At 41.9% G+C, this 57,671-nt stretch carries 54 protein-coding genes (2 of these 54 running past the window's edge); 26 read left to right on the forward strand and 28 right to left on the reverse strand.

Going from position 1 to position 57,671, the window contains the following annotated elements; all coding sequences use genetic code 11:
* Positions 1–277 carry the 5' end (the start) of a DUF4922 domain-containing protein gene (locus tag NVS78_RS05430; protein ID WP_286358246.1) on the reverse strand. It extends 701 nt beyond the left edge of the window, so 277 of the gene's 978 nt are visible here — the first part of the coding sequence; its start codon is at positions 275–277; its stop codon lies beyond the left edge, outside the window.
* On the reverse strand, positions 270–1,700 hold the full coding sequence (locus tag NVS78_RS05435; RefSeq protein ID WP_286358247.1) for a glycosyltransferase family 2 protein: 1,431 nt from the start codon (positions 1,698–1,700) through the stop codon (positions 270–272). Before NVS78_RS05435 ends, NVS78_RS05430 begins: the two co-directional genes overlap by 8 nt.
* 159 nt (positions 1,701–1,859) lie before the next feature.
* Here NVS78_RS05435 and NVS78_RS05440 point away from each other — a divergent pair, with 159 nt between their 5' ends.
* The 3 genes from NVS78_RS05440 to NVS78_RS05450 all read left to right on the forward strand — a co-directional run bounded on the left by NVS78_RS05440 (position 1,860) and on the right by NVS78_RS05450 (position 6,545).
* Positions 1,860–4,115 (forward strand): PAS domain-containing sensor histidine kinase, encoded by a 2,256-nt coding sequence (locus tag NVS78_RS05440; protein WP_286358248.1) that lies wholly within the window; start codon positions 1,860–1,862, stop codon positions 4,113–4,115.
* Between the two features lie 329 nt (positions 4,116–4,444).
* Positions 4,445–5,983 carry a hypothetical protein gene (locus tag NVS78_RS05445; RefSeq protein WP_286358249.1) on the forward strand — a complete coding sequence of 513 codons (1,539 nt, stop codon included), beginning with the start codon at positions 4,445–4,447 and terminating at the stop codon, positions 5,981–5,983.
* 10 nt (positions 5,984–5,993) lie between these two features.
* The gene (locus tag NVS78_RS05450) at positions 5,994–6,545 is read left to right on the forward strand and encodes a hypothetical protein (protein ID WP_286358250.1); all 552 of its coding nucleotides are present in this window, start codon (positions 5,994–5,996) and stop codon (positions 6,543–6,545) included.
* Positions 6,546–6,847: 302 nt separating this feature from the next.
* On the opposite strand, the gene NVS78_RS05455 is transcribed toward NVS78_RS05450, so the two are convergent.
* The 3 genes from NVS78_RS05455 to cls form a co-directional block, all read right to left on the reverse strand.
* Positions 6,848–8,125 (reverse strand): M64 family metallopeptidase, encoded by a 1,278-nt coding sequence (locus NVS78_RS05455; protein WP_286358251.1) that lies wholly within the window; start codon positions 8,123–8,125, stop codon positions 6,848–6,850.
* 18 nt (positions 8,126–8,143) lie between these two features.
* Positions 8,144–10,591 (reverse strand): bifunctional UDP-N-acetylmuramoyl-tripeptide:D-alanyl-D-alanine ligase/alanine racemase, encoded by a 2,448-nt coding sequence (locus NVS78_RS05460; RefSeq protein ID WP_286358252.1) that lies wholly within the window; start codon positions 10,589–10,591, stop codon positions 8,144–8,146.
* A gap of 104 nt (positions 10,592–10,695) precedes the next feature.
* Positions 10,696–12,150 (reverse strand): cardiolipin synthase, encoded by a 1,455-nt coding sequence (gene cls, locus NVS78_RS05465; RefSeq protein WP_286358253.1) that lies wholly within the window; start codon positions 12,148–12,150, stop codon positions 10,696–10,698.
* A 109-nt stretch (positions 12,151–12,259) separates the two neighbouring features.
* On the opposite strand from cls, the gene prmC reads away from it, so the two are divergent.
* Both prmC and NVS78_RS05475 read left to right on the forward strand, forming a co-directional pair.
* Positions 12,260–13,111, forward strand: coding sequence for a peptide chain release factor N(5)-glutamine methyltransferase (gene prmC / locus NVS78_RS05470; protein WP_286358254.1), 852 nt, complete (start codon positions 12,260–12,262; stop codon positions 13,109–13,111).
* 42 nt (positions 13,112–13,153) lie between these two features.
* Entirely contained in the window at positions 13,154–13,603 is a 450-nt protein-coding gene (locus NVS78_RS05475; RefSeq protein ID WP_286358255.1) for a regulatory protein RecX, read from the forward strand.
* Between the two features lie 244 nt (positions 13,604–13,847).
* On the opposite strand, the gene NVS78_RS05480 is transcribed toward NVS78_RS05475, so the two are convergent.
* Together NVS78_RS05480 and NVS78_RS05485 are read right to left on the reverse strand one after the other, a co-directional pair.
* Positions 13,848–14,567: a Crp/Fnr family transcriptional regulator gene (locus NVS78_RS05480; protein WP_059026407.1), complete on the reverse strand. Its 720-nt coding sequence runs from the start codon at positions 14,565–14,567 to the stop codon at positions 13,848–13,850.
* Positions 14,568–14,583: 16 nt separating this feature from the next.
* A complete protein-coding gene (locus tag NVS78_RS05485; RefSeq protein WP_286358256.1) occupies positions 14,584–16,167 on the reverse strand; it encodes an NAD+ synthase in 1,584 nt (527 codons plus the stop codon).
* A gap of 205 nt (positions 16,168–16,372) precedes the next feature.
* Here NVS78_RS05485 and NVS78_RS05490 point away from each other — a divergent pair, with 205 nt between their 5' ends.
* On the forward strand, positions 16,373–16,915 hold the full coding sequence (locus tag NVS78_RS05490; RefSeq protein WP_353620717.1) for a 5-formyltetrahydrofolate cyclo-ligase: 543 nt from the start codon (positions 16,373–16,375) through the stop codon (positions 16,913–16,915).
* Between the two features lie 44 nt (positions 16,916–16,959).
* Here NVS78_RS05490 and fdxA read toward each other — a convergent pair whose 3' ends face one another.
* Positions 16,960–17,130 (reverse strand): 4Fe-4S ferredoxin, encoded by a 171-nt coding sequence (fdxA, locus tag NVS78_RS05495; RefSeq protein ID WP_071595998.1) that lies wholly within the window; start codon positions 17,128–17,130, stop codon positions 16,960–16,962.
* A gap of 501 nt (positions 17,131–17,631) precedes the next feature.
* Between fdxA and NVS78_RS05500 the strand changes: the two genes are divergently transcribed.
* The 10 genes from NVS78_RS05500 (at position 17,632) to NVS78_RS05545 (ending at position 25,211) form a co-directional block, all read left to right on the forward strand.
* Positions 17,632–18,204 carry a 50S ribosomal protein L25/general stress protein Ctc gene (locus tag NVS78_RS05500; RefSeq protein ID WP_041504249.1) on the forward strand — a complete coding sequence of 191 codons (573 nt, stop codon included), beginning with the start codon at positions 17,632–17,634 and terminating at the stop codon, positions 18,202–18,204.
* Positions 18,205–18,220: 16 nt separating this feature from the next.
* Entirely contained in the window at positions 18,221–18,790 is a 570-nt protein-coding gene (gene pth / locus NVS78_RS05505; protein ID WP_286358257.1) for an aminoacyl-tRNA hydrolase, read from the forward strand.
* A gap of 255 nt (positions 18,791–19,045) precedes the next feature.
* A complete protein-coding gene (locus NVS78_RS05510) occupies positions 19,046–19,423 on the forward strand; it encodes an RNA-binding S4 domain-containing protein (RefSeq protein ID WP_286358258.1) in 378 nt (125 codons plus the stop codon).
* A gap of 10 nt (positions 19,424–19,433) precedes the next feature.
* A complete protein-coding gene (locus NVS78_RS05515; protein ID WP_286358259.1) occupies positions 19,434–19,973 on the forward strand; it encodes a DUF4924 family protein in 540 nt (179 codons plus the stop codon).
* A gap of 118 nt (positions 19,974–20,091) precedes the next feature.
* A complete protein-coding gene (locus tag NVS78_RS05520; RefSeq protein ID WP_286358260.1) occupies positions 20,092–21,132 on the forward strand; it encodes a DUF4097 family beta strand repeat-containing protein in 1,041 nt (346 codons plus the stop codon).
* A complete protein-coding gene (locus NVS78_RS05525; RefSeq protein WP_434802120.1) occupies positions 21,132–22,385 on the forward strand; it encodes a M16 family metallopeptidase in 1,254 nt (417 codons plus the stop codon). The genes NVS78_RS05520 and NVS78_RS05525 overlap by 1 nt, the downstream gene beginning before the upstream one ends.
* Position 22,386: 1 nt before the next feature.
* A complete protein-coding gene (locus tag NVS78_RS05530; protein WP_286358261.1) occupies positions 22,387–23,028 on the forward strand; it encodes an O-methyltransferase in 642 nt (213 codons plus the stop codon).
* 58 nt (positions 23,029–23,086) lie between these two features.
* A complete protein-coding gene (locus NVS78_RS05535; protein ID WP_286358262.1) occupies positions 23,087–23,881 on the forward strand; it encodes a thymidylate synthase in 795 nt (264 codons plus the stop codon).
* A gap of 90 nt (positions 23,882–23,971) precedes the next feature.
* The gene (locus NVS78_RS05540) at positions 23,972–24,463 is read left to right on the forward strand and encodes a dihydrofolate reductase (protein ID WP_286358263.1); all 492 of its coding nucleotides are present in this window, start codon (positions 23,972–23,974) and stop codon (positions 24,461–24,463) included.
* Position 24,464: 1 nt separating this feature from the next.
* A complete protein-coding gene (locus NVS78_RS05545) occupies positions 24,465–25,211 on the forward strand; it encodes a hypothetical protein (protein ID WP_286358264.1) in 747 nt (248 codons plus the stop codon).
* Position 25,212: 1 nt separating this feature from the next.
* Here NVS78_RS05545 and NVS78_RS05550 read toward each other — a convergent pair whose 3' ends face one another.
* The 3 genes from NVS78_RS05550 to NVS78_RS05560 are packed head-to-tail and all read right to left on the reverse strand — an operon-like array spanning position 25,213 to position 28,068.
* Complete coding sequence (locus NVS78_RS05550; protein WP_286358265.1) at positions 25,213–26,265, reverse strand: CDP-glycerol glycerophosphotransferase family protein; 1,053 nt, start codon at positions 26,263–26,265, stop codon at positions 25,213–25,215.
* Positions 26,265–26,999, reverse strand: a complete 735-nt coding sequence (locus NVS78_RS05555) for a phosphocholine cytidylyltransferase family protein (RefSeq protein WP_286358266.1) — start codon at positions 26,997–26,999, stop codon at positions 26,265–26,267. The genes NVS78_RS05550 and NVS78_RS05555 overlap by 1 nt, the downstream gene beginning before the upstream one ends.
* Positions 27,000–27,009: 10 nt before the next feature.
* On the reverse strand, positions 27,010–28,068 hold the full coding sequence (locus NVS78_RS05560) for a pyridoxal phosphate-dependent aminotransferase (RefSeq protein WP_286358267.1): 1,059 nt from the start codon (positions 28,066–28,068) through the stop codon (positions 27,010–27,012).
* Positions 28,069–28,328: 260 nt separating this feature from the next.
* Between NVS78_RS05560 and NVS78_RS05565 the strand changes: the two genes are divergently transcribed.
* Together NVS78_RS05565 and NVS78_RS05570 are read left to right on the forward strand one after the other, a co-directional pair.
* Positions 28,329–28,946, forward strand: a complete 618-nt coding sequence (locus NVS78_RS05565) for a DUF4254 domain-containing protein (protein WP_286358268.1) — start codon at positions 28,329–28,331, stop codon at positions 28,944–28,946.
* Positions 28,939–29,997, forward strand: a complete 1,059-nt coding sequence (locus tag NVS78_RS05570; protein ID WP_286358269.1) for a glycosyltransferase family 9 protein — start codon at positions 28,939–28,941, stop codon at positions 29,995–29,997. The genes NVS78_RS05565 and NVS78_RS05570 overlap by 8 nt, the downstream gene beginning before the upstream one ends.
* On the opposite strand, the gene NVS78_RS05575 is transcribed toward NVS78_RS05570, so the two are convergent.
* The 12 genes from NVS78_RS05575 to NVS78_RS05630 all read right to left on the reverse strand — a co-directional run bounded on the left by NVS78_RS05575 (position 29,990) and on the right by NVS78_RS05630 (position 40,972).
* Entirely contained in the window at positions 29,990–31,411 is a 1,422-nt protein-coding gene (locus NVS78_RS05575) for a capsule assembly Wzi family protein (protein WP_286358270.1), read from the reverse strand. The two genes, NVS78_RS05570 and NVS78_RS05575, sit on opposite strands and share 8 nt — an antisense overlap.
* Positions 31,412–31,452: 41 nt before the next feature.
* Entirely contained in the window at positions 31,453–32,181 is a 729-nt protein-coding gene (gene ispD / locus NVS78_RS05580; RefSeq protein ID WP_286358271.1) for a 2-C-methyl-D-erythritol 4-phosphate cytidylyltransferase, read from the reverse strand.
* 15 nt (positions 32,182–32,196) lie between these two features.
* On the reverse strand, positions 32,197–34,305 hold the full coding sequence (locus NVS78_RS05585) for a GH92 family glycosyl hydrolase (protein ID WP_286358272.1): 2,109 nt from the start codon (positions 34,303–34,305) through the stop codon (positions 32,197–32,199).
* 27 nt (positions 34,306–34,332) lie between these two features.
* Entirely contained in the window at positions 34,333–35,283 is a 951-nt protein-coding gene (locus NVS78_RS05590) for an ROK family protein (protein ID WP_286358273.1), read from the reverse strand.
* Between the two features lie 267 nt (positions 35,284–35,550).
* Positions 35,551–36,258, reverse strand: coding sequence for a tRNA1(Val) (adenine(37)-N6)-methyltransferase (locus NVS78_RS05595; RefSeq protein ID WP_286358274.1), 708 nt, complete (start codon positions 36,256–36,258; stop codon positions 35,551–35,553).
* Between the two features lie 81 nt (positions 36,259–36,339).
* Positions 36,340–36,747: a DUF5606 family protein gene (locus tag NVS78_RS05600; protein ID WP_286358275.1), complete on the reverse strand. Its 408-nt coding sequence runs from the start codon at positions 36,745–36,747 to the stop codon at positions 36,340–36,342.
* Positions 36,748–36,878: 131 nt separating this feature from the next.
* Complete coding sequence (locus NVS78_RS05605; protein ID WP_286358276.1) at positions 36,879–37,601, reverse strand: TerB family tellurite resistance protein; 723 nt, start codon at positions 37,599–37,601, stop codon at positions 36,879–36,881.
* Between the two features lie 101 nt (positions 37,602–37,702).
* On the reverse strand, positions 37,703–38,284 hold the full coding sequence (coaE, locus tag NVS78_RS05610; RefSeq protein ID WP_286358277.1) for a dephospho-CoA kinase: 582 nt from the start codon (positions 38,282–38,284) through the stop codon (positions 37,703–37,705).
* A complete protein-coding gene (locus NVS78_RS05615) occupies positions 38,284–39,294 on the reverse strand; it encodes a CdaR family protein (protein ID WP_286358278.1) in 1,011 nt (336 codons plus the stop codon). Before NVS78_RS05615 ends, coaE begins: the two co-directional genes overlap by 1 nt.
* Positions 39,295–39,376: 82 nt before the next feature.
* On the reverse strand, positions 39,377–39,694 hold the full coding sequence (gene yajC / locus NVS78_RS05620) for a preprotein translocase subunit YajC (protein WP_200889860.1): 318 nt from the start codon (positions 39,692–39,694) through the stop codon (positions 39,377–39,379).
* Positions 39,695–39,710: 16 nt separating this feature from the next.
* Positions 39,711–40,166: a DUF1573 domain-containing protein gene (locus NVS78_RS05625; protein WP_286358279.1), complete on the reverse strand. Its 456-nt coding sequence runs from the start codon at positions 40,164–40,166 to the stop codon at positions 39,711–39,713.
* Positions 40,167–40,201: 35 nt separating this feature from the next.
* A complete protein-coding gene (locus NVS78_RS05630; protein WP_286358280.1) occupies positions 40,202–40,972 on the reverse strand; it encodes an AMP nucleosidase in 771 nt (256 codons plus the stop codon).
* Between the two features lie 87 nt (positions 40,973–41,059).
* Between NVS78_RS05630 and NVS78_RS05635 the strand changes: the two genes are divergently transcribed.
* From NVS78_RS05635 to meaB, 4 genes are all read left to right on the forward strand, one after another.
* Positions 41,060–42,274, forward strand: a complete 1,215-nt coding sequence (locus tag NVS78_RS05635; protein WP_286358281.1) for an S-adenosylmethionine:tRNA ribosyltransferase-isomerase — start codon at positions 41,060–41,062, stop codon at positions 42,272–42,274.
* A 29-nt stretch (positions 42,275–42,303) separates the two neighbouring features.
* A complete protein-coding gene (locus NVS78_RS05640; RefSeq protein WP_286358282.1) occupies positions 42,304–42,747 on the forward strand; it encodes a type I restriction enzyme HsdR N-terminal domain-containing protein in 444 nt (147 codons plus the stop codon).
* 126 nt (positions 42,748–42,873) lie between these two features.
* Positions 42,874–44,379: a glutamine synthetase family protein gene (locus NVS78_RS05645; protein ID WP_286358283.1), complete on the forward strand. Its 1,506-nt coding sequence runs from the start codon at positions 42,874–42,876 to the stop codon at positions 44,377–44,379.
* Positions 44,380–44,533: 154 nt separating this feature from the next.
* The gene (gene meaB / locus NVS78_RS05650; protein ID WP_286358284.1) at positions 44,534–45,640 is read left to right on the forward strand and encodes a methylmalonyl Co-A mutase-associated GTPase MeaB; all 1,107 of its coding nucleotides are present in this window, start codon (positions 44,534–44,536) and stop codon (positions 45,638–45,640) included.
* Positions 45,641–45,848: 208 nt separating this feature from the next.
* On the opposite strand, the gene ppdK is transcribed toward meaB, so the two are convergent.
* The 5 genes from ppdK to NVS78_RS05675 all read right to left on the reverse strand — a co-directional run bounded on the left by ppdK (position 45,849) and on the right by NVS78_RS05675 (position 54,030).
* Positions 45,849–48,581, reverse strand: coding sequence for a pyruvate, phosphate dikinase (gene ppdK / locus NVS78_RS05655; protein ID WP_059026395.1), 2,733 nt, complete (start codon positions 48,579–48,581; stop codon positions 45,849–45,851).
* 383 nt (positions 48,582–48,964) lie between these two features.
* Positions 48,965–52,294: a golvesin C-terminal-like domain-containing protein gene (locus NVS78_RS05660; RefSeq protein WP_286358285.1), complete on the reverse strand. Its 3,330-nt coding sequence runs from the start codon at positions 52,292–52,294 to the stop codon at positions 48,965–48,967.
* Positions 52,295–52,815: 521 nt separating this feature from the next.
* Positions 52,816–53,280 carry a hypothetical protein gene (locus tag NVS78_RS05665; RefSeq protein WP_286358286.1) on the reverse strand — a complete coding sequence of 155 codons (465 nt, stop codon included), beginning with the start codon at positions 53,278–53,280 and terminating at the stop codon, positions 52,816–52,818.
* A gap of 36 nt (positions 53,281–53,316) precedes the next feature.
* Positions 53,317–53,793 carry a hypothetical protein gene (locus NVS78_RS05670; protein WP_286358287.1) on the reverse strand — a complete coding sequence of 159 codons (477 nt, stop codon included), beginning with the start codon at positions 53,791–53,793 and terminating at the stop codon, positions 53,317–53,319.
* 36 nt (positions 53,794–53,829) lie between these two features.
* Positions 53,830–54,030, reverse strand: coding sequence for a hypothetical protein (locus NVS78_RS05675; protein ID WP_286358288.1), 201 nt, complete (start codon positions 54,028–54,030; stop codon positions 53,830–53,832).
* A 308-nt stretch (positions 54,031–54,338) separates the two neighbouring features.
* Here NVS78_RS05675 and mnmL point away from each other — a divergent pair, with 308 nt between their 5' ends.
* From mnmL to ffh, 4 genes are all read left to right on the forward strand, one after another.
* Entirely contained in the window at positions 54,339–55,292 is a 954-nt protein-coding gene (gene mnmL / locus NVS78_RS05680) for a tRNA modification radical SAM protein MnmL/YtqA (protein WP_286358289.1), read from the forward strand.
* A 113-nt stretch (positions 55,293–55,405) separates the two neighbouring features.
* Positions 55,406–55,897, forward strand: coding sequence for a prolyl-tRNA synthetase associated domain-containing protein (locus NVS78_RS05685; protein WP_286358290.1), 492 nt, complete (start codon positions 55,406–55,408; stop codon positions 55,895–55,897).
* 260 nt (positions 55,898–56,157) lie between these two features.
* Complete coding sequence (locus tag NVS78_RS05690) at positions 56,158–56,817, forward strand: aspartate kinase (RefSeq protein WP_286358291.1); 660 nt, start codon at positions 56,158–56,160, stop codon at positions 56,815–56,817.
* Positions 56,818–57,021: 204 nt separating this feature from the next.
* Positions 57,022–57,671, forward strand: partial view of a signal recognition particle protein gene (ffh, locus tag NVS78_RS05695; RefSeq protein ID WP_286358292.1) — the 5' end (the start) only. 676 nt of this gene lie beyond the right edge of the window; the window shows 650 of its 1,326 coding nt (coding positions 1–650); the start codon lies at positions 57,022–57,024; its stop codon lies off the right edge, out of view.

Below are 57,671 nucleotides of genomic sequence, written 5' to 3' on the forward strand. Positions count from 1 at the left end.
AGGGGTTGATCCGTATGTCGAAATTTTCGTTGTAGCTCACGCTGTCCTGTGGGGCAGGCAGATGTTCTTTGCACAAAAAGCAAGGTCTGGATTGAAGCGATTGTCTATCGATACGTGCTGTTGCCGACACGATCCGGTCGGGATTGCATTGTATTTTTATTGAAAAGTCGTCAAACTCTATCGTGCGGTAAAGTACTTCGTTCAACCGATTGTAATTGTTATTTGCCATTTCCCAGTGGGAGAGCTGGTGCTTAAAAAAAAATTCCAAGTCAATCATTTTCCTTTCTTTTTAGATTATGTCTGATTCGACCCCATAACTCGATGGTTCTGATTTTGTCTTTGTAGGTATTGTGCTCGTTTACCTTCGTTATCGTTAAATCTGCGTCCGAATTGCCTTCCCAACGGCGGCATAGGTATACAGGAGTATATATTCGTCCGATGCGGTACAGCCGGCAAATAGCAAGGGCTACGGCGTAGTCTTCGCCATAGCTGACATTCGGAATCTTTATTTTTCTTAAAATAGGCGTATAGAAAGCTCTCGGCGCACCCAATCCATTTATTCTTAATGCATTGTTGTGTCCGTTCTCCATGCTCCACTCTTTGTGGTCGATTATTCCGGGCGGAATCTCCTGCAAGTTAAAATCGACCATCCGATAGCTTCCCACGAGCATGGCACATTGCTGCTTATAAAAAGTATCGATCAGGAGTTGCAGGACCTGATCGTCTATGTATAGATCGTCGCTGTCCAGTTGAACGGTAAATTTCCCGCAACAGTTTTGCATGATGGCGTGAGTCCAGCATCCGCCTATTCCTGTTTGTGGTTGATCGGGAATCAAATGAACGATTCGTTTGTCTTCCCGGGATAGATTGCGGATGATTTCTGTCGTTGAATCGGTAGAATGGTTATCAATGACGATTACATTGAAATCGAATGTCGTTTTTTGATTTAGGGCGGAACGAATAGCGTCCGCTATTGTTTTTTCCCTGTTTCGGACAGGAATGATAACGGATGCTTCGGTCGTGAATTTTTGTTCATTCAAATCGACAGCCTCGAATTCGGGAGGTAACCAGGCATTTATCGCTTTTAGATGTGTCGTACAAGCCTGTTCCATTTCGATTTGAACTTCCCGGTTTTGGGGATTCACGTAATCGAATTGTTTTTCTCCGGATAGCCTGAGATCTTCTTCCGTATCCGTGTATAAAAATTCAGGAATCCTGAAAATCATTCCCTCCCGCGATAGACGTAGCCGTAAATCATATAGGGCTGCGTACCGGTACGTTGTGCGAATCTTTTCGACCGCTTGCTTGAATTTCACGGTGTTAAATAAGATTAACGAACCGAAATCAAAATCGTTCCGTAGACTGCCGATTTGGTACTCTATGGTAGGATGAGGTAAAGATACTCCTTTTTTCAGAGAATAATGATCAGAATAGACCATTGTCGCTCCTGTCGTTTCCGCTACTTGTACCATACGTTCCAAGGCATAAGGCGCAAGCTTTATAGGGGCGTTCTTGAGATAGAACAGGCAAAAAGGAGTCCTTATTCGTTTAGCCAATTCCTTGAGGGTATTCGTTTGATAAATAGGTTCCCGTAATGGAATTATATTTTCAGTTTCTAATTGGGGCTGAAATTCTAATTTGTTTTGTAAGAATATATTATCACTCTTATCTACCAGAAAGCAAGTAAGTATGCGATTCATGAAAAAATGATTTTAGATGTTGCTCAAAGATATATTCTTTTTAGCATGAATTTGTTTCTTTTTATTAGTTTTTCTCCGGAATTATTTATCTTTGCTGGAATGTTATCACTATTCGGCATGTGGCGATTAATAGGATTGAGGTTAAAAATTTTGCTAATAATGGGGTTATCTGTCTTGCCCATGATGGTTATGGGCGAGAAGGATTCTTCTCACCCGATATTGATTATCAGTTCCTACAATCCGGAGACTCAGCAAACCTCGAATAATATTTCCGAATTTTTGGATGAATACACGACTAAAGGCGGAAAGTCCCAGGTGAGCATAGAAAATATGAACTGTAAAAGTTTTTCGGAAGTACTTGCCTGGAAGTCGCGCATGAAAGAGATTCTTTTGAAATATACGGGAATAAACCGTCCCTCTTTGATTGTGATTTTAGGACAGGAGGCTTGGTCCTCTTATCTCTCTTTAGATAGCGAGCTTACAAAAGATATCCCATTGGTTTGTGGTATGGTCAGCCGGAATGCTATTTTCTTGCCGGATTCCAATGTCGTCGATTTAAGTACGTGGAAACCGGAGAGTATAGACGTGCTTGAAGATGTAGACACAAGTGTACAAATGAGCGGTTTTGTATACGATTATGATGTTGTCGGGAATATCAAGTTAATACGGGATTTTTTTCCGGAGACGAAACATATCGCTTTTATTTCGGATAATAGTTACGGGGGAGTTTCCTTGCAGGCATACGTGAGGGAGGAAATGCAAAAGTTTCCCGATTTGGATCTGATTTTATTGGATGGTCGGGAGAATACGGTTTATCTCATGAATGAGAAGATTGAGAATTTGCCTGAAAATACGGTTATTCTTTTGGGAACGTGGCGTGTGGACATGAATGACGGCTATTTTATGAGGAATGCAACCTATTCCATGATGATGGCTAATCCCAAGGTTCCGGCTTTTTCCGTTACTTCTATCGCTATTGGTCACTGGGCTGTGGGGGGGTGCGTGCCTGAATACCGGACGGTCGGAAAAGATTTGGCTCAACAAGCTTTGGCGTGGGAAAGTCAAAAACAGGATACGACACTGAAGATGCAATTTATCCCGAATCAGTATGTTTTTGATTACAGAAAATTGCAGGAATATGATTTTTTGAACAAACCTCAGGTTGACCATGCTCGATTATTTAATAAGAAAATATCTTTTTTTGAAGAATACAGGTATCAGATAGTCGGCTTCGCTGTTACCTTCATTATTTTATTGCTTGGTTTTTTAATTTCTCTCTATTTTTATATTCGGACCAAACGATTGAAGGATGCGTTAGAGGATGCCCAGAAGGACAATACCCTTATATTGAATAATGTCAACGCGGGAATTAAGTTTATCAATCCTGATTTTACAGTGAAATGGCACAACGGAGTCGATTTTGAGACTCCGGAGTGTAATATTCAGTCTTCCACGGGAAAAGTCTGTTACGAAGTATTGAGAGGGTTGGATGAGCCTTGTACTTATTGTCCGGTTGTGACCGCTATGAAGGAGAGAAGGGCTACCGAGGTGATTGCCAAATATCCCTCCAATACGTATGTTTATATGTATGCTAATCCGGTTTTTGATGCGGAACAAGATTTGTTAGGCGTGGTTGTCCGACTCGAAGACGTGACCAAACAAAAACAGGTGGAGATGGAGTTGCGTTTGGCCAAGGAAAAAGCCGAAGAATCGGATCGCTTGAAATCGGCCTTCTTGGCCAATATGAGTCATGAGATCCGTACCCCGTTAAACGCTATTGTCGGTTTCTCCGAAGTATTGACGGCTGACGAATACGATGCGGAAGTCCGTAAAGAGTATGTTTCTATTATACAAAAGAATTCGGATTTGTTGTTGCGCCTGATCAATGATATTTTGGATATTTCCCGTTTGGAGACAGGACGATTGAAATTCAGTTACGAGTATTGTGAGGTGGTCGGTTTGTGTCGTAGTGTAATGGCGACTACGGGGCATGCGAAGCCTCCTCGAGTGGAGTATGTCTTTAAATCTCCCGTGGAGAGTTTCGAGTTGATGACGGATGTCCAGCGTTTGCAACAAATATTGATCAATCTCATGTCGAATGCCAATAAGTTTACCAAAGAGGGGAGCATTACGTTGGAAATCAGAATCGAGGAGGCGGAAGGCAGAATTTATTTTTCCGTATCGGATACGGGATGCGGAATTCCGGAGGATAAACAAAAGAAGGTGTTCGAACGTTTCGAGAAACTGAATGAATATGCTCAAGGAACAGGTTTGGGATTGGCTATATCCAAGATAACGATTACTATGATGGGAGGAGATATCTGGGTGGATAAAGATTACAGGGAGGGAGCCCGTTTCGTATTCTGGCATCCGTTAAACGTTCAACCTACGAATGAAGGCGAACAAATGAAATGATGCCGAGATTAAAAGATTAAGTGATTTCGGATTTTAAATTTAAAGACGGCAAGATCAGAATTGAATCAAGTTAATTTACAATATACAATCTAAAATTTACCATTAGGACTGATTTCGTAATCGGGGCATTCAGTAGTTTAGAAATGCTACGGAGGTTACAAAAATAAATTAATCCTGTCATTTTATCGTTTATCGTGTTTCTATTCATGTGGGAAAGATATTTTTTCTCTCGATAATACTATGTTGGAATATGTATTGATTATATAGTATATTTTTGAATTGGTTTATTATATTTACATGTAATATAAATATAATAAAACCGATATCAAATGAAAAAAGTATTTTTTGTGTTTTCGATTTCACTTATTCTGCTATTGGTAATGAATTCGTGCTATCGAGCGGAAAGTTCTTTAGAGACCGACAACCTTAATGAAAAGAAAGACAGTAATGTTCAATATTTGGAAGACTTCTTTGCAATAGAACAAGATACTTATAAAGCATTGATTAAAGATCCACTCTTCGAAGAGTTATGCCAGAAGTATGAACATGTTAGAAGTGAATTGTCTCGAAATACGACTAATGATATTAGTAAAAAAATATTGCATTTAAACGACATTTTTCCTGACATTGATTCTTTAGTCAACAAGTATGAATGTTATAACCTGTTTAGTTATATCTTATTTCATACGAGTAATACTCCTCAAGCAAAAATTTCTCATGATTGGGGAGCATGTTATTATAATATGGATATTTATGGATCATGGGTTTGCGATACGCGTCAAATGTGGAGAGATGCCTGGTATATTTGTTCGGAGAACGAGTGTGCTGCAAATCAATATTTGGACTCCAGATTAGACCTGAGAGAATATCGAGAGGCATTAAGTTACTACTTAAGTCATGCTAATCCTCGATTTAATTATGCCCGTATTTATTGTCTTTTTAAAGGCGAAACTACTTTTGCGGGAGACTATTCCTATGCTATAGATGCAGATCTGAGGATTGTTGTAAGTGACATACGATCGTTAGGATATGGAGGTAATATTTGTCAGTGCATAGGAGAATTGAAAGAATCGTTTATTGACTTTTATTGTTCTCGCGCGTGGACCAAATGTACAACCGATTACCTTGTTCCCCCGACGTATAATGTAGAAACTGCCGGAGGTATAAGTAATGCTCCTAAGATAGATGTTGAGAATTTAAAGGACAACGATTATATTGATTGTATTTACGCGAAAGTCAATAGCAAGAGTCTGGTATTCAAAAGACTTGTCGAGGACTTTATGAAAGAAAATTCAATAGCCCATTTGAAATGGGAGTTGGCTGATCTTTCACAAAATGTAAACGGTGAATTGATTTCTAAAATGAACAATTATTGGTTTACGATTCAACTTAACGAGTCGAACCTGATGTACAAGCCTCCTTTAATAGTTGCGAAGACGATCATCCACGAGGCCATTCATGCTAAAATATATGCTCAATTGTTAACGTTGAGATCTCACCATCCAAGCACTTTGGTAGATAATGATTTTCAAACCTTGAGCGAAGCTCTGGATGACCAAAGTTTTCCGACCTTGTTTTACTTTTATAAAAAATATTGCTATAATGCACCGGCTCATCACCAATACATGTCGGAATATTATGTTTATATCATTGCCCGGGCCTTACAAGAAATAGAACCCGGTACGGAAATTTTTACCTGTATTGCCATTGCTTGGGAAGGATTAAAATACGTCGACGAATTAAAAGACAACAAATGGATCCGGGTAGAGTCCGAAGGGTGGAAAAAAAATTCGCAAGGACAAAGAGACTCCCTTAATACGTTATACCTGAATTATCTGAGAAACACGGAAATAATATGTACTCCATAATGCGATTTATATGAAAAGGTTTGTGTTTATTATTATCATACTTTCTATTTTCACGGGAGTAAATGCCCAGACTGTAAAACGAGGATACGATCAAGGGTGGAAGATCGAGTTAAGTAAAGAGGTTCGAGAATCAGGAGATCCTTTTTATCAACGCGGAGATACCTTGTACCTGTTGTTTGATTCAACCGATACCTTGCAATTCAGGTATAAAACGGACGTACACTGGTTTTTACGTTCTTTGACAGAGGAGGAGAAAAAAGGTTTGAATAGTGGTGAAAATACGATTCTTTTAGTGGTCAGAACACGCTTCTCTTCCAGAAATAAAAAAAGAATAACCCTGTCTTCTCGAGATCTTCAAGGGAAGATACTCACGTCCCGACGAGAGTTGATGGATTTTTATGAACGAGAATTCCCGCGCTGTCTTGCCAGATATCGGAAAACACAAAAAAGTCGGTATCTTATTGCTCCCGGTGCCTGGAACTTACGTATTTACTTCAGACAAGTATACATGATCATTCCTTTGGAGAAGGATAAGTATCTGATGTATGAAGTTTCCTCGTGATGTAATGGTATTAGGAGATGAATTATGAATATGTATAAATGAATGCGTTAATATGTTTCGTAATTGAATAATTAAAAGATTTACGGTTTCGGATTTCAGACTGATGGTTTAAGACGGCAAGATCAGAATTGAATCAAATTAATTTGCAATCTAAAATTTACCATTAGGACTGATTTTGCAATCGGGTAAGTTTTTGATTTCGAGTTAAGGAATAGCGGTTGAGGGATTAGGGGGGAAGGGTTGGGTACGGAATGAGAATATATAAAAAACCCGAACTTGCAAGTTCGGGTTTTTTGAATGGGTTATTCGGAATAAAATCGTATTTGTTGTTGGATGGCTCTTGTACATGCAGGACAGAAAGCTTCTCTCTTGAGAGAGTTCATCAGGCAATCGGGCCAAGGTCTGTAAACACCTTTGGAAACGTAGCCGCCTCCCTCGTAGACCCCTAATTTAGTCGGATTTTCAGGGTCGACAGGCGTGGGGATAGGGGTATCTTTATCCATTAAGTTTTTCCATTTTTTTCCGAAATCGGTCAGCGTCGTCAAATTCGGTTCCCAAGGTTCTATTTTGGGAGGATAAAGATCGTTGTATTCGGCACCGCCCACGTATTCGTCTCCTAATCCGGCAAAAAGATGCCCGAATTCGTGTACGTATACTTTGGCCGAGTGTAAATTACCGGATATGCTTACACCGTAATGATTGTAGATGGCTCCTCCTCCGTATTTTTGCGTGTTCACGATGATGTAAATGTAGTCGTACGGAACGTTTGCGGCTAAATCTTTTACACTTTTAAAATCGTAGGTCATGATATAACGTTCCGAATCGAAGGTGTAGAAAGAGGAGTTCAGGATCGTATTTTTCCATATGTACTCACCCGGAATATCAACTCCGGATTCCTTCGAGGGAGCCAGAACGGCGCGTACGTTGAATTTATTTTTATTCTCTTTGTAAGGCGAAAAGCTGAAAAGTCCTTCTACGAATTGATGACAATCGGCTTTGAATTGCTCCATTTCGTCTGCCGAATAACCTTCCGGGAGCAAAACGATATCCACCCGTTTGGCAGGGTTACCCGTGTACATTACGTCATAAGCGGGGTATTCCAAGCGACGGTCTTTGCTAATGAAATAACTGTTCACGTCTACCGTGTATTCGAATTTCTTCACGAAAACGCCTTTTTTATTCCGGGCTGTAATCTCTATACGTACATTCTCTTTCGGAAAGGGCATGGTTACGGCCTCCGGGCAACTACGGCGAGTTGTCAGGGCTTCGTCTGTCATTCTCCATTCTCCGAAAAGACTGCAATACCCCCTGGAGTAGATTAATTTATTGGTTTTAAGGTCATAGACGTTCAGGTAATAATTACCGTATAGGGTAGTATCGATTAAATTGGTTTTGGAACCGCCCCAATAGGGCTCTTCCCGTAATCCCTCGAAGAAGATTTCATCCTGTTTGTTGTCTCCGCAATGGGAGTAATCCAGCCGGAGTGTTTTGTTATAGAAATAGGTGTCGAATTGTGCAAAACTATTTCCTGCCGAAAACAGGAGGATAGATAGAAATAATAGTCGCATTCTTTTTTTCATAAATTAAAAATTATTGTTTTACTCTTTGTAATATACTCGTTTCACCCGAGAAGATACTCCAGTCAGAATCTCGTACGGTATGGTGCCGAGTTTATCGGCTATTTCCGTTACGGGAATATGTTTCCCGAATATTTCCACTTCCTCGCCCACGAGGGCATCCGTATCGGTAACATCTATCATGCATGTATCCATACAGATATTTCCGATGATCGGAGCTTTTTTCCCTTTCACGTATACTTCACCGACCCGGTTGCTCAGATGACGATTCAATCCGTCTGCATATCCCACGGGGATAACGGCAATTCGCGAAGAACGGTCGGTATAACTTTTACGTCCGTAGCCGATCGATTGACCCGCTGGAACTTCCCGAATGGAAGAGATATGCGTTTTAAATGTACTGACAGGCCTGAGGAGGGCATGATCGGAGCTGATGCCGTGTAAACCTATTCCCAATCTGACCATGTCGAAATGATATTGCGGGAAACGCTCGATGCCGGCAGAGTTTAAAATATGTCGCCAGATTTTATAATTGAAACGCCTCTGGATTGTGGTTGTCATATTTTCGAAGAGATGAATTTGGTTTAAGGTAAATTCATCGTGTATACTTTCGTCGCTTCCGGCTAAATGGGAGAATAGAGAACGGATATATACGGTCCGGGGACGGTTGAAAAAACGGAGTAATTCCGGTAGATCTTTTTCGTCAAATCCGGAACGGTTCATTCCCGTGTTGAGTTTTACGTGTACCGGAAAATGTTTTATTCCGTGTTTACCGAGGGCTTTTTCAAAATCTTCCAAAATATCGAGAGCGTAAATCTCCGGTTCTAATCCGAACGTGATCATATTGTCGAATGCTTCCCGTTCCGGGTTCATTACGGCAATAGGGAGAGTGATACCTGCGGCTCGTAATTCTATTCCTTCATCCGCGAAAGCTACCATAAGGTAATCTACCCGGTGATATTGAAGGAGTGACGCGATCTCTTTGGACCCGCTGCCGTATGAGAACGCTTTTACCATAACCGCTAATTTGGCAGACGCGAGAGAGCGGAAATAGTTCAGGTTATGGACCATCGCATCCAGGTCGACTTCCAGGATGGTGCCGTGCGACTGTTTTTGCAGGAAACCGGCAATGAATTCGAATTGAAAGCGCCGGGCTCCTTTGATCAATATGACTTGATTTTTAAAATTGTTCCGATTCTCCTGCTTTAAGAACTGCTCGGTATTTTCATAAAATCGGGAGTTGGCAACGGTAAAGTAGTGCTGATACTCTCTTAATTCCTTCCCGATGCCGATGAAGCAGGCTATTTTTGCTTGCTGTAACAGCATGGCAATACTCTTGTACAGCGTCTGTTTGTCTTCGCTTATATCCATAAAGTCGGATAGGATGACCACCCTCTCTTTGTGGGGATCCTGTATGGATAGACTATTCAGGGCCAATTGAAAGGAGGCAGGATCGGAATTGTAGTAATCGTTGATCAGGATGCAGTTGTTGATACCCTCTTTTATTTCCATACGCATGGCTATAGAGGAGAGATTTTTTACGAGCCGGGTGATGGAGCTTGGTTGTATGCCTTTGAGTAATAGTATACAAACGGCATTCATCGTATTTTCGAAAGAAGCGGCGTCCGGAAACGGTATCGTGAGTGAGAACGAGATGTCTCCGTGTGTGATTTTTACTTGGCGACTATGTTCGTCGATATCCAATGTTTCGGTTTTTACGATTGCCTCCGGGCTCTCTCCCCAAAGAAAGAGCCGTACTCGATCCGGGAGTTGTTTTTTTATGAATTTCAATACTTCTCCGGCTTGCCCGATGAGAGTTTTGCAGGAGGTAAATAACTTGGCTTTTTCGGTTAGCTTTTCCTCTGTCGAGGTGAAATTTTCATCATGGGCCTCCCCGATATGAGTGAATATGCCGATATCCGGGCGGATCATCTGTTCCAAGCGTTGCATCTCTCCTTTTTGAGAAATTCCTGCTTCGATAACAGCGATCTCGGTCTCCTCTTCTATACCTAACAAAGAGAGCGGTACGCCCACCTGTGAATTATAGCTTCGAGGGCTGCGATAAACCCGGTAGTTTTCCATTAAAAGTTGAGAAAGCCATTCTTTTACAATGGTTTTACCATTACTACCCGTAATTCCGATTATTTCGGCTTTCGATTGTTGACGATAGTAGGCGGCTAATTGTTGCAGTGCGGATAACACATGGTTTACCCGTATAAAATTGGCTTCGGTCAATCGGTCGAATTCGGACCTGTATTCATGGATGACGAAAGCCCGTACCCCGTTTTCGTACAAAGGAAGAATATAATCATGTGCATCGTGATTTTGTCCTTTTAGAGCGAAAAAAAGGGTTCGGTCGGCATAAATGACAGAACGACTGTCAATACCGTATTCACTTATTTTTACGGGACATCCCTTTTTCAGGTCTCCGCGGATGACATGGGCGATTTCTTCGATTGAGTACATCATACGGCCATAATTAATATCTTTGATTCGCAAAAGTATAAATTAATCGGATATCTTTCCGTCGGGAACGTTATAAATAATTATATGCCGTTATCCTTTTCCGTTTGTCACAGGAGGGGGGCAAACAGACGGGCAAGAGACTCTTTTATCTTGTCTTTCTTGGGTCTGAATTTCCATTGTTGTATGCTGATCTCGCCGCTACCTTTCAAGTCGTTCATAAAATCCGTAGCCAACTTGCGGCTAACGTTCCGGTCGTAGATAATCATGTTCAATTCGAAATTCTGTTCAAAGCTGCGAATATCCATGTTGGCGGTTCCTACACTCGAAACGAGTCCGTCTACGATAATTAATTTGCTGTGATTGAATCCTTTGCGATACCTGAATACCCGTACGCCTGCCTCTAATAACTCTTCGACGTAGGAGCGAGTACACCAATAGGTAAGCAGGGAGTCTGATTTATAAGGAATCATGATACGTACGTCCACGCCGCTCATCGCTGCTGTTTTTAATGAATTGATGGTCGTTTCTCCCGGCATGAAGTAAGGCGTAGAGATAAACACGTATTTCTTCGCCATATTTATCAACGTGAAATAGGCTTGTTGAATAGACGTCCAGTCACTATCGGGACCGGAGGAGACCGCTTGCATGATGACACTTCCTTCTGTTCCTTTGTTCGGAAGATAGGCCTCTTTATTGAGTAAAAGTTCTTGCCGGACAAAATACCAGTCAATAAGAAATACGACCTGGAGTGAAGTCACCGCTTCACCTCGGACCTTCAGGTGCGTGTCGCGCCATATTCCGATGCCGGGCAGACCGTGTAAATACCGGTCGGCAAAATTCAGCCCTCCTAAAAAGCCGACCTCCCCGTCCACGACAACAATCTTTCTATGGTTTCGATAGTTTACCTTATTCGTAAACAGGGGAAACCTTACGGGGAGGAAAGGGTAGATCTGAATGCCGGCGGCCTGCATTTCACGGATGTAACTTTTAGGCAGTTTCCAGGAACCGACGTCGTCGTATATGACTCTCACTTCCACTCCTTCCGTCGCTTTTTTGATCAAAACGTTTTTTAGCCGTTCGCCTAATTCCCCTTTTTCAATGATATAGTACTCCAAATGGATGTATTTTTTGGCTTTGGAAATAGCCAAGAAGATGGCTTTAAAGGTTTCTTCCCCGTTATTTAATATATCTACCGTATTATTGCGAGAAAGCAGGGCCTTACTATTGTTCAGCAATAGTGTCATGAGTCGTTGTACGGTTTCCATGTCTTCCCTTTTCAACAGTTCGGTCTTTTTTATACGTTGTTTTTGATCTTCACTCATGTATTGGAGCCACTTGAAGTCTCCCAACCCTTTCATGGAGAACATTTTAATCCTACGGTAATTCATACCGAAATAGATGTAGAACAGCAGTCCGATACCCGGAATCAGACTGAGGACGAGCATCCATGCCAAAGTCCTGACGGGACTCCTGTTTTCCATGATGATGGTATACATTACGCCAATAACGGTAATGACATATAAAGTAATGATAATATAAAATATGATCGTCGTCCACGCCATGCTGCTACTCCTTGCCTTTTCAATTTTGTTGTTTCATGAATCTTTTTCTCTTTCTGTATATTTTCTGATTTTCAAATTTTCTCCCGTTCAATTTTGTTATCTTTGTCTTATGAATACAATCTTCGATTTACAACAGTACGCAATGCAAGTATTAAAGGATACTTACGACGAACGGGAAATCCGTTCTCTTTGTTCTCTTATTTTTCAATATACTTTGCATTATACAAATATAGAAATCCATCTGAAAAAACACGAACAATTGGATAAAAGCTTTATCAATAAATTTTTACAAATACTGGAAGAGCTGAAAACGGACCGACCGATTCAATATATTTTGGGTGAAACAGAGTTTATGGGGTTGTGTTTTAAATTAAATGAAAATACGTTAATTCCTCGTCCTGAAACAGAGGAAGTGGTTATGCGGGTGGTCAATTCCGGAATTTGTATGCCTATCCGGCTTTTGGATATCGGGACGGGAAGCGGGTGCATTGCGATCGCTTTGGCGAAGCAGATGGAGGGGTTGGAAGCGGAAGGTGTCGATATCTCTATGGAGGCTGTCCGGCAGGCAAAAGAGAATGCTCGGATAAACGGGGTAACAGTGGATTTTTATGTACGGGATATATTGCGTTGGAGAGAAGAGAAATGGCCTGTTTATGATGTGATCGTGAGCAATCCCCCCTATGTCCGCTTTTCGGAACGGCAATTTATGCATAATCGCGTATTGAATTATGAGCCGGAACAGGCTCTTTTTGTATCGGATGAAGATCCCTTGGTATTTTACCGTACGATTGCCGATTTTGCTATGTCTCATTTGAGATCGGGAGGGTCTCTCTTTTTCGAGATAAATGAAGCATTGGGAAATGAGATGATAAATTTATTGTCGGGAATGGCATACGAGGAGATAAAGATAGAACAGGATATACACGGTAAAGATAGAATCCTTTGGGCTAAAAAAAGGTAACTTAAATTCAGAAAATGACAGAATCGGTTTATATTGAGGACGATGGATGTGAAAAAGGCTTTGCATATAATTGCGGCTCAATGCAGCAAGAAAGAGTATTGTAGTTTCGATGTTATCGTGAAATTGCAACGTTGGGAATTGACGGGAACGGATATCGCGGAAGTTATGGCTTTTTTGGTGAAAAATCATTTTGTAGATGACGAACGTTATGCCCGGGCTTACGCGATGGATAAATTTCGGTTTAACCGTTGGGGAAAACAGAAGATAGAACGGATGCTTCGGCAAAAGCAGATAGCGGAACATATCGTTGCCGGGGCTTTGAAGGTTTTACCCGAAGAGGCTTATGATGAAGTGTGTATCTCTTTGCTGAAACAAAAGGCCCGAAGCTTGAAAGAAGACGATCCCTGCAAACGTAAAGCCAAGCTTTTCCGTTATGCCCTCGGTCGAGGGTTCTGTTACGAAGTCGTGTCCCGTTGTATCAAGCAGCTTTGATTTAAATTTTATTTCATATTTTCCCGGCCGGGAAAACACAGGGATGGAAATCTTTGGGAGTATACGATTGTCCCGTCGGGGAGAGTCGTGCGTTGGATGACCGGATGAAAATGATAATCCGAGTACGTGGGGTGAGTCTATTGCGGCTGATGCCGTAAAAATGAGTGAGGGTAGAATAGACGATCTGCCTGTTGAAAGAGTGATTTCAACTTATGTACATCGGTTTAATTCAGGGGGAAAATACTCATCCTAAATTACTGACTTTTTCCAAGGCTTCCATATCGGTGATCTTAATTTGTTTGCCGTTCAGCTCCACGATTCCTTCCGAGGCAAAATTCGATAACGTGCGAATAGCGTTGGAAGTGGTCATGTTGGAGAGGTTGGCGATATCTTCCCGGGAAAGGCAAACTTTTAACGTTTGACAGTCATCCTCGCATCCGTAAGTCTCTTTCAATACCAGTAGGGATTCGGCCAATCGCCCCCGGATATGTTTTTGCGTCAGGGTAACGGTCCGGCGGTTGGAAAAACCGAGATCGGTAGCTAAAGCGCGGATGACGTTCATGGCTACATCAGAGTTACTTCGGACGATGCCGAAAATCAATTCGGTTTTCATGATACACACGATGGAATCTTCTATGGCCTCGGCGGAGGCTATATGGTTTTCTTCGGCAAAAAAGGCGCGGTAGCCGATGAAACCGACGGGCTTGGCCATACGTACGATCTGATCCCTCCCCGAAACACCTTTTTTGATGATTTTGGCTTTTCCGGTGATCAAACAAATCAGACCGAAAGGTTTATTACCTTCCTCGTATATCAGATCTCCTTTTTTATAACTTTTGCAGATACTGGTTTGCCGGATAATGCTCTTGCTGCTTTCATCCAAATCGGCAAAGAGAGAATTGGGGCTATCGATACAAATATTACAATATTTCTCGTGTAATTCCTTGTCTTTAATTGTTCTCATAAGTTTGGTCGGTTATTTACGATAGTTTGGCTGTGAGAGGCATACGGCGTCCGTTTCCGAAAGCTTTTTTACTGACTTTTAAAATGGGAGGACATTGTGCCCTTTTGTAATCGTTCCGGTTTACCATCATGATTGTTTTTTCTACGATCTCCGGGGCAAATCCTTGAGCAATGATCTCCTGTTCGGACAGGTTCTCTTCTATGTATAACTTTAATACGGCATCCAATACGGGATAGTCGGGGAGAGAATCCTGATCTTTTTGCCCGGGGCGGAGTTCTGCCGAAGGCGGTTTTAATAGGGTGTTTTCCGGAATAATTTCCCGTTCCCGATTGATGAACCGGGCTAATTGGAATACTTCCGTCTTGTATACGTCTCCCAGCACGGATAAAGATCCGCATAAATCTCCGTATAGTGTTCCGTAGCCTACTGCCGCTTCGCTTTTGTTGGATGTGTTCAATAAGATGTTCCCGAATTTATTCGACATGGCCATGACCAGGGAGCCTCTGACACGTGCCTGAAGGTTTTCTTCCGCCACGTTGAAGGGTAAATCCCGGAACACGGGCTTTAAAGTGTTTAAAAAGGAGTCGTATATCTCTTTTATGGGTAAAGTCTCGTGAGGTATATGCAAATTTTTCGCCAAGTCAATGGCGTCTTTCACGGAATGATCCGTGGAGTAGTGGGAAGGCATTAATATTCCCCTTACATTTTCACTCCCGATAGCTTCTGCGGCCAAGGCGGCAACGACAGCGGAATCGATACCGCCGGAGAGACCTAAGATGGCTTTGGTGAAATTATTCTTTTTGAAATAATCTTTTATTCCTAAGATTAAAGCATCGTGTATCAATTGTATTTTTTCCGGTAATTTCTCTTGGAGAGGCTTACTCTTGGCCAGTTGAAAAGTATCGATCAGCAGAAAATCCTCTTCGAAAGCGTTTAATCGGTGTGTTAGGACGCCCTGTGCGTTAAATACCAACGTATTGCCGTCAAAGATAAGGGAAGTGTTCGCGCCGACGTGGTTTAAAGAGATGACAGGGGCCTTTTGTTTTTTGGCCATGGAGGCAAATACCTCTTTCCGGTAGGCGCAACTTTCGGTCGTGAAAGGTGTCGCACCGACGTGGATGATGAGCGAGTCCGTCATTTGGATACTTTCTGTCTCGTATTCGTCAAAAATAACCCGGATATTCTGATCTTTATAACGGATGGTTGTGTTTTCTTCCCCCGCGATGAAATAGCGACTCTCGTCGAATACGTCGTAATCGCTAAGGATGGTTTTGTTGGCCCCTCCCCGAACTTCCTTATTGTACATGAAAAAGATAGCGTTGTACAGAATACCGTCTTCTATATCGAGGTTGGGGCACCCTACTAAAGCGGCTATGGAATCGCAGGTCTCGGCAATTTTCTCGATACTGATCCGGCAAGCGTTTACAAAATACTCTTTTTCGAACAGATCCTGAGGATAAGCCCCGCATACGGCGTGTTCCGGGAATACAACAAGATCTGCTTTCATCGACTTCGCTTTTTTGATAGCCTTTATTATAAGCTCCTGATTTTTCTGTATATCACCGATGTGGTAATCGATCTGGGGTATTGCTATTTTCATAATTCCTGCATGGCGCTGCCGGGCAGCACGACCTGTTTTAAGTTTATAAAATCAATCTTTTCCGTTATGAGGATTAAGATTTTTAGCTATCTCTTATTATACCTGTCACAGGTAATTTTTTTTGTTTATAACAGATGAATTTTGTTTTCCTGAGGCAAATTTACGAATTTTGGGCTGAAATAACGATAGAAATTTATATAAGTTTATGATGATAGAAAAAAAAGAGATCCGAAAACGGATCAAAGAGATAAAGAGTCGTTACGCGTTGGATGAGAAGAAGAAGATGTCCCGTTCTATTTGGGAACAGTTGGAGAAAGACCCTTCATTTGGACGAGCCGAGGTCGTCTTGTTGTATTGGTCTATGGATGATGAGGTATATACGCACGATTTTATTTGTAAATGGGCGGATAAGAAGGTTGTTTTGTTGCCTTGCGTGAAGGGGGATATTTTGGAATTGCGAATGTTTAAAGGGGTGGATTCTCTTGCTCCCGGGGAAAGTTTCGGAATATTGGAGCCACAAGGTGAGTTATATACGGATTACTCTTCCATCGATCTGATCGTTGTGCCCGGGGTGGCCTTTGATGCACAAGGGAATCGGTTGGGCCGCGGCCGCGGATACTACGATCGAATACTGAAGGAGACACGGGTAGCTAAAAAAATAGGGGTATGCTTCAATTTCCAATTTCTGAGGCGTGTTCCGGTAGATGAATTGGATGTGAGAATGGATAAAGTAATCCATGAGACATAAAAAAACCGTCCTTAAAGACGGTTTTTGAATCTTTTTTATGATGATTAAGCTTCTTTCGGAGCTCCAACAGGGCATACTCCTGCACATGCTCCACAAGAGATACACTCGTCAGCATTGATTTGATAGTGATCATCACCCATAGAGATTGCTCCAACAGGGCACTCTGATTCACATGCTCCACAAGAAATACAATCATCAGATATTACGTAAGCCATTTCTATAAATTTTTTTGTTAATAATGCCGCAAAATTAGAATCTATAATTGAAACAAAAAATTTTTTGCTTATAAAAAGACCGAAATCATTGAATTTAGATTTGTTCTATTCTTTATTTTGGGGTTTTTGCAAAGATTCTACATTCACATGATCTCGGATAGATGAAGTCGTAATGAATTTATAACGTGATGATTAGAAGTATAAATATAAACAGGATTCGGCTATTCGGCTCTTTCGGGAAATTCTTTCGCCTGATGATGGCGGAAACACACTCGATACGATAAAATGCGCTTTGAGCGAGATCAGACAATCCGAGTTATGATTATGCATTATATATTTTCGGTATAAGGGAAAAAGGATTTGTATTTTGTCATTATTTCTTTAACTTTGCGGCAAAATTTTGAGAACGGGGGTTTATAAAATCGTGCAATGGGAATACGGATATGGTCTATAACCCCGGGGCTTTAATTCGCATTTGAGTAGCACATATGAATAAAGATTATGCAAGTATTTGAATTAAAAGGAGACGTAAGAAGTGATTTAGGGAAAAAGGCGACAAAAGCTTTGAGAGCCGAAGAAAAAGTTCCATGTGTACTTTACGGTGGGGAGGCTAACGTACATTTTGCCGTTGCGGAACGTGATTTAAGAAAGTTATTGTATACTCCTAACGTATACCTTGTAAAATTGACGCTTGATGGAAAGTCTTACGATGCAGTAATGAGAGAGATTCAATTCCATCCTGTAACCGATCGGGTATTGCATATTGACTTCTATCAAACGGCTGATGATAAACCGGTAGTAATTGAAGTTCCGGTGAGAACGGAAGGTTTTGCCGAGGGTGTGCAGGCCGGAGGTAAATTGGTTTTGGTAAGTCGTAAGTTGAAAGTAAAATCTCTTCCGAAAGATATGCCTGACGAGCTCGTTTTGAATGTAGAGAAGTTGGGTGTAGGTAAATCCATTAAAGTGAAGGATTTGGATTTTCCGCATATTGAAATCGTGAATGCGAAGAGCGTGGTTGTCGCTCAGGTTAAATTAACAAGAGCCGCAAGAGCCGCACAATCTGAAGCTAAATAAGTTGTAAGAAGACAAGATGAAATATCTTATCGTGGGATTGGGAAACATAGGTCCCGAGTACCAGAATACACGACATAATATAGGATTTAAAGTATTGGACGCTTTTGCTAAGGCGTCCAATGCTGTTTTTGAAGATAAGCGTTACGGGGCCGTAGCCACGGTAAAGGTAAAGGGGAGAACTTTGATTTTACTGAAGCCGAATACTTATATGAACCTGAGTGGAAAAGCCGTGGCTTATTGGTTGCAGAAAGAGAGAATCGAATTGTCGGATGTGCTCGTTATCGTGGATGATCTGGCTTTGCCCTTTGGTACGATTCGATTGAGGGGGCAGGGAAGCGATGGAGGTCATAACGGTTTAAAAAGTATTAACGAATTATTGGGTACGCAGGCGTATGCCCGTTTGCGCTTCGGAATAGGTAACGATTTTGCTCGCGGAGGGCAAATTGATTACGTGTTAGGGCATTGGACCCCCGAGCAGGAAGAGAAGATGCCCCGGATGCTGGAACATTGCGAGGAGATCATTAAAAATTTCATTTTCGTGGGGCTTGGGAAAACGATGAGTCAGTTTAATAATTGTAAATTCTGAAATCGGGTGATTAAAGGATTCTAAGATTGAGAGATTGGAGGATTATGTGATTAGGAGATTTAGGGATTAGGGGGATATAATGATTGAGAGATTACGTGATTACATGATTAGAAAAATTGACGATTGTAGGATTAAAATTGAATCACGAAATCACAGAATTCTTCTGATTTGCAATGAACGATTCTGTGATTGGAGAGAGTCACGATTTCCGATTTTAGAGAGTTCGAGCAGAGTTTGGATCAAAAGTTATCGGGTATGGACGAGAAGGTAAGGATAGATAAATGGCTTTGGGCCGTACGAATTTTTAAAACTCGTTCGCAGGCAGCCGAGGCATGTGGAAAGGGACATGTTTCAATCGGGGAGGTGCACGTGAAGGCTTCTCGGGAAGTGAAGGTCGGAGAGGTCGTGAGAGTAAGAATTCCTCCGATAGAGAGGGAGTATGTCGTTAAACAGGTTACGGATAAACGTATGTCTGCCCAATTGGCTGTCGGTTTTGTAGAAGAGATTACGCCTCAGGAGAGGTTGGATATATTGGAAGGGACACATATGATGTTTGAGCATCGGGATCGGGGTACGGGACGTCCGACCAAACGGGACCGGCGTTTAATAGATAAATTGAAAGGTGACGTTTAAAATTTGATTTATGTTGATTGCACGCGAAAAGAGAAAAAGTAACATAGCGGAGTATATCCTTTACATGTGGCAGCTGGAGGATATGTTGAGGGCATTGCATTTGGATATGACTTTGGTGGATCAACATATCGTTAGTGGTTTTCAAGTAGATGAATCGACTCGTAAAGAGATGTTGGACTGGTATGATAATTTGGTCGAGATGATGAAGAAGGAAGAGGTGACCCGGGAAGGGCATTTGCAAGTCATTAAAAATATGGTAAGTGAGTTGACAGAGATGCATTATCATCTTTTACATCAAACTCATGATGTCCGTTACCGGCATATTTTTATGGCAGCAGCAAATAATTTATTGGATTATCGCCGTAAATCCGATTTATCCGAGGAGGTTTCCGACGTGGAATTGGCTCTGCATGCTCTTTATGGAAATTTGCTGCTTAAATTGCAAAAGAAAGAGATCCACGCTCAAACGACGGCGGCGATGGAGTCTTTCAGTCGTATGCTGGCCTATTTGTCTGCCGCATATAAATGTTTGGAAGAAGAGAGCGAGTGAGAATGACAGATAATTAAATAATATTTCTAACTTTGAAATCGGGCAGATCCGTCAGTCGGCAGAGTATGGATGGTGGGAAGACGGAGAATAAAGGTTTATCAATTCTAAATTATTTGTTATGAAAAAAGCGGTGTTTATAGCTATTCTGATCTTTGTAGGCATAACGTGTTGGGCGGAGAATCGTTCCAAAACATTTAAAAAGAACTTTCCTGCCTCAGCCGTGAAAGAATTGAGAGTATGGAATCGTTTCGGGAACATCGATGTTCGTCAGGAAGGTGACGAATTCGAGATCGAAGCCGTTATTGCAATGGAAGGGAAGTCGGGGGCAAAGTTAGATGAATTATTGAAATATATATACATACAGGTGCAGGAAGAGGGGGAAGTTTTGGATGTTAAGACCGTTTTTGGAAAAGATATGAGTATGTTACAAAGGATATCGTCGGTAATTGTAAATGTGGATTACCACCTTAAGGTGCCGGTAGGGAAGAATGTTAAATTAGAGGTGGAAGATGGTAATATCCTTTTGGGAGATTTTGCCGGAAATTTAAGCGTAGGAAGTGTTTCTGGAAATTTTAAGGCTCATTCTGTAAAGGAGGGGACTTTTATGGTTAATTTCTCTAAAGGAGATTTCGAAGTTGAGGAGTTGACGCGGCTGAAAGGAGAGTTCAAATCAGCTAAGGTAAAAATCGGAGGGGGAAAAGATGTAAAATTAAATTGTACTTCGACGGCATTGCAACTGATGGAAGCCGATCGTTTGAACTTGAAAACCTCGGGAGGGACCTGCTTTTTGGGAATGATCGATTGTTTAACGGCAGAATCTTTTTACACCAAATACGAGGTTCAAGATATCGGAGATTCTTTGCAGATGAAAACCCGATGGGGGGAAGTTAATATTCGGAATATTCATTTCTCTTTTGCCGCCGTAGAGATCAAAAGTTATTCGACGAAGTTGGGGTTGACGTTTGGTGAAGGTGCAGCTTATGATTTAAGTTTGAAATATAATCGGGGAGTAAAAGTTGATTTACCCAAATCCTTTCAATTGAAAACACAACCTATGACCGAAAAAAATATGATTTGGAGAAAAGGAGCGGTCGGGGATAAAAAATACGATAGTAAGGTGGTTCTGGAGTTGTCGGGAGGAAATCTATTTATACAGTAATGAGGATTCGTGTGCAGGCAAATGAAGGAGTGAAGATGTATCAGACACATATTTTTGAGAATGGATTGAGGCTTATTCATTATGAAATTCCGAATAAAGCGGCTTATTGCGGGTTGATCATAAATGCCGGAAGTCGTGACGAGCGAGAAGAGGAGTTGGGAGTAGCTCATTTTATAGAACATGTTATTTTTAAAGGAACGGAAAAGCGGAAGGCTTATCATATTTTGAGTCGTTTAGAGGATGTAGGCGGTGAATTGAATGCTTATACCACGAAAGAGGACACCTGTATTTATGCCACTTTTATGCCGAAAGATTACGAGCGGACGTTGGAATTGTTTGCGGATATTGTTTTCCATTCCGTGTTTCCTGAAAAGGAGCTTGAGAAGGAGAAAGATGTCGTGTTGGATGAAATTAATTCCTATAAGGATAGTCCCGGGGAGTTGATTTTTGATGATTTCGAGGAATTGATCTATAAAGGGTATCCTATCGGTAGAAATATTTTGGGTGATGAGGCTGCCGTGCTGCGTATTGATCGGAAAATGATCCTTGATTTCGTGAAGCGAAATTACAATCCCGAGCGGATGGTTATTACTTCTGTGGGAGATATGCCGTTCGAAAAGATCGTTCGTTTGGTTGAAAAATATTTTGCCGTTTACCCGAGAGGATCGGAGATTTTAAGACGGACTAAACCGGAGATCTATTTGCCCCGTTTCGTGAAAGAAGACAGGGATACTTATCAGAGTCATTGTATTATCGGAAATGTTGCCTATGACCAAACACAGGAAAAACGGGTGGTTTTATCGTTGCTTGTTAATCTTTTGGGTGGACCTGGAATGAACTCCCGATTGAACCTGAACATCAGGGAGCGTTATGGTTTGGCTTATAATATAGAAGCTTCCTATACTCCCTATTCGGATACAGGGGCTTGTATGGTTTATTTCGGTTGTGATAAAGAGAATGCAGCCTGGTGTTTGGATTTATGCCGGAAGGAGATGCGCTTGCTCTATGAAGAGAAGTTAGGTCCTGTACAGTTGAAGAGGGCCAAGGCTCAGATGATAGGGCAGATTACCATCTCCTCGGAGAACTATGAAAACCTGATGCTTTCTATCGGAAAAAGTTTTTTAATATACGATAGAGTGGATAGTCTGGAAGATGTTTATGCCCAGATAGAGAGTATTACGCCGGAAATGTTGATGGAAGTGGCGCAAGAGATTTTTGATTTGGAAAAACAGTCTATTTTGTTATATAAATGATATGTTGGAAATGAATGCGGAATTGGAACAGTACATTTTGTCCCATAGCGAACCGGAGGATCCTTTGCTATCGGAGTTGACTCGTTCAACCTTTCTGCATGTACTGCGTCCCAGAATGCTGTCCGGAAATCTGCAAGGACAATTTTTAAAGATGATTTGCCGAATGACTGGAGCCCGGAGGATATTGGAGATAGGAACGTATACCGGGTATTCGGCGATCGCTATGGCTTCGGGTTTATCGGAAGGGGGGTGTTTGCATACCATTGATATCAACGATGAGTTGGAGGATTTTACCAGAGAATACATAGAAAAAAGCGGTCTGTCTCGTCGGATTGTTTTTCACGTGGGGGATGCTCGGAAGGTAATTCCAACGATAGACGAAGTTTTTGACTTGGTATTTATCGATGCTGATAAGCGGGAATATTCCGATTACTATCGTTTGGTATTTGATCGGGTACGTCCCGGAGGAGTCATTATTGCCGATGATGTGTTGTGGAACGGGAAAGTTTTGGAACCTGTAGGAAATCCTGATGCCCAAACGAAAGGAATATTGGATTTTAATGCTCTCGTGCAGTCGGATGTGCGTGTAGAGAATATTTTACTGCCCATTCGTCACGGACTGATGTTGATCCGGAAAAAATAAATATCTTTGTTCTGAAAACCGATAAGATGGTAAGCTTATTCTCAAATGTTCATGGAATATGAAACAATATTTAGAATTATTAGATAGGATATTACAAGAAGGGGTTGAGAAAACGGACCGTACCGGTACGGGAACGATTAGCGTTTTCGGCCATCAGATGCGTTTTGACCTGTCAGCCGGTTTCCCGTTGCTGACCACTAAAAAATTACATTTAAAATCCATCATATATGAATTATTATGGTTTCTTCGAGGCGATACGAATGTGAAATATTTGCAGGAACATGGCGTACGGATATGGAATGAGTGGGCGGATGAGAACGGGGACTTGGGACATATATACGGTTATCAATGGCGTTCTTGGCCTCGCCCTGACGGAACTCATCTGGATCAGATTTCACAAGTAGTAGAAGATATAAAACATACTCCAGACTCTCGTCGGTTAATCGTGAGTGCGTGGAATTCCGGGGATATTGAGAACATGGCGTTGGCTCCTTGCCATGCCCTTTTTCAGTTTTACGTGGCCAATGGAAAATTATCCTGTCAACTGTATCAGCGGAGTGCCGATTCTTTTTTGGGTGTTCCTTTTAATATCGCGTCTTATGCTCTTTTGACCATGATGATGGCTCAGGTGTGCGATTTACAACCGGGAGAATTTGTACACACTTTGGGAGATGCCCATATCTATTTGAATCATATCGATCAGGTGAAATTGCAGTTGTCCAGGGAACCGAGGAACTTGCCTGAGATGGTAATTAACCCTGCCATAAAATCCTTATTTGATTTCCGGTATGAGGATTTTGAGCTGCGGAATTATAACCCGCATTCGCATATAAAAGGAGAAATCGCAGTCTGATGAATTTTAAATCGTAGATTTTAAACTGTAAATTATAGAAATGGATTTAATTTATAATTTTCAATCTGCATCGTTAATCTACAATTAATTATGGTTTTGTCAATAATAGTAGCAGCAGCAGAAAATAGTGTTATCGGTAGGGATAACGGGTTAATATGGCATTTGTCGGGAGATCTGAAGCATTTCAAGGCAATCACCACGGGACATACGGTAGTGATGGGAAGAAAGACATTTCAATCTATGGGACGGGCTTTGCCTAACCGGAGGAATATCGTTATTTCCCGTAATCCGTCATTTGTTGCGAAAGGATGTGAATTGGTCGATTCCATTGAAAAAGCATTAGAGTTGGCAAAGGATGAGGAGGAAGTTTTTATTATTGGTGGCGGTACGATATACCGGGAGTTATGGGATCAGGCTGATCGTCTCTATCTGACGATCGTTCATACGGTGTGCGATGGGGATACGAAGATCCCTTCCGTGGACCTTGGGTGTTGGGAAAAAGAAGATCAGGAAGATTTTCCGGCAGATGAAAAGAATGAGTTTGCCTATTCGTTTATCAATTATCGAAGAAAGAAAAAGTAGAATGATTTATCGGATTAACCCCAAGTATAAAGAGTTTGAGTCGTTTATCTTAGCTATTCCCCAACGTTTCGAACGAGAAGGTGAAGTGTTGGAGGCGGATCGGAATGTGATAAAAGTGTTGGAGATCAACGGCCTCCGGTTAAATGTCAAATCTTATAAGAAGCCGAATTGGGTGAATCGCTTTGCTTATGCTTATATTCGGAAAAGTAAGGCCGAACGCTCTTTCATTTATGCCAATAAATTGGTAGAGAAGGGGATTGGAACACCGGATCCTGTTGCCTATATTCTCTATAAAAACGCCTGGGGGGTTACTCGCAGTTATTATATCTCTTTACAAGTGGATTTTGATTATGAATTCAGGGATTTGAAGAAAAAACATCCGGTCGATATGGAACGGATATTAAGGGAGTTTACCCGGTTTACCTATAGGCTTCATCAAAATTCGATCTATTTTTTGGATCATTCGCCCGGTAATACATTGATAAAGAGAAAAGGAGATGCTTATTGTTTTTATCTGATCGATTTGAACCGGATGCAATTTAAATCGATTTCTCCTTTGGTCGGATTAAGAAATTTTTACCGTTTGAATGCAGACGATGAAATGATTGGTATTATGGCTGATGAGTATGCGCGACTAACGGGAGGGAATAGTAGGGAGATGTCCGTTTTGTTGAAAAAGTGGACTCATGAACATGATGCCAACGTATTGAAACGCAAACAAAAAAAAATAGCCCGACGTAGACGGTAGCTTACTTTCTCCGTATTTTTCCAAATTTTTTTATACTCGTGTATTTACGCCATAGGTTAAGTTTCCGGTGTGAGGGAACACCGTGTCGTGCAATATAATCTCTGGCGGCATCAAGCATGCGATGAGCTACTTTACCATCCAGGTAAGGATCGTAATTTTCGATGACCCATTTTCGCTTGTTGATGCATTCTTCGTCGCATTGAACTCTTTCAAAGGCGTCGGAAAGTTCTTCCGCTTGTTGTATATCTTGCCAGTAGATGTCTTTGGCAATGGTTTTATAGGTGATTACCGGTTTATCCAGCAAAAGAAATTCGTATACGGTCGAAGAGGTGTCGCTGATCATAACGTCGGCCATCAATTGATATTTGGTAATATTGTGATCCTCGATCCAAAGTATATTTTCGTGTTGTTCGGATAGTGTTTTGTATTCTTCCATCCATTCCGGCCGGGTGAGGGGATGGAATTTTAAGATCAATAAAATATCTTTTTCTTTCGCTATTTTAACCAATCCCTCTTTGATAAAAGGAAGGGAGGTCAGGGAGGGTGAGAATGTGGGAGCGTACAGGAGAAGTTTACTTTTACGGTATTTTTCCAATAGCTCTTTTTTCTCGTTATCAAAAGTATGCAGGTTCGCGTATATCCAGTCTTGGCGGGGCCAGCCTGTTTCGACTACTTCGAAATCTTTATATTTTTTGGCCAAAGCCTTGAACCCTCGGGTAAAGAAGGGCCCTTGGGTAAAATAAGTGTCAAAATAGCGACGGATCACCCAATGATCTTTTTTTTCTGCGGCATAACCGTGAAATATCTGTATTTTTACTCCCGGCAGGTAATAGGGAACAATGTTGCACGGAACGAAAATGACTTCCGGTGAGAAATCGTAGACTTTCTGTATGCTATCGGTCCATCGGGTATCGTTTCGTAAAGGAAAATCAGGAATATTTTTTTGATGAACATACCATAATAATTCATGTCCGCCCTCCTGTTCGGCTTCCTCTTCAATCGGTTGCAAAATGTTGATGGCGTATTTCTGCTCACAAAATAGTACGATTCTCATTATAATAGGTGTTGGGGTATTTGTTTTACTGCATGCTGAAAATCTTCTACCGTATCCAGCTCCATGGAAAAATAATCGCTGGTGTCGACAGGATAGAAATAATGTCCTTTGGGAATCAACCTTTCAAAAGCCCGTTCATAAAAAATGTTATCCAGTTTTTCTACCGTAATCATTTGATATAGCTCGTGGTAAAGAGCCGTAAGATAGGAGTTGGAGATTTTCTCTATCCCGATGGATTCTCCGATTGCTTTCTCGATAGAACAGGTTTTGCTGATCTCTATGATTTGATTCTTCTCGTTGGTAATCACTTTAATCTCTTCTTCTCCAAGATGATGAGCGTTTAAAGCCAGGCAATTCTCGTGAGGGGATTCCTGCAATAGCCGGATCATTTCTGGGTCATAGAGGATGTCGCTATCGAGTAATAGAAATTCGTTCTCGCGAAGAACTGCCGGCAAGGCTAACCATAAGGAATAGATGTTGTTGGTACTCGCATATCTCTCGTTGTAAATGAATCGAACCGATAAGTTCGGATAGGTCGTTTTTACAAATGCCTCGATCAACTCTTTTAAATAACCGGTGACAATGATAATTTCATCTACCTGATGCAAAAGTAATCCGTCGATAGCCCGTTCCAACAGACAGCGATCACCGATCTTCAATAAGCATTTGGGTTTATCGTCTGTAAGCGGACGTAAGCGGGAAGCTATACCGGCAGCAAGAATGACAGCTTTCATAAAAATGAATTTACGGTTTGAAATTCTTTGCTACTTCTTTTATCGTGTCGATAACCAAACGGTTTTGTTTTTGGGTTCCGAGGGTAATCCGCATGTGAGTATTGATGTTTTCCTCGTTCATGAATTTCACGATCAGCCCTTTTTCTTTTAATGCTTTCTGAAGTTCGGATTTCATGGCGATCGGATATTTTACGAGGATGAAATTGGCATCGGATCGGTACACTTTGAAACCATCCAATACTCCTAACTCTTTTTTGTAGGTTGCTCGATCTTCTGCCATTAAGTCCGCTATGCGTTGATAGTAATCACTGGCTTTAAATACGGCAATTCCGATCTCTTCGGAGATTCGGTTGTAACCTAAATATTTGGTACTGTAATTCAGGAATGGAGTCAGGTTACTACCCATGAAGGCAAAACCTAATCGCAGTCCGGGCAGTCCGTAAAATTTGGAAAGTGTTCTGACGATTAAGAGGTTGGGGTATTTTTCTATTAAAGGTTTGATGTAACTGGTATCTTTGTTAGCGAATGAAGCGTAAGCTTCGTCGATAACAACGACCGTATCCTTATCGATAAAGGATAGTATCCTATCCAACTCGCTTTCCGATAGGGAGTTTCCGGTCGGATTATTCGGGGATGCGATTAAGATCATTTCCGGTTTTTCCTGTTCGGTGATTTTTTGCATTCCTTCGATATCGTATTTAAAGGTATCGCCCTCTTCGTATAGAGGATAGAATATGGTACGTCCGTTTACTTCGTCAGCGATAGACTTATAATACCACCAGGAAAATTTGGGTATGAGTAATGTTTTAGTTTTGGGACCTCCTGCTAAAAAACAATGTACCACTTGTTTTAAAATGTCTTCTCCGCCGTATCCTAAAATGACTTGTTTCTCGGGAACACCGTAGAGTGTGGAGATATAATCCGATAATATACTTTTTTTCCCTTCATCGTAAATACGGGTGTAAAAACATAATTTATTGGGATCGAAATTCTTTAGTACTTCTCCGATTTCAGGTGCAGGACCGTAGTTGTATTCATTACGGTCGAGGTAAGTTATCTTATTTTCCATGGTTATTTTATATGGTTTCCAAAACATTCAAATAAATAGTTGCTTTAAAATGAAAAAAGCGTTTATTAATGATATGCAAAACTACATGAAATAATTTAATACGCCAAAATAACCGCTCTCTTTCGGCATGGAGAATGCGTAACTGAAACGGGGGTGTATTTGGCATAAATAATAAATGTTAACATTCATGTGTGCCCGTATTATGGAATGAAATTATAATTTTGTTATCTAATGTATAATCTGTCAGATTCATAGTGTAGATGTCGTTTGCAGAATGGAGTTATAAGATTTTTGATGATGCAACACATGCTTATCATCTTGTAGGTGAGGTTGAAGCGAAAGTAGTCAACCCGTATGATGAAAAGAATATTGCTTATCATTTGTATGTAAAAAATTGGACGGATGCGATACAATGGCATCTGGAAGATATTATTCGGGATCCGGATATTGTTCCGGATAAAGCGTTGAGTATAAAACGTCGGATAGATGTGTTGAATCAGATTCGTACGGATATTGTTGAAAAAATCGACGATTGGTTTTTAGAGAAATATAAAGACGTAAAGACCGGGCCGGATGCTGTGTTGAATACGGAAAGCCCCGCGTGGGCATTGGATCGTCTCTCTATTTTGGCTCTTAAAATTTATCACATGGAACAGGAAGTGGAGAGAAGAGATGTTTCACCTGCCCATGTAGAGAGATGTAGGTTTAAATTGGATGTATTGAGGTGCCAGCGTCGGGATTTGATTGTGGCGATTGATCAATTATTGGCGGATATCGAATCGGGTAAGAAATATATGAAGGTCTACAGGCAGATGAAGATGTATAATGATCCGATGCTGAATCCCGTATTGTATAAAAGGATGGAGGTGGATGATTAAAAAGGTTTTAATTATTCGTTTTCGTCGGATTGGGGATGCCGTATTGTCCACCGTACTTTGCAGTACTATTCGTAAAAACTTTCCGGAGGCGGAGGTGCATTATCTCTTGCATGATCCGATAAATACCTTATTCGAATATCATCCCGATATTGATAAAGTGATCTCTTTTCCGGCGAAGGATAGTGTCGGGAGTTATTTGAAACGTGTTTGGCGATTGATGCGGAAAGAGAAGTACGATGCGATTATAGATACCCGTACCACTTTTACTTCTTTGTGTTTCTCCTGGTTTTCTTTTAAAACAAAATACCGTATCGGGACTCGGAAGAGTTATTCTTTCATCGGTCATAATTACCGGATCGCCAATCAAAAAGACGATACCTTAGACGAAGTCTCGCGAAATTTGTTATTGCTGAAGCCGTTGGAACGGTTAAGACCGTTGGAATACGTGTCTGATTTTCGACTGTGCATTACTTCGGAAGAGAACCGGGATTTTCATTCTTTTATGGAGCGGGAAGGAATTGATTTTTCCAAGCCGGTAATTATCTGTACTCCTTTTACCCGGGTAAAAGGAAAAGCATGGAGTATGGAGAGAATGAAAAAAGTGTTGAGACTGATCATTGAAACTTATGACGCCCAATTGATATTCAATTACAACGAGCGGGAAAAAGAGGCCGCTTTTCGACTCTTTCGGGAGATGGGAGAAGACGAGCACCTTTTTATTCATATTGAAGCCGATTCCATAAGAAAGTTGGGTGCCATGTGTTTGCAGGCAGACTTCTTTTTTGGTAATGAGGGCGGACCTCGGCATATCGCTCAGGCCTTGAATATTCCTGGCTTTGCTATTTATCCGCCTTGGGTGGATAAGACGAAATGGTTGCCTAATCCGAGTGAACGTTACCAGGGAATTAGTCCCCGGGATGTAATTCCTCCGGATAAATGGCAGAGCCTGACGGACAGAGAACGTTTCGAGCGGATTACCGTCAAGGAGGTGTGGGCGAGATTACGACCTATGCTCGATAAATTTTTGGCTTCGAAATCCGGTATTACTTAATAAACCCTTTTCTGCTTATTTTTACGGTAAGCCCGATGTTATTTTTGAATACTTTTCCAAAATCTCCGTATATACCCGTGTCGATATTTACGGGCAAATGCCGTAGGGGCAATCTGGCTTCCAATCCGAAAGAGAATTGACGGTGAGAACCCTCGAATTTTTTTGAATAAGTTCCGTAGTTAATGGAATAGGATAGCATAGCCTTGTAAGGAACTTCCCGGAAAGCCTTTCCTTTTATTCCTATGTAGTGAGCTATAATTCGGTTATTGTATATTCCTACCCCCCCTTTTTCCATGTCGGATAACATAAAGGGAGAACCGATGGTGCGTTGATACAGGGTCCAACCGCTCCGGTATTCGCCGTTATTGAAATAATTGTCACAGCCTCCTAATATTTTTTTACCGTACGTAGGACTGTTCGGATCTTGATGTTCCATCTCTTCAGGTGTAGCTGGTCGGTCGTGACGGGAGCCGGATTGGTATTTGGTATAATAGAATTCATACATAATATCGCTGATCCATTGTTCTTTATTCTTGGCTCCGTAATAGAAATTATAAGTTCCGTCCGGAAAAGAACGAAAATCGGTGCCCGATCCGTCTTCAAACGGGATGTCGTGATAGAACGTCAGGGTGTAATTGTCTCCTATGTAATTGATGCGTAAATGTTCTCTTCCCAAATGATTTCCCAAGGCGTTGATCATATCGCTTTGGCTGGCATCCGAGCCTCCTTCCTTGGCGGCAACGATTCGCAAATAATCTTTGAACGAAGAGGGTTGTTTCCCGTATACCGGGGATTTTCCTCCCCATTGAGCCCAATGTTCCAGACCTATGATAAGTTCGATCCGTCGGTGAATCGTGAACTTTACAAATAAGGACTTATTGTGCAAACGGGTATCTTTTACATAGCGGTCATCGATCATCTGATAATCGGCCCAATTGAATTTAAAGGCAAAAAAATCTCCAATGGAGATGTAGTCGCTGCTAAGGTTGTAACCCGGCATGCTTCTGGAATTGCCGGAACGGACGAAATTGCCGTTGGTGGAGGAAATTCCGTTATACTCTTCTTCCGGGTGAATCATTCCCAGGTCCAACCGAAATTTTTTCCATTTGGCACTAACGTAAAGTTGGTCGACCAATAGGTTGTTTTCTGCTTGGGAGAGATAGGCAGCCCCGGAGAAACCGTAAGCGAATTGTATTTTGTGCTTATTGTTGAAATCCGAGAAAATACCGGCTTCCAACAAGCCGCCTTTGCCGTTGGGAATAAGGCCGTGACGGTTGGAGATCATCCAGAAAGGTAATTCGTTTTCCGATGAGATAAAACCGGTAAGGGAGGTCTTATATTCCATACTTCTTTTTTGAGCACACATGACACCCGGAAGTAAAAATATCCCTAATAAGATAATTACTGTTCTCATTTAAAAAGTTCAATTATACACAATACAACTTACAAAGGTATTTAAAAATCGATATAATCTTTGTAATCTGTGTTATTTCTTGTCAAAAGAAGTTTTTCTATTACCGGGATATCTTCTTTATAGGTTAGTTTGATGTTGGAAGGGGAACCCTCCACGATCTTAATCGGGATGTCGGGAAAGTAACGATGGACCACTCCACAGTCGTCGGTGCTGGTAAATTGGGGGTCGTTTTGTGCCAGTTGGTATGCTTCCCTCAGAATGGTTGAGTGAAACCCCTGGGGGGTTTGAACGTGGAACAAAGTCTGACGTCGGGGTATGGCAGCGATAAACCGACCGGTCGAATCGCTCTGTATGATGGTGTCAGTTGCCGGTATGGCCGTAGTACACGCTTCATGGGTATTGAGGTTTTCGACAATACGATGAATGATGGAGTGAGAGACTAACAAGCGAACGGCGTCATGAATGATAAAGAGCACGTTTTCATCGGCATAGGAGCTTAAGGCTGCCAGAGTGGAGTGATAGCGTTCCCTGCCGCCCGGTACGATTTTTTTTACCTTGTGAATCTTTTCCGCATCTACGATATGCTGGGCCTGCGTGATAAAATCTTTATGAATAACAATGATGATTTCGTCTATATCGGGATGTGTTTGAAAGACGGAAAGCGTGTGTGCCAATACGCTTTTTCCGGCGATTTCTAAAAATTGTTTCGGAATATCATTCCCCAGTCTTAATCCGGAACCTCCGGCCAATATGACGCCAATGCGTTTCATGATAAATCTTTGTATTTATAAGTTTGTGGTAGGTTGATCCGTCAGTATGAATTCCAATTCTCCTCCGCGAAGGATTTCTTCGTGTGTGATCCATGGATGTTTTAAAGGAGTTCCGTTCAATAATACCTTTTTTACATATATGTATCGATCGTTTTCTTTATTGGCCTTGATAATAAAACGTCTGTCTTGGCCCAGTTTTAAAATAACCTTGTTAAATAAAGGTGTGCCTAATCGATATTTGCCGTCACAGGGGTTTACCGGATAAAAGCCGATGGCGGAGAAAACATACCAGGCAGATAATTGACCGTAATTGTCGTTTCCCGGCAGTCCTTCTGGAGTATCGGAGTAAAGTTTTCTGATTTGGCTGACGTGGTATTGTGTCTTTGTCGGGACTCCGGCATAACTGAACAGATAGGGAGTGTGCTGTAAAGGACCGTAAGCCTGTTCGTAATACAGCGTACTGTCTTTTGAGGTATATAGATTGTCTAACCTGGAGATAAAAAACTGTTTTCCTCCTTGAATATTAATGAGTCGTTCGATTTCGTGTGGAATAAACCACGTGTTTTTCCGGGATTCGTCGGTTTGTTTGAATCGGCACTGTTTGTCTTTTTCTTCGACCCACCCCGTTGCCGTGTCGAATAGTTGTTCGTAATTTCGGGAGGATTGTATGAAAAAGAGGTAATCGTCCTCTTTGTTCAATGCTTTTGCCATTTGTGCCGCACACCAGTTGTCATAGGCATGGGTCAGACTTTTCAAAACGGAATGTTCCGTCAGCTCGCCGGGAATAAAGTGGTACCGACGTAACGCGTTGATTTCCGGTGACGGATTGGTTAACGTGGCTTTGATGGCTTCGTAGGCTTTTTCTATGTCGAAATTGCGGATTCCCTTCAGGTAGCTTCCCGTGATAACGGATATGGCCGGATTGCCGATAGCTCGTTGCGGGATGATCCCGCGGGGAAGAATGCCGGTTTGATCGTAATGGATCAGTAAAGATTGAATGATTTCGTTTGCCTTTTCCCGCTGGGTAATGGTTAATAGCGGGTATTGAGTCCAGCAAGTATATTGTAACGGAGCTAATTTATATTGAATCCCTTTCCCTACGGAGTGTACTTCTCCGTCTACTCCCGTGTAATTTCCATGTACGTCAGAGTAGACGGGTGGGGTTAAATAAGCGTGATATAAGGCTGTATAAAATATTTTAGCCGTTTCGGAACTATCCGTTTTTATTCTTATTCTGGAAAGCGTTCTTCTCCATTGTTGCTTGGCGTCTCTCTTTACTTTATCGAAACTCCAGTGGGGTATTTCTTTATTCAAATTTGCAATAGCCCCGTCGCTATTGGCGGAAGAGATACTGATTTTGGCGATGATTTTATTGGTGATTTGTCCGAAGTCTATCCAGGCGTAACTTTGGGGGAGGGTAATCCTTTTCCCGTTGGCAAGCGGTCGTAACGAATCGTTGCCGACCCACACGTTTACATCCTGTGAAAATTGAATGAAAAAGTAGATGCGCCTGGTCTGGTTGTCCTTGATGTATTTCCGGTATCCCTGAATACTTCTGTTGTCTACTTTCTTAATGGATGTTTCTTGTGAGCCTTCTTCTTCACGGGGAGTTATCATGTCCAACACCAGTCCGTAATTGGCAGCCGTGGGAAACTGGTAATATTGTATGCCGCACCGTTCCGTAACGGAAGATTCCGTTTTAATCCCGTTTTTAAACGTGACGCTGTAATAGCCGGGTTCTGCCTGTTCGTCCCGATGGGAGAAGCCTGCATAACAGGAGCGAATGAAGTGCATGGCATTTTCTCCCGGATGTGGCTTTTTGACTGTAGGGAGTATCTTTATACCGGGGTGTTTTTCCATTGTCGGGTTTCCCGGATGAATAAAAGAAAACGCAGATATAACGGAATCCTTATACGTGTATCCTTGTTCTCCGGAAGCGTTGACGGTGTTCGGACCGAGTTGTATCATTCCGAAAGGGTAAGCTGCGCCGGGAAAACAACCTCCTTGTCCGTTTGTGCCGATAAAAGGGTTAACGAGATCGGTTATGGGTATCTCGCGCTCTCTGGTACAGCTGGTATTGATTAGTAAGTATAGGAAAGAGAGTAATAGAAGATTTGTTTTCATAGTTTCGGTTTTACGATATGGATAAAACTAACCTAACTCGTTCCATGCCAAGGCGGAGGCTCCGAATATGGCAGCATTTACCGGTAAAGAGGAACGTAGAATTTTAACCTTTTGTTTGTAAACGTGAAGTAAATTTTTCTCCATTTGTTCTTGTGTGGTTTTGAATAACCATTCTCCCGCGTTGGCAACTCCTCCTTGGAGAAATATGGCTTCCGGGCTGGTAATCGCTACCAAGTTGGCTAATGCGCTGCCCAATTCTTCTCCGGTATGTTGGAATGCTTCTAAGGCAATAGGGTCCCCTTTTTCTGCTGCTTCGTATACTTTCTTGGCTGTTAATTGGTGGAACGGGATATCTCGTAATTGACTTGCGATGTTTTCGGTGGCGAGTAATTCACAAGCTGTTCGTTTTATTCCGGTAGCTGACACGTATGTTTCCAGGCATCCTCTCCTTCCGCAATTACATGCTCTTCCGCGGGGATGTACAATCGTATGTCCTAATTCTCCCGCTAAACCGTCATTTCCATACACCAATTGTCCGTTTACTACGATTCCGCTTCCGAGCCCGGTTCCTAAGGTGACCACCACGAAATTTTTCATTCCTTTCGCCCCGCCATAGATCATCTCTCCAATGGCGGCAGCTTTGGCATCGTTGGTCACTACAGCAGGTAATTTGAACTGTTTCTCGATGAGTTCCACGATCGGAATAATACCTTTCCAGTACAGGTTTGCAGCGTGTTCGATCGTTCCATTGTAGTAGTTGCCATTCGGAGCTCCGATGCCGACCCCAATGGGAGTAATATCCAGTGATTCCAATTCAGAGAAAATCTTGGCATGCAATTCCGTTATGAAGTTTTGGATATTATGGTAAGACCGAGTGGATAACGTTCCTTCCGCGTAACATTTACCCGCTTGATCAATAATACCGAAAACCGTATTGGTACCTCCTATATCGATTCCGAGTGAAACTTTCGTTTGCATGGTTATTTCTGTTTGAGTTATATATTTCTCCTTTCTGTGGTTAAAAGTAATAAAAAAATAAGAGATCGATGGGGCGATCTCTTATTTTTAATTACTAACTACTAACCTAAACATACAAACTTATGAAAAAAAACTGTGTCTTCTTGTCTGTTTCTACATTGCAAAGATAAAATGAAGGCAGGGATCGGATAGTTAACACTTCGTTAATCTTTTCTGTATAGAGATTTAAATCTGAGGGGAGAGGTGAAATAATTTAAAATGAAATAATTAGCCGTTCAGGTAAAAATCCATGGTCAGATTCTTGTAACTTTCATGGTATACATGTCTTTCTGTCTCAATAATTAATACGTCTTCTTGGTAAATGGTTTCCCGGTCGGAAATCTGTATAAGCAAGCGTTTGGGGGCTTTACCTGGATTGGGTAAAACCTTCGTTAATTTGTTAATAAACCATTTTTGCGTTTTAATGTGTCCTATAAAGCTCTCTGCCTCCGTTACCGGGAGAATGACATGAAATGAACCTCCCGGGAGTAAGAGTTTTTGTACGGCGATGAAAAGTTCTTCGTGAGACAAGGTTGTACAATGCCTTGCCAAAGTTCGTTCCGGCGAAGGGGTAGGTGTAGAACGGATAAAAAACGGAGGGTTACATAAAATAGCATCGTAACCGTTTTCAGGAGAAAATTGTTGGATCGCACCTAAAAAAAGCTCGATGCGGTCAGCCCAAGGACTGCTGATGATATTTTCTTTTGCCTGAGAATAAGCCTCCGGGTCGATTTCGATAGCATGGATTTTTGTTTTCGGATTACGTTGAGCTGCCATAAGAGCGATTAATCCGCTTCCGGTTCCGATATCGAGAATGTGTTTTTTATCTCGGATGTCAGCCCATGCTCCGAGCAAAACTCCATCCGTACCCACTTTCATGGCACACTTTTCCTGACGGACCATAAACTGTTTGAACTGGAAATAAGAGTTGCCCATAGTTTTGGCTGAAACTTTATGTAGAAAAGATGTTTAAAAAGTGGATTAGTGAATTCTTTTTAAACATCTTTTTGAGAGGAATTATTTACTCTCTTCTTGTTTCTCTTCGTTAAATAGTAAGATATTTTTTTCCAGCAAGAGATTGTACCATTGTAACATCTTTTTCATGTCGGAAACGTATACCCTCTCTTTGTCGTATTCCGGAATGATGGATTCGATATAATCGGTGATTTTGGCGGAAGACTCTTTATGGCTGATGGTCTGACCTCCGTTTTCTTTTTCGTAAATGCGCTTGAATACTTCTTTCAGCGGCATATCTTCACCTTCCGTGTATATAGAAATATCTTCCAAAGCAATGATTTTGGCATTGGAATAAGCAGGAAAGCGTTTACCGTCGATTAACGATTCGACAATAAGGGCCTTGGGGGTGTTGTTGATCAATTTGTATAAACCCGGTTGACCTGATATGGATAAAATCTCTTTTAACATACTTTGTTTTTTTGATGTGTTATAAATGAGACTGCAAAAATACGAATCAATGTTTAAAAGTAAAAGTAAAAACAAAATATAATCGAAAGGTAGAGGGCGAAATAATAATCAGGGACGATATTCGCGTGGTTTTATAAACCTCGTTGTTTTTTAATTTTTTCATACGCTTGGTTGATGGCCGTGAATTTTTTTTCTGCAGCCTTGCGTACGTCTTCTCCCAGATAACTTACCTTATCCGGATGATTTTCCATGGCCATTTTTCGGTAAGCTTTTTTAATCGTTTCATTGTCAGCAGACGAATCGACTCCTAAAATGCTGTATGCTGAATTTAAATCGTCGTAATACATGGATTTGATGGATCGGTAGGTGGTGGAATCTACTCCCAACAGATCGGCGATTCGATCCAATAACCCGATTTCCCGGTTACATACGTTTCCATCGGCCTTGGCCAATCCGAAAAGAAAATAGAGTAATTGAATCCGGGCGTGTATATTCATGTTTTGTCGGATCTGGATACATACGGGTTCGACTCTGATCTCTTTATGCATGATCTCTTTGATCATGGCCAAAGCTTCCCGTTCTCCTTCCGGGCCGAAATTTTCTCTGAAGAAATTTTTCACGTAATCCAATTCGTTACGTGTGATTTTTTCATCGGCTTTCATTAATGCGGTAGCCAATACGACCAGGCTACATAAGAAATCTCCTCTTCCGGAGGTTGTAGGACCTTCTTGTGTCGTTTGGATAACGGCCGGAGAATCAAAAGCCGATCCGATAAAGAAACCAAATAACGCTCCGATAGGACCACCCATGGCGAATCCTAATCCCGCTCCTATCCATTTTCCGTATTTCCCCATAATTGTCGTGTATTGTATGAAGTCTCTCTCTAAGGAAACTTTCGACCTATTGTATTTTTCTTGCAAAAATATAAAGATTCCCGGACAATAGGGCTGGTATTTTAAGCTTTTAGTTTTTTTACGATTTCGATGACTTGCTCCAGAAGATAGTCTGAATCGTTGTTATGGATAACCAAGTCGGATTGTAGGCATTTCTCCGTATCGGGTAGTTGATTATTGATACGTTCTATTATTTTTTCCCGGCTGACCGAGTCCCGCTTCATTGCCCGTAAGATACGGGTCTCCCGATCTGCGGTGACGGTGATTATGTGATCGAAAAGCGGAGTTAAGCCGGCTTCGAAAAGGATGGCCGATTCAAAAAAAAGAAAAGGTGTGTTTTGGGATTCACTCCATGCTAAAAAATCTTCCATCACAACCGGATGGACGATTTTATTGACTTGGTCAATCCTCTTTTTGTCATTGAATATGAGGGAAGCGAATTTTTTTTTATCTAATTCTCCCGTCGTCAGATAAACAGATTCTCCGAAGAGTGCGATCAAGGCTCTTTTTATTTCATGGCGGTGATTGATTAACCATGAGGCTCTTGTGTCGCTGATGTATACTGGATAACCAAGAGCTTGGAAGATGCGGGATACGGTTGTTTTGCCGCTGCCGATCCCTCCTGTCAGACCGATTTTTATCATCACCGTTTATTTGATTTTTTTTCAATAAGAAATTCTACTTGCTCGGGCGAGAATGAGAGGTTCTGAATATAGGGAGGATATTTCTCGAGTGTTACGTTTAAGGCCGTCGTGTTTTTAGTGATCTGCTTATAATCCACACTGAACCTAAAACTCGTATCCGTGACTTGATCGTATCGGCTAAGCCCCACGTCGAACGTAACGTCTATGGCGCTGGGGAATAATCGCATTTGTAAAGAATCGGGTAAATTCTTTACGGTTAACGTCACATTTTTTTTAGACTCGGTGAAACGTTCCACTTCGATCAGAATTTTAGCATTATTGTCATCTATCTGAACACCGTGGATATCTTCGAATGAGACATTTTTCGTAATATCTTTGGATAAATCTTTAAGTCGGATGGGAAGGGTGTATACGGTCTGAATCGTATCGATAACGGAAGCCGGGCCGCTAATTGTTAATTTATCGGGTGTCACGGATATCGGATTTTTCAGCATGTATTGTTTTTTCAATGTATATTCAACGCGAGGTTGTACGGGAACGACCTTACTTTCGAATCTTGAAAATTGGAAATGTATGGTCTCCGGAGTGATATTCAATAGTTTGATATCCGAGTTTAGTTGAGCGGCGATTCTGTCCTTGATGTCTATCGTATTCAGGGTATAATCCAGCATGTCTTTCTTATCGAGTATGCCGTTGCTGTAACTGTTCACGTTGAAAACGATAGGTAGGAAAGAGGTTCCTATTTTATAGCGTAACAAGGCAAACCCGTGAGCCCTGATTTCTAACGTCATCTCTTGAGGCAGTTCCGAAACAAGTAATTTGCCCTTGGGTAAATCCGTATATCGTATGGGGTATGTGATTTGTGTCGCATACTCTTTGTTTAGCGTGTTTAAAAACCACAAAACTGTTGCAATGATGAGACATATACCATAAGTAATGATATTGCGTTTTAAATGCAAACGCTTCCGTTCTTTAAACAAATGACCGATTCTACCGGATAAATCACGCATATTCAGAGATTAAGTGATTCAAAGATTAAGTGATTCGGAAATCACCTGATCACTTAATCTGAAATCTGCAAAAATATTGTTTTTATTTGGCCGGAACATCCGTCATGTCCTTAACAATGGCTTCTTTGCTTACTTTTAATCTTGCCTGGCTTTCAACCTCGATGATAACCGTAAAATCGTTGATCTCAACAATCTTACCGAAAATCCCCCCCGTAGTCATTACTTTATCTCCTTTTTGTAAAGATTCTCTATATTTTCTGAGTTCTTTTTGTCTCTTCATTTGCGGTCTGATCATAAAGAACCAAAAAACGATAACAATCAGGATTAAAGGTAAGAATGACATCATACCACCGCCTTGAGTCGCTTGCGCTTGTAATGTTAACATGAAAATTGTGTTCATAGTTTACTGTTTTGTATTAATTTTTAATATTTGCCGTTATTTTTAAAGTAAAACTTTTCTCTGGAATGTTTGCAAAGATATGAATAACTTTGTATTGTTTGCCCATTCGACCGGAAGAGTTGAATTCAACCTCGATTTTTCCTTCTCCTCCCGGGGGAATGGGTTTCTTATCGTATTTAGGAATGGTACATCCGCAACTGCTTTCCGTATGGGTGATGAGCAGATTCTTTGTACCCGTGTTTTTAATCTTAAAAGTGTGCGTGACAATTTCTCCTTTCTGAATCTCCCCGAAATTGAAGTGCGGATCTTCTATTTGAACTTTGGCAAGAGTATCCGTACTTTGAACCGAGTCCGTATGTAGTGTGGTAATTGAATTTGAAATCGTGTTTTCATCCGTTTGCTTTCTCTCTTTGTTATTACAAGAGCAGATCAAGATGATTCCTGTCAATATATAAATGAAAAACCTCCCCATAATCCTTATTTTTGCAACGAAAATACGATATTAATTTAAAATATGAGATGCCTCATGGAATAATTTTTATCTTTGATATCATTCATCGTTTCAAGACCAATGTCGAGATGTTGCCGAACGAAATTCTGAGTTACCATCTTGTCCGAGGCCGTTGTCTTGATACCGTCTGAAATCATGGGGCGGTCTGAGATCAAAAGAAGAGCTCCCGTGGGTATCCGGTTTGCAAAACCCACGGTAAAAATAGTTGCCGTTTCCATATCGATGGCTAAGGCACGAGTGGTAATCAAATACTCTTTAAAACGGTCGTCGAACTCCCATACCCGCCGGTTGGTCGTGTATACGACTCCCGTGTAATAGCTTCTTTGATTTTTGGTGATCGCTTTCGAGCAGGCTTTTTGTATACTAAAGGCCGGAAGGGAGGGGACTTCTCTCGGCAGGTAGTCGTTGGAGGTACCCTCTCCTTTGATGGCGGCAATCGGCAAAATATAGTCCCCCACGAGGTGCTTGGTCTTGAGGCCGCCGCATTTTCCCAAGAAAAGAACCGCCTCCGGTTCTATGGCGGACAATAAATCCAGAACGGTTGCGGCATTAGCGCTTCCCATTCCGAAGTTGATCATGGTGATTCCATTGCTGGAAACATTAGGCATGTTTTTGTCTATACCGACGATTGGTGTTTGAAATTTCTCTGAAAAAAGTTCTAAATAATAATCGAAATTAGTCAGTATGATGTGTTTCGAAAACTCTTCTAAAGGACGTCCCGTGTAACGGGGTAACCAGTCTTCAACGATATCTTTTTTTGTTTTCACATTCTCGGATTTTCAGATTATCTTTGTTCCTTCAAAATTAAAACAATATTATGGACGAAGAAAATTTTCGTCTGAAAATTTGAAAGTATGTTAGAAGAGTTAAAGGGTATTCGCATAGAAGAATATACGTATGATCTGCCTGACGAACGGATTGCCAAATTTCCATTGGAGAATCGGGATGCTTCTAAGTTGTTGATATACGAGGAGGGAGAAATCCGTGAACGTCGCTTTTATGAGGTGCCTGATATGCTGAATGCCGGACAGACTCTGATCTTTAACAATACTAAAGTTATTTATGCCCGTATCCTGTTTCAAAAAGTAACCGGTGCTGCCATCGAGGTATTTTGTTTGGAACCTTACCTGCCGGCTGATTATGTCCGGAACTTTGCGGCTGTGAAGAGTTGTGAATGGAAGTGTATGGTCGGGAATCTGAAGAAATGGAAGGAAGGAACCATCGTATGTCCTTACCATTGGGAAGGAAACGAGGGACAATTGAGAGCGACCCGAATGAAGCAGGAGGGGAATGATATGGTTGTTCGTTTCGAGTGGGATAGTCCGATTAGTTTTAGTGAGGTATTGGAACATTGCGGTAAAATTCCTATTCCTCCCTATTTGAACCGGGATTCGGAAGAGGACGATAAGATTCGTTACCAGACCGTCTATTCTAAAAACGAAGGTTCCGTTGCGGCACCGACGGCGGGATTGCATTTTAGCATATCTGTGTTGGATCGATTACGGGCAAAAGGAACAATGATGGGGGAATTGACGCTTCATGTGGGAGCCGGAACTTTTAAGCCCGTGAAAAGCGAGACCATCGGGGAGCACGCCATGCATACGGAACATATTGTCGTACAACGGGAATTGATTGAGCATCTTTACGAGTGTCCGGATCATATTATTGCTGTCGGGACAACTTCTGTCCGTTCATTGGAAAGTTTGTACTGGATGGGTGTAAAGCGATTGGAAGGTGATAACGATTTTAATTTGTTGGAACAATGGGAGGCTTATACTTTACCCCGGCATTACTCTTTGCGGGAGGCTATGGCCTCTTTGTTGCAATGGTATAAAGAACGGGATGCTGAGATGTTAAAGGCACAGACAACAATCATCATTGTGCCCGGTTACCGGTTCAGGGTGATTTCCGCCATGTTTACTAATTTTCATCAGCCGCAGAGTACGTTATTGCTTTTGGTTGCCGCGGCCATCGGGGAAGATTGGAAAAAAATATATCGGTATGCTTTGGAACATGATTTCCGTTTTCTCAGTTATGGAGATAGTAGCTTTTTAAAGATAAAAAAGTAAATTTGCGTGATCTGTCATAATATTATCCGATGAAAGAACTGTGCCTGCCTGCATTCGATTATAAGGTGAAAAAACAGCAAGGTCAGATGCTGATTTTTGATATCGTTCGCAAACGGTATGTCGTTTTGACTCCGGAGGAGTGGGTGAGGCAGCACTTCATTCATTTTCTGGTGACTTACCGGGAATTTCCCGTACGATTGATCGCCGTGGAAAAAGAGGTGGCGGTTTGCGGATTAAAACAACGTTTTGATATCGTTTGTTACGATCGGCAAGGAGAGCCCTATTTGATCGTGGAGTGTAAAGCACCGACCGTATCTCTTTCACAAGTGGTTTTCGATCAGGCTTTTCGTTATAATCTTTCCGTTGCTGCTCGCTTCGTGGCCATCACGAACGGGTGTGAGCTTTATTGTGGTGAAATGACGGAAAGCAGAGCGTTCCGGTTATTGGCCGATATCCCTTATTTCGGTACTTGATTTTTGTGTTTGTCGGAGTGGGTTTGAGCTTTTTAGAGTAATATTTTGACCTGTTGTGATCGATTGTGGTGATTTTTTTTTATTTTTACGGGGAAAGTTTATAAATATTCACTAAATAGCAGCGTTATGATTCCAGAATTTGCTTTGAACCCCGATCCGTTAGTGCGGTTTTTAGGAAAAATTCCCGGAGCCTTTACAAAGACCGATATTATTCGTTATATCATAGAGAACGATATTAAAATGCTTAATTTAAGGTATCCGGGAGCTGATGGCCGTTTAAAAACATTGAATTTTATAATAAACAGTCTGGAACATCTGGATGGTATTTTGAGCTGTGGTGAACGGGTGGATGGTTCCAGTCTTTTCCCTTATATAGAAGCTGGAGCGAGTGATCTGTACGTGGTTCCTCGTTATAGAACCGCTTTTCATAACCCGTTTAGTGAGGTCCCCGCCATTGATATTCTTTGCAGCTTCTACACGAAAGACGGAAAACCGTTGGAGATGTCGCCGGAATATACCTTGCGAAAGGCGCATGAAGCCCTTAAGGAGGTTACGGGAATGGAGTTCGAGGTGATGGGGGAATTAGAATATTATGTCGTGAGTAATAAAGAAGAGCTTTTTGTGGCTTCGGATCAGAAAGGATATCACGAATCGACCCCTTTCAATAAGGGGCAGGAGCTGCGGGTGTTGGCGATGAAATATATCGCCGAAACCGGAGGTTTAATTAAATATGGTCACTCGGAGGTAGGAAATTTCACGAAAGATGATTTGATGTATGAACAGAACGAAATAGAGTTTCTGCCGACGACTTTGGAGGATGCCGCGGATCAATTGATGATTGCCAAATGGATATTGAGGACATTGGCTTATCAATATGGGGTGGACTTGACATTTGCTCCTAAGATTACGGTCGGTAAGGCAGGAAGCGGATTGCATATTCATACCCGTTTGATGAAGGAGGGAAAAAATCAGATGATTAAAGACGGGGTATTGACCGATAATGCTTTAAAAGCCATTGCCGGTTACTTGGATTTAGCTCCTTCTTTGACGGCATTCGGAAATACGAATCCGACCTCTTATTTTCGGTTGGTGCCCCATCAGGAAGCCCCGACGACTGTCTGTTGGGGAGACCGGAATCGCTCGGTACTGGTTCGTGTGCCTTTGGGGTGGACAACCGGAGCGAATGAAATGGTAAAGGATGCCAATCCTTTGGAAAAGGTGTCTCATGCGGATCATAGCGTGAAACAGACGGTAGAGTTTCGTTGTCCGGACGGTTCGGCCGATATATATCTGCTGTTGGCCGGTTTGGCCGTAGCGGCCCGTCATGGTTTTGAGATGGAGAACGGATTGGATTATGCAAAAGAACGCTATGTGGATGTAAATATATTCGATGAAGCGAATAAAGCCGCAGCTGCCCGGTTGAGTCAATTGCCGACCTCTTGTGCCGAGTCGGCTGATTTCTTGCAGAAACAACGGGCTGTATTTGAGGAATATGGCGTGTTTGCCCCTCGTTTGATCGATGGAACCATCGAAATGTTGAGAAAATATGATGACCGGACATTGCGCCGGGACATAGGAGAGCATTCCGAGAAAATCATGGAATTGGTCAATCGTTATTTCTATTGCGGATAGACAATTGACAATTGTAGATTTGATGATTCGGAGATTCCGTGATTAAATTTGATGTTTTGGATCACGGAATCGATTCGTTATTTTAATTGTCAATTTGCAATTTATAATCTACAATTAAAAGGTTATCTTCGCGTAAATGTTAATTAAGTGAGTTATGCAACAAAATATAGAACATCCGGAAAATGATGCTTGTTACGAGGGGTTGGCTGTTAATAAAGGAATTGAACAGCCTGATCCGGTGAATCCGGCTATCCTTGAAAGGCTAAAGCAGATTAAGAAAAAGACGTTGACCACGGACGATTACGTATCAGGTATTTTCCGAGGGGATATTAATATTTTAAGTCAAGCGATTACCTTGGTCGAGAGTGCCCGGGTCGATCATCAGGCGGTGGCTCAGGAGGTGATTAACCGTTGTTTGCCGAACACGGGAAAATCGGTACGAATCGGTATCACGGGAGTTCCGGGGGCCGGGAAAAGTACCTTTATCGAGGCTTTCGGTAAATTCTTAACTGCTCAGGGACACAAGATTGCCGTGTTGGCTATCGACCCGAGCAGTGAACGTTCTAAGGGGAGTATCTTGGGAGATAAAACCCGGATGGAAGAACTTTCCTGTGATCCTCATGCTTATATTCGGCCTTCCCCTTCTGCCGGATCGTTAGGAGGTGTGGCCCGGAAAACAAGGGAAGCGATGTTGCTTTGTGAAGCTGCCGGTTTTGATATCATCCTGATTGAGACGGTGGGAGTGGGGCAGAGCGAAACGGCGGTACACTCCATGGTGGATTTTTTCCTTTTGGTACAAATTGCCGGTGCCGGAGATGAATTGCAAGGCATCAAACGAGGAATCATGGAGATGGCCGATTCTATCATTATCAATAAAGCCGACGGAAATAATATCACCCGGGCCGAATTGGCGAAGGTGCAATTACAAAATGCTCTCCACCTTTTCCCGCCTCACGAATCGGGCGTCGAACCTCAGGTGATGACTTGCTCCGCCTATGAGAAGACGGGTATCGATAAGATATGGGAAAACATTTTGCATTATTGTAGTGAAACCCAACAAAACGGTTATTTCGAGCACCATCGAAACGAACAAGCTAAGTATTGGATGTACGAGACGATTAACGAGCAGTTACGTAATCGCTTCTATCAAAACCAAAAAGAAGCAATCAAGGAGGCAGAACGGCAGGTCCAGAATAACGAAGTCAGCTCTTTTGCCGCGGCATTCCAGTTGTTAGATAACTATTTTAATTGTAAATTTTGAATTGCAGATTATAAATTTGACGATTGGGGGATATACTTGTGTTTCCCGATCGTTCTTTTTTAGTACGTTGTATGTGTGGTGTGATGCTCCGAGTTAAAACTTGTCATGTTATTTGCTATTGATGATCTTTATAACGCTTCATGTTGCTTTGACGATAACAAAAAAGAGCTTGGAATTTCCAAGCTCTTTTCGAGGGTATAATTTGAAGTTATTTCTCGGCATGCATGATAGCGGCTTGTGCGGCTGCTAAGCGTGCGATGGGAACGCGGAAGGGGGAACAAGAAACGTAGTTCATACCTACTTTGTCACAGAAAATGACGGAAGATGGCTCTCCACCGTGTTCGCCGCAGATACCGACTTTTAATTTTTCATTGGTAGAGCGACCTAAGCGGGTACCCATTTCAACCAGGCGTCCCACGCCGTTTTGATCTAAGATCTGGAACGGATCGTTTTTCAGAATTCCTTTATTGATATAGATGGGCAAGAATTTACCGGCATCGTCCCGGGAGAATCCGAATGTCATCTGGGTCAAGTCGTTGGTCCCGAACGAGAAGAAATCTGCTTCTTGAGCGATCAAATCTGCCGTAATGGCTGCACGCGGAATTTCGATCATCGTACCGATCAGGTATTCTACTTTTACGCCTTTCTCGATGAATACCAAATCTGCTACTTTGCGGATGATGTCAGCTTGTAATTTCAATTCCTTCACGTCACCCACAAGCGGAACCATGATTTCCGGACGGGGATCCAATCCTTTTAATTTCAAGTTACATGCGGCTTCGATGATGGCGCGGGCCTGCATTTCGGTAATTTCGGGATAGGTATTCCCCAAACGGCAACCGCGGTGACCTAACATCGGGTTGAATTCGTGCAAAGCATCTACTTTTTGTTTTACCTCTTCGGCTGTAATACCCATTTCTTTGGCCATTTCGATCTGGGCTTCCAGCTCGTTCGGGGTAAACTCGTGTAAAGGAGGATCCAACAGACGAACGGTTACTCCTAATCCGTCCATAGCTTCGAATATACCTTCGAAATCTCCTCTTTGCATCGGAAGCAGTTTCTCTAAGGCGGCACGGCGGCCGTTTTCGTCATCGGCCAGGATCATTTCGCGAACGGCTTTGATACGGTCTCCTTCAAAGAACATGTGCTCCGTACGGCACAGACCGATTCCTTTCGCTCCGAATGCGCGGGCTACTTTGGCGTCATGCGGCGTATCGGCATTAGTACGTACGTGCATGCGGGTGTACTTTTCAGCGATCTTCATAATCGTGCGGAAGTCTTCCGACAATTCGGCTTCAACGGTCTCTACCCGTCCGAGGTAAACTTCTCCGGTAGACCCGTTTAGTGAAATCCAGTCTCCTTCGTAAATGATCGTATCTTTTATAGAGAAACAGCGTTTTTCATAATCCACCACGATGGCTCCCGCCCCTGAAACACAACATTTACCCATTCCGCGGGCCACTACGGCCGCATGGGAGGTCATCCCTCCGCGAGCTGTCAGAATGCCCTCGGAAACGTTCATGCCCCGCAAATCTTCGGGAGAGGTCTCCAAACGAACCAGGATAACCTGTTCTCCTCTGGCTTTCCAGATTTCAGCCTCGTCGGCAAAGAACACGACCCGTCCGCAAGCTGCTCCCGGAGAGGCCGGAAGACCTTTGGTCAAAACTTTCGCTTTCGCTTTGGCACCTTTATCGAATACAGGGTGGAGTAATTCATCTAATTTATTCGGTTCCATGCGGAGAAGGGCCGTTTTTTCGTCGATCAGTCCTTCGTTCAACATGTCGACAGCCATTTTTACCATAGCCGTTCCCGTGCGTTTTCCGTTACGAGTTTGGAGCATCCATAATTTGCCGTCCTGGATAGTAAATTCCAAATCTTGCATATCGTGGAAATAATCCTCCAACTTTTGTTGGGTGGCATTGAGGTCGGCGAAAGCTTGAGGCATCGTCTCCTCCAAGGAAGGGTAAAAGCTGGCCCGAACCTCTTCGGTTATATTTTGTTGTTTGGCCCAACGGCGCGAACCTTCAATGGTAATCTCTTGGGGGGTACGGATTCCCGCTACCACATCTTCCCCTTGAGCGTTGATCAGGTATTCTCCGTTAAAGATGTTCTCTCCGGTAGAAGCGTCACGCGTGAAAGCTACTCCCGTGGCGGAACTATTACCCATGTTTCCGTATACCATGGCTTGAACGTTTACGGCGGTTCCCCACTCTTCAGGGATTTGGTTTAGTTGACGATACAGGATGGCACGTTCGGTCATCCACGAATCGAACACGGCACAGATGGCTCCCCATAGTTGTTCCCAAGGACAAGTCGGAAAATCTTTACCGGTTTTATTTTTAACGACTTCTTTGAATTTCTTTACCAGAATTTGTAAGTCTTCTGTGGTGAAATCGGTATCGCTTGCGATATTTTTTTCTAATTTTAATTTATCGATTTCGGCTTCGAAAGGATCGTGCTCACCTTTGGCTGCTGCAACTCCCATGACTACGCCACCGTACATTTGTACAAAACGACGGTATGAATCCCACGCGAAACGGGCGTTACCCGATTTCTCCGCAACGATTTTAACGGCATCGTCGTTCATTCCTAAATTGAGAACCGTATCCATCATTCCCGGCATGGAGACCCGGGCTCCGGAACGTACGGAAACCAAGAGAGGGAAGGCTTCACCCTTTGAACCGAACTTGGCATTCATTAACTTTTCGGTTGCGGCAATTCCTGCTTTTACGTCGGATTCTATTAATTTTACGACTGCGTCACGTCCTTCTTGATTGTAGAGCGTACAAACCTCTGTTGTAATAGTGAAACCTGCAGGTACAGGAACTCCGATAAGATTCATTTCGGCAAGATTGGCGCCCTTACCTCCGAGCAGATTTCTCATATCTGCCCGTCCTTCTGCTTTTCCGTCGCCAAAAGTGTAAACATACTTCGTACTCATATTCTGTTAGATTTTTCATTTATCTCCTGCCTGTCAGGAGACGGTTATTTATATAGATCATTCTTGTATTCCAAATATTAATCCCGGAAAGCGTATGGTTCAACGGCAACCGGATTAGGGGTGCAAATATAGTTTTTTTTATTCAATCTCTAAAGTAGCTTTTTGTATTAAAGTTACGCGAACGTACGGGGATTGAAAAAAATCCACTTTTTCCTATTATTGGATGTAAATTTATCTTTTTTTGACGAGGTAACAAAAAAAAGATGAATTTTTGTCAAACTTTTTAGTGCCTATTGTCAAATTTTAGGCGAAAGGATTTCAGAAACGGTATTCAGGGTACGAATATATTTTTATAGGTGATGGTGGTTATCGCTTTATTTTGTTTATTTATCCTTGATTCTCACCCATTTCACTGCATCGGCCACTATGCTTTTAAGTGGGGTGTGGCGTTTGTCTTTTTCCTCCTCTTTTTCTACAGGGGCTCTATCGTCTAAGACCACGAACGATTTCCCTCGTTTTAATTCGAATTCACCCAAAGAAACCCATCTCCCTTTTTCCCACGGGAGTAGGATCTCTTCGGATTGCAATCCTTCTCCTTTTACCGTGTAGTGTTGAGCTTTTGAGGGACTCCACGACTCGGGGTGCATCACGAAAATCTCGTAAATTCCGTCTTCGGGAATATGGGCTGACCATTCTGCTTTACAGGAACCGTTTCCGGCTCTTTTCAGGTATATACTCCTGTACTCGTTTCCGTAAGCATTACCGCGAAACTCTTTTTGCCAGGGGCCTGTCAGGATCATCTCTCCGCCGGAACTCTTTTCGGAGAAAAATTTCGACCGGTTATTTCCCGGAAAGATCAATCTGAATCCGGGGTCCTCGTTGTCCACGATGATTTCTCCGTTTTGGGGGATGAACACTGACGGCGATATATCCTTAATCCCTTCTCTCGTGTCCCGGGTAGTTCCGGTTTCAGTGGTTTGCATGACGGATGGGAGATTACGCGAGATGCCCAAATCCAAGGTAAACATATTCGAATTCCCGTGCAAGCGGACCTCCTTGCATTCTCCCGGTTGAAGCCAAAGATGATAGGATCCCTCGTGAGGAAAAGAGTAAACGATGAAGCCCGGGTGTTCTCCCGTGTTCCAAATTTGAAAACGAGCCATCCATCCACTCCCGTACTCTTGTTCCACCCGTTCGTTCTTTAAATTTTGTACCCGAAAGTTCGTTACTGCTTGGGAATCCCACGCCTGTAATACTTGCTCGAAATCAAATCCCAACTCCGATCGTATCGCCTGGCATAACGTATCGAGAGGAATTTCCCCCTGATATGCGGTATAAAAGGAGCGCAGGAACCGGTAGAATTTCTTTTGCGGAACATGAACCGCCACGCGATCCAATAAAGCTCCTGTTTTTAAAGCCATCACCTGCTGCAAAACGTAAGACGGAATACTTCGGTCTTGCAGTGCCTCTTCTAACGTGTGATCTTGCAGGTAAACGTGAGCGGCCAGATCACTGTTGTAAATGATCATCGTATTTATAGCTTTGGAGTAGTGTTCGCCTTTGGCGATGAATTGTTTTAATATCCGGTCGATTGTCCGGTAACGGGGGGAGACGATGGTCACTGTCGGCTCTGTAAACAAAGGCAGACAACAATAGGGGTTTAATACGAAGGAAGGGCTTAAGCGAGCTTTTTTAAAATGGAGTCTCTCTAAGAACGGGTTATTTGCGTTGCTGAGACTCGACGGGTCTAAAAAAGGATTGGTTATCAAAAAAGAACCTCTGATGAGACGTATCGCTTCTTCCTCGTGTTTTGCGTTTTTCCGTGAAAAGAAAGCGTAAGCATTCATGTTCATTCCTATTCCTCGTTCGCCTAACAACACCATTCCCGGTTGAACGTATTCGCTTCGTCCTTTCCATGTCCGGGCATGAGAAACAAACGGGAGCGGGGTTTCCACCAACAGCAGGCGACCTCCTTCGTTCGTGTACCAATCCCGGCGCAGTATAAAGTCTGAGATGTGATCTTCTTTTTCGGGAGCGTAAATAGAAAAAGAGATAACCTTTCCTAAGCTGGTTAAAATATTTGTTTCTACTTGCTTTAAAATTTTTTCCCCGTCGAATTGTTGGATAAGAGGTGTTACGAAATCATTTTCTTTGAAATAATACCAATCCACTTTTATATCTTGTAAAGATATCGTTCGATGCTCGTAATTTCCGGCACAGAGAGTTACTCCTTCCAACGGACAGGATGGCGAAAACAATAGCGTGTCGCCTTGCCGGGACGGTTTGCCCTGTGATAATACGACCGGTTGTACGGGGGCCACGACCCGGAGGCGATAAAGCGTATAGTCTTTGCCTGACAAGAACGGGAGGGAGGGGTTGACGGGAGGGAGGGTCACGGGATACCACATTACTTCCGGAACCAGTACCAACGAGGTATTGCTTACCAACACGTGGCGACGACCTAAGTGGAAGAAATTATTATTGCGTCTCGTGTCGTAATACGATTTGTCGTCTGAATCTAAGTAAGCTATCCTGCCATCCGGTGCACCGGAGTAACGTACGGATAAACGGACGCTGTCTCCGGCTGCCAGAAAACGTTCGATCAATATCGCCTGACCGTCGCGGGTAAAGGCAAGCGGTTTATCCCGTTCCTCTATATGCTTTACCGTCAATCCCGGATTCAGGTACAACACGATACGGGATACCGCTTCCGTGTTCGGATTTTGTAACGTCAAGTCGCTAACGGATGTGATCCGGTCGCCCGTTTGACGGAGCGTGATATCGTGCCTCGAAACTCGACAAAATTTTTCTCTGGCGTGGAGATCAAAAACAGCACGGTATTCTGCACGGGCAAATTCTTCCTGCAAGAAATCAAGAGCGTAAATACAGCCTGATAGTATGCCGATAAGCAACAGGGTAATACCGCCGTAACAGCATCGGGCAATCGTTCGTTGTTCGTTCGGTATTCGTTTACAGAAACGAATTGCCCAGTAGGTAAAACCGACTCCTGCCAACAGGTAAGCCGAGCGGTGGAGCAAATAATGCCAGCCGTCCACATGGCCTGTTGCCACGGAGAAAACGTTCGATAGGGCACTTCCCGTGAAATCGAATAACCCGTGGAATACACCCGGCAAAATTGTTACCGAGCAATAAAGGAATATCAATAATAATATCGCGGATAATACCCGGGAGCGAGTCTGCCACGTCATCCACAACGCGAATCCCGTGAAGAATATCAGAGACGGTACTGTTAGTGTTAGGAAATAATACAAATAATACAACGGGTTAAAGGGTGCCTGGCTACCCCAGGTATTTATCCCGCAGCAAACGAGAAGGGAAAAGAATCCTGTTAAAAGAAATGCAAAAATGATTCCCGCGGTTTTACCGAGGAGATACTCTCCGTTACTCACGGAACGGGCGTGTAACGACTCTAACATGCCTCCTCTTTGTTCCCGGGTAGACAGGTTTGTTACCGCGAAGATCACGATGAAGCCCTGCACGATATTATAGAGGTAAGCATTTACCAATGGAAATGAAAAGGTTTGGTGATGCATCAACCAGCTCCATCCCCATGCGGTTACTTTGCCTTGTACCAACCATTGCAATAAAGATATGCCCCCGATGGCAAGTGTAACCAGAACCCAAAAAATGAATGAACGGCATATCGCTCGAGCCTCGTATGAGGCCACGACTTTTACCTTTTTTAAATCCACGATACTATTTATATTTAATTAATAAGGTTCGGTTATGGTTGATCTTCCTCCTTTATAGCGTCGCCGATCACTATATTCGTCGAAGCGGATGGTGCTTGTCGGAATTCCGTATACCACATGGTGGTAACGAATGTATTTGTTGTTACGATTATGTCATTTCCATACTGATTCGTAAATATTATTGAGGTCGTTATCACGGCAGTTCCGACTCTAATCCCCACGAGTCTCAAAATCCAGCTGAATATGCTATTGGAATTGTGAAACTGGAGTTCTGTTACGGACACAATATCTGGATTATTTGATATGACTGATCTGCTTACTAATATAAAACCTTCTGGGTCAATATGATATTGCATGATATACGAGTCGTCTACGTACATTTGTACGTTACTATTCTCGGGAGAGATTCTTTGTGCCATGGAGGCATTTACTGCAAATAATGCTATGATAAAAAAGCATGTGACTGTAAATTTTTTGATCTTCATGCTGTTTGAATTTTTATTGAAAGTAATTAATCTCGTTTATTCCTTTTCTTTGGGATTATTTTTGATTCTTATTTCTATCCCGTTTTTATCGGTTACCGTAATTTTGCGGGAAACTACTCGTTCTTGCCCGTTCTGATAATAGAATTTGTATTTATAGGTCGTTGTTCTTTCCGGTTTGATTACGAACGTGTATTTACAGTTCTTGATCTCTTGTGTTGTTGGCTTGTAAACAGCTGTATCAAAAACTATCGTTTTTACTACTTGGGGATTCCAGGCTACCTCTACAGTAAGCGTGGTACCTTTTTGAATAACAGTCCCTTCCACTTTCGTCAGTTTACCTTTGTCCCGAAAATACACGTAAGAAGCCCATTTTTCTTCTCGGGAAATTTCTTTTACAATTGTTTTTATTTTTTTTTGGGAAGTAGTATCTTTTGCTTGTGCTTTTACTTCCGCCATCGTGCAACATAATATTACTACAAATAATAGACACCATTTTTTCATAATGTTTGATTTTTAATAGTTGGTAATTAGCTTTATTTACTTCTTTTCTTGTAAATTGTTTTTTGTTTCTTCTTCTTCTTTTATCTCATCCCCGTTTTTATCGGTTACCGTAATTTTGCGGGAAGCTGATTCTTCTTTACCGTCTTGATAGTAGTGTTTATAGTTGTAGGTCGTTGTTCTTTCCGGCTTAATCGTGAACGTGTATTTTCCGGCTTTAATTTCTTGAGAAGTCGGTTTGTAAACTGTGGTATCGAATACGACTTTTTTTATCATCTGTGGATTCCAGGCCACCTCGACGGTAAGCGTGGTACCTTTGGGAATAATAGATTCTTTAATTTTCATTTTCTGGCCTTTATTCAAAAAATATACTCTGGAAAGCCAAATTTCTTTTCGGGAAACCACTTTCTGGGTTGTTTTCATTTTACCCTGTGAAGTGGTGTCCTTGGATTGAGCATTTGTTTCCATCCCTACAAGGCATAATAACGCCGCAAATAGTAAGTACCATTTTTTCATAATGTTTGATTTTTAATGATTAGTAATTAACGTTATTTACTTCCTTTTTTGTGAATCATTTTTTAACTTTTCTTCTTTTATTTCTACCCCGTTTTTATCCGTTACCGTGATTTTACGGGAAATTAATAACTCTTTATCGTCATGATCGTATATTTTATAATCATATGTCGTTGTTTTTTTGGGGCTCTTGCTTCCATTCCAACGAAGCATAGCAACGCTGCGAATAATAAATTCCATTTTTTTATTTTATAAATTTAAAATTAGAAATATAAATTATAAAATATTTTTTCAAATATAATCTATTACATTGTAGAGTCCAAGTGATAATAATAAAAATTAATAATCAATTTATAAAAATTATTCAAACTGATGTGGAATTCAAAAAAAGGTATGAGCGGGAAGGGGCGGTAAAAGAGAGTCTCCGTATTTCTTTAAGGGGGAGTGTTGTGATTGTTTTTGGAAAAGAATCATGAAAAAAGAGGAAGATGTTAAATATTTAACAGAAAAAGTGTATTTTCGCAACTTCAATAGAAGTGTCGAGGTTGATGAATACAAGGCAAAGAAGATACAGGGATTATCCGACTTTTTTTAAAGGTTTATTTCAGGAGCGGGTGCAAAAACTCTCAATAGACGGAGGATTTACCTGTCCGAACAGGGACGGGGTCAAGGGTACGGGAGGATGTACTTTTTGTAATAACGAGAGTTTTACGCCTGAGTACTGCCGGCGTGCGGGGAGTATTACCCGTCAGATAGAGGAGGGAATTCGTTTTTTCGATGCGAAATATAAGGGACAGAAATATTTGGCCTATTTTCAGTCTTACTCGAATACGTATGCACCGATAGATGTTTTGCGGAAGCGCTACGCCGAGGCTTTATCGCATCCGAAGATTGTCGGTTTGGTGATCGGTACCCGTCCGGACACGGTTACCCCGGATATTTTAGATTATTTGGGAGAGTTGTCTCGTGAAAGATATGTTTGCGTGGAGTACGGTGTCGAATCGGTTCACGATGAGGTTTTATGTCGGATCAATAGAGGGCATGGTTATGCCGTATCGGAATGGGCTATTCGGGAGACTGCCAAACGGGGAGTTGCTGTCGGTGCCCATCTGATATTCGGTTTACCCGGAGAGAGCCGGGAAGAGATGTTAACCGGAGCTGTCCGTTTGAGCGAGTTGCCGATACAAGTGTTGAAACTGCATCAGTTACAGATTATAAAGGGAACCCGTATGGCTGAGCAGTATGCGGCGGCCCCGGATGCGTTCGGACTTTATACCTTGGAAGATTATTTAGAGTTCGTGGTGGACGTGATCGGACATGTCCGTCCGGATCTTTATTTAGAGCGTTTCGTGAATCAGGCTCCTTCGGATTATCTGATTGCACCCCAATGGGGCGTGAAGAATTTTGAGTTTGCGGCTATGTTGGAAAAACGTTTGGAAGAGAGAGAGGTATGGCAAGGGAAAATGACCAATGAAGGATTGAGTGATTCTGTGATTGTATGATTCAGAGATTGAATCATACAATCATCAAATCATTGAATCTTGAATATAAAATGTTTAATCATAAATCGTAGATTGATTAGTACATAGTTGAATTGAATTTTTGAATCGAAGATATGGTAGGACAAGAGAAGGTATATGAAATTTTGGCAACGTTGGGAATTACATTTGATTATGTGGAGCATCCGGCAGCCCCGACCATAGAAATTGCCAGGCAATATTGGAAGAATCTGGACAGTACTCATTGTAAAAATTTATTTTTCCGGAATCATAAAGGAGACCGGCATTATTTAGTCATATTCGACTGTGATCACGATTTGGCCATTCATGATTTGGAAAAAAGGCTGCAACAGGGTAAATTGAGTTTCGCTTCGGAGAAAAGAATGGAGAAATATTTAGGTTTGCGTCCCGGTTCCGTAAGTCCTTTCGGGTTAATCAATGATACGGAACATCATGTACATGTTTTTTTGGATAAGAATTTACGAAAGGCCCAAAAACTCTCTTTTCATCCGAATGATAATCGGGTTTCTTTGGCTATTAAAGTAGAGGATTTTATCCGGTATATGGATCAAACCGGGAACGGTTACGAGTGGATAGAACTGTATTGATTAGGAGATTGAAGATAATAAATTGAAGGATTCTGAGATTAAGCGATTTAGAGATTAAAAAGATTGACGATTGTAGGATTAAAATCGAATCGTCTAATCATGGAATCACTAAATCGCAGAATTATTCTAATTTGCAATCTGCAATTTAAAATTTACAATGAATACGTGGATCGGGAGATTAAAGAGATGGTGTGATTAGGATTTGGCCCCTATTGGTATGACGGACGTTATGAATTTTATAAACTTTTAGATTAATAAATATGTTGAGTGTAGCACAGGTCGTAGAAGATATCGTGAAGCATAAACCCTATCTGTCGGAGTCTTTAGCCATGGGGTTGATTAATATTTCGGCTTTGGCCCGGCAGATCAAATCAGAGGTGGAAGCGGCGTTGAAAAAAGAGGTTAATCCGGGAGCGATTGTTATGGCCTTGAATCGTTTGGCTCCCTATTTTCAAGTCCGTGAGCAGGTGCAATTGAATAAATTGCTTAATAATATGGGAGATATCATATTGCGAAGTAATTTATGCGATTACACGTTTAAGAATTCCAATACATTGTTGGAGTGTCATATTCGGGTATTGAAAAATATTTCCCAAAAAGAGGAGGTTTTTTACACGATGGTACAGGGGGTGTTCGAGACGAATTTAGTCGTGAGCGATACGATGGAGGCGGCTATCGATAATTATTTTAAAGAAGAACAATGTATATTTAAACAAAGCGGTTTGTCTTCCGTGACGCTAAAACTGCCTAAGGGAAATATCCTGCAACCCGGTTTCTATTACAGTATAATGAAAGAGTTATCCTGGGAGGGAATTAACCTGACCGAGGTTATTTCTTCCACGAATGAATTTACGGTAGTAGTGGATAATTCTTTAATAGATAAGACATTCGTGGTTTTAAAGAATATAAGCCGGAAATAAATAGAGAGATAAAAGTTTATAAAATGTATTTGTTTTATGTGAAAATGGATGATATCGTGTCGTGTTTTTAGTTTTTAACATTTAGTTTTTAGATTGACGGTTAAAATTACTAATTTTGCAAAGAATGAATATATAGAGAATTTAGTAGAGAAAGACAGATGCGATAAGGGCATTTTTCAATTTCCAAATTTCAATTAATAGCATATGTTTGAGAATCTATCCGAAAGATTAGAAAAGTCGTTTCAGATTTTAAAAGGACAGGGGAGAATAACAGAGATCAATGTGGCTGAAACCCTGAAAGAGGTGAGACGTTCGTTATTGGATGCCGATGTAAATTATAAAATTGCGAAGGAATTTACCAATACGGTAAAAGAGAAGGCGTTGGGCATGAACGTGCTCACGGCTGTGAAACCGGGGCAGATGATGGTAAAGATCGTGCATGACGAGTTGATCCAGTTAATGGGGGGAACCCATGTTGATATTGATATAAAAGGAAATCCGGCCGTTATTCTGATGTCCGGATTGCAAGGTTCCGGTAAGACCACTTTTTCCGGGAAGTTAGCCAATTTGTTGAAGACCAAAAAGGGGAAGAATCCTTTGTTGGTTGCCTGCGACGTCTATCGGCCGGCTGCTATCGAACAGTTGAAAGTGTTGGGTGAGCAGATTGGTGTTCCGGTATATAGCGAAGAAGGGAATAATAATCCGGTACAGATTGCTTTAAATGCCATAAAGCAGGCGAAAGCGACAGGGCGGGACGTCGTTATCGTCGATACGGCGGGACGTTTGGCTATCGATGAGCAGATGATGAATGAGATCTCCGCGATAAAAAAAGCGATAGAGCCTAATGAGACTTT

Origin of the sequence: Gabonibacter chumensis, from assembly GCF_024741215.1 — a bacterium.
Classification (GTDB): Bacteria; Bacteroidota; Bacteroidia; order Bacteroidales; family Marinifilaceae; genus Gabonibacter; species Gabonibacter massiliensis.

What these genes read in the sequence shown, in the direction of transcription:
- NVS78_RS05480 (WP_059026407.1), bottom strand. Translation starts at nt 14,567, where the DNA reads ATGAGAACAATTAAAGACAAGGAATTACACGAGAAATATTGTAATATT.
- NVS78_RS05690 (WP_286358291.1), top strand. Translation starts at nt 56,158, where the DNA reads ATGTTGAGTGTAGCACAGGTCGTAGAAGATATCGTGAAGCATAAACCC.
- NVS78_RS05460 (WP_286358252.1), bottom strand. Translation starts at nt 10,591, where the DNA reads ATGATGTACTCAATCGAAGAAATCGCCCATGTCATCCGCGGAGACCTG.
- NVS78_RS05555 (WP_286358266.1), bottom strand. Translation starts at nt 26,999, where the DNA reads ATGAAAGCTGTCATTCTTGCTGCCGGTATAGCTTCCCGCTTACGTCCG.
- pth (WP_286358257.1), top strand. Translation starts at nt 18,221, where the DNA reads ATGAAATATCTTATCGTGGGATTGGGAAACATAGGTCCCGAGTACCAG.
- NVS78_RS05675 (WP_286358288.1), bottom strand. Translation starts at nt 54,030, where the DNA reads ATGGAATTTATTATTCGCAGCGTTGCTATGCTTCGTTGGAATGGAAGC.
- NVS78_RS05490 (WP_353620717.1), top strand. Translation starts at nt 16,373, where the DNA reads ATGATGATAGAAAAAAAAGAGATCCGAAAACGGATCAAAGAGATAAAG.
- NVS78_RS05575 (WP_286358270.1), bottom strand. Translation starts at nt 31,411, where the DNA reads ATGAGAACAGTAATTATCTTATTAGGGATATTTTTACTTCCGGGTGTC.
- NVS78_RS05515 (WP_286358259.1), top strand. Translation starts at nt 19,434, where the DNA reads ATGTTGATTGCACGCGAAAAGAGAAAAAGTAACATAGCGGAGTATATC.
- ppdK (WP_059026395.1), bottom strand. Translation starts at nt 48,581, where the DNA reads ATGAGTACGAAGTATGTTTACACTTTTGGCGACGGAAAAGCAGAAGGA.
- NVS78_RS05605 (WP_286358276.1), bottom strand. Translation starts at nt 37,601, where the DNA reads ATGGGGAAATACGGAAAATGGATAGGAGCGGGATTAGGATTCGCCATG.
- NVS78_RS05445 (WP_286358249.1), top strand. Translation starts at nt 4,445, where the DNA reads ATGAAAAAAGTATTTTTTGTGTTTTCGATTTCACTTATTCTGCTATTG.
- NVS78_RS05570 (WP_286358269.1), top strand. Translation starts at nt 28,939, where the DNA reads ATGATTAAAAAGGTTTTAATTATTCGTTTTCGTCGGATTGGGGATGCC.
- mnmL (WP_286358289.1), top strand. Translation starts at nt 54,339, where the DNA reads ATGAATACAAGGCAAAGAAGATACAGGGATTATCCGACTTTTTTTAAA.
- coaE (WP_286358277.1), bottom strand. Translation starts at nt 38,284, where the DNA reads ATGATAAAAATCGGTCTGACAGGAGGGATCGGCAGCGGCAAAACAACC.
- fdxA (WP_071595998.1), bottom strand. Translation starts at nt 17,130, where the DNA reads ATGGCTTACGTAATATCTGATGATTGTATTTCTTGTGGAGCATGTGAA.
- NVS78_RS05510 (WP_286358258.1), top strand. Translation starts at nt 19,046, where the DNA reads ATGGACGAGAAGGTAAGGATAGATAAATGGCTTTGGGCCGTACGAATT.
- cls (WP_286358253.1), bottom strand. Translation starts at nt 12,150, where the DNA reads ATGGCGTGGACGACGATCATATTTTATATTATCATTACTTTATATGTC.
- NVS78_RS05545 (WP_286358264.1), top strand. Translation starts at nt 24,465, where the DNA reads ATGATTTATCGGATTAACCCCAAGTATAAAGAGTTTGAGTCGTTTATC.
- NVS78_RS05635 (WP_286358281.1), top strand. Translation starts at nt 41,060, where the DNA reads ATGTTAGAAGAGTTAAAGGGTATTCGCATAGAAGAATATACGTATGAT.
- NVS78_RS05560 (WP_286358267.1), bottom strand. Translation starts at nt 28,068, where the DNA reads ATGGAAAATAAGATAACTTACCTCGACCGTAATGAATACAACTACGGT.
- NVS78_RS05475 (WP_286358255.1), top strand. Translation starts at nt 13,154, where the DNA reads ATGGATGTGAAAAAGGCTTTGCATATAATTGCGGCTCAATGCAGCAAG.
- NVS78_RS05685 (WP_286358290.1), top strand. Translation starts at nt 55,406, where the DNA reads ATGGTAGGACAAGAGAAGGTATATGAAATTTTGGCAACGTTGGGAATT.
- NVS78_RS05645 (WP_286358283.1), top strand. Translation starts at nt 42,874, where the DNA reads ATGATTCCAGAATTTGCTTTGAACCCCGATCCGTTAGTGCGGTTTTTA.
- NVS78_RS05500 (WP_041504249.1), top strand. Translation starts at nt 17,632, where the DNA reads ATGCAAGTATTTGAATTAAAAGGAGACGTAAGAAGTGATTTAGGGAAA.
- NVS78_RS05525 (WP_434802120.1), top strand. Translation starts at nt 21,132, where the DNA reads ATGAGGATTCGTGTGCAGGCAAATGAAGGAGTGAAGATGTATCAGACA.
- NVS78_RS05535 (WP_286358262.1), top strand. Translation starts at nt 23,087, where the DNA reads ATGAAACAATATTTAGAATTATTAGATAGGATATTACAAGAAGGGGTT.
- yajC (WP_200889860.1), bottom strand. Translation starts at nt 39,694, where the DNA reads ATGAACACAATTTTCATGTTAACATTACAAGCGCAAGCGACTCAAGGC.
- NVS78_RS05520 (WP_286358260.1), top strand. Translation starts at nt 20,092, where the DNA reads ATGAAAAAAGCGGTGTTTATAGCTATTCTGATCTTTGTAGGCATAACG.
- NVS78_RS05440 (WP_286358248.1), top strand. Translation starts at nt 1,860, where the DNA reads ATGGGGTTATCTGTCTTGCCCATGATGGTTATGGGCGAGAAGGATTCT.
- ispD (WP_286358271.1), bottom strand. Translation starts at nt 32,181, where the DNA reads ATGAAACGCATTGGCGTCATATTGGCCGGAGGTTCCGGATTAAGACTG.
- NVS78_RS05450 (WP_286358250.1), top strand. Translation starts at nt 5,994, where the DNA reads ATGAAAAGGTTTGTGTTTATTATTATCATACTTTCTATTTTCACGGGA.
- NVS78_RS05595 (WP_286358274.1), bottom strand. Translation starts at nt 36,258, where the DNA reads ATGGGCAACTCTTATTTCCAGTTCAAACAGTTTATGGTCCGTCAGGAA.
- NVS78_RS05565 (WP_286358268.1), top strand. Translation starts at nt 28,329, where the DNA reads ATGTCGTTTGCAGAATGGAGTTATAAGATTTTTGATGATGCAACACAT.
- NVS78_RS05530 (WP_286358261.1), top strand. Translation starts at nt 22,387, where the DNA reads ATGTTGGAAATGAATGCGGAATTGGAACAGTACATTTTGTCCCATAGC.
- NVS78_RS05625 (WP_286358279.1), bottom strand. Translation starts at nt 40,166, where the DNA reads ATGGGGAGGTTTTTCATTTATATATTGACAGGAATCATCTTGATCTGC.
- NVS78_RS05435 (WP_286358247.1), bottom strand. Translation starts at nt 1,700, where the DNA reads ATGAATCGCATACTTACTTGCTTTCTGGTAGATAAGAGTGATAATATA.
- meaB (WP_286358284.1), top strand. Translation starts at nt 44,534, where the DNA reads ATGCAACAAAATATAGAACATCCGGAAAATGATGCTTGTTACGAGGGG.
- NVS78_RS05540 (WP_286358263.1), top strand. Translation starts at nt 23,972, where the DNA reads ATGGTTTTGTCAATAATAGTAGCAGCAGCAGAAAATAGTGTTATCGGT.
- NVS78_RS05640 (WP_286358282.1), top strand. Translation starts at nt 42,304, where the DNA reads ATGAAAGAACTGTGCCTGCCTGCATTCGATTATAAGGTGAAAAAACAG.
- NVS78_RS05670 (WP_286358287.1), bottom strand. Translation starts at nt 53,793, where the DNA reads ATGAAAAAATGGTACTTACTATTTGCGGCGTTATTATGCCTTGTAGGG.
- NVS78_RS05585 (WP_286358272.1), bottom strand. Translation starts at nt 34,305, where the DNA reads ATGAAAACAAATCTTCTATTACTCTCTTTCCTATACTTACTAATCAAT.
- NVS78_RS05600 (WP_286358275.1), bottom strand. Translation starts at nt 36,747, where the DNA reads ATGTTAAAAGAGATTTTATCCATATCAGGTCAACCGGGTTTATACAAA.
- NVS78_RS05550 (WP_286358265.1), bottom strand. Translation starts at nt 26,265, where the DNA reads ATGAGAATCGTACTATTTTGTGAGCAGAAATACGCCATCAACATTTTG.
- prmC (WP_286358254.1), top strand. Translation starts at nt 12,260, where the DNA reads ATGAATACAATCTTCGATTTACAACAGTACGCAATGCAAGTATTAAAG.
- NVS78_RS05665 (WP_286358286.1), bottom strand. Translation starts at nt 53,280, where the DNA reads ATGAAAAAATGGTGTCTATTATTTGTAGTAATATTATGTTGCACGATG.
- NVS78_RS05590 (WP_286358273.1), bottom strand. Translation starts at nt 35,283, where the DNA reads ATGCAAACGAAAGTTTCACTCGGAATCGATATAGGAGGTACCAATACG.
- NVS78_RS05615 (WP_286358278.1), bottom strand. Translation starts at nt 39,294, where the DNA reads ATGCGTGATTTATCCGGTAGAATCGGTCATTTGTTTAAAGAACGGAAG.
- NVS78_RS05485 (WP_286358256.1), bottom strand. Translation starts at nt 16,167, where the DNA reads ATGAAAATAGCAATACCCCAGATCGATTACCACATCGGTGATATACAG.
- NVS78_RS05455 (WP_286358251.1), bottom strand. Translation starts at nt 8,125, where the DNA reads ATGAAAAAAAGAATGCGACTATTATTTCTATCTATCCTCCTGTTTTCG.